Genomic DNA, 56804 nt, shown 5'->3' with positions numbered 1-56804 from the left:
TATTATTGGATGAGCATACCGCAGCACTCGATCCTTCAAGAGCAGAATTGATAACAAATTTAACGAAGCAACTTGTCGAAAAGGATCAATTAACAACACTGATGGTCACTCATAATATGCAACAAGCTCTTGATCTAGGAAATCGCCTGATTATGATGGACAAAGGCCAAATCATATTGGAAGTGGATTCCGATAAAAAGCATGAACTGACGATAGATAAACTGATGGCAGAATTCCAACGTATCCGGGGAGAAAAGATGACAGACGATAAAGCGTTGCTGTCGATATAATAAAGGAGAGGCTATTCATTATGAATAACCTCTTTTTTAATGAGATCACTTCTAGTAGACAAACTGTACCTCTAATTTTTTAACAATCTTTTGTATGTAAACCTTCTTTATTTATGCCGTTCGGAAACGAATCCGGAAAAGCCAATGTTACCGTTGCGATTCAAGCCCAATCGCAACGCAAAACCGGAAAAGCCAATGTAACTGTTGCGATTCATGCCCAATCACAACGCAAAACCGAAAAAGCCAATGTAACCGTTGCGATTCATGCCCAATCGCAACGCAAAACCGAAAAGGTCAGTGTTATCGTTGCGATTCAAGCCCAATCGCAACGCAAATCCGGGAAAGCCAGTGATACTGTTGCGATTCATGCCCAATCACAACGCAAAACCGAAAAGGTCAGTGTTATCGTTGCGATTCATGCCCAATCGCAACGCAAAACCGAAAAGGTCAGTGTTACCGTTGCGATTCAAGCCCAATCGCAACGCAAAACCGAAGAGGTCATTGTTACCGTTGCGATTCAAGCCCAATCACAACGCAAAACCGAAAAGGTCAGTGTTATCGTTGCGATTCAAGCCCAATCGCAACGCAAATCTGGGAAAGCCAGTGTTACCGTTGCGATCCATGTCCAATCGCAACGCAAAACCGGAAAAGCCAATGTAACCGTTGCGATTCAAGCCCAATCGCAACGCAAAACCGAAGAGGTCATTGTTACCGTTGCGATTCAAGCCCAATCGCAACGCAAATCCGGGAAAGCCAATGTTACCGTTGCGATTCAAGCCCAATCGCAACGCAAACCCGGAAAAGCCAATGTAACTGTTGCGATTCATGCCCAATCGCAACGCAAATCCGGGAAAGCCAGTGTTACCGTTGCGATCCATGTCCAATCGCAACGCAAAACCGGAAAAGCCAATGTAACCGTTGCGATTCAAGCCCAATCGCAACGCAAAACCGAAGAGGTCATTGTTACCGTTGCGATTCAAGCCCAATCGCAACGCAAAACCGGAAAAGCCAATGTAACTGTTGCGATTCATGCCCAATCACAACGCAAAACCGAAAAAGCCAGTGTTACCGTTGCGATTCAAGCCCAATCGCAACGCAAATCCGAAAAAGCCAATGTAACCGTTGCGATCCATGTCCAATCGCAACGCAAACCCGGAAAAGCCAGGTTAGCGTTGCGATTCATGTCCAATCGCAACGCAAACCCGGAAAAGCCAATGTAACCGTTGCGATTCATGCCCAATCGCAACGCAAACCCGAAAAAGCCAATGTAACCGTTGCGATTCAAGCCCAATCGCAACGCAAATCCGAAAAAGCCAGTGTTACCGTTGCGATTCAAGCCCAATCGCAACGCGAAACCAGAAAAAGTGATGTTTCCGGCTAAATTCTCTTTCAACGATTACCGAAATATAAAAAAGGACAGAGCGCTGATTAACAATGCTACTGTCCGATTAGAAAGAACATTAAAATTGAGTTAATGTGGCAAGAACACTAGTTGGTAAAGGAATAATACGGCAAAAACATATACGAGCGGATGAACGACTTTCCATTTACCTGTCACAACTTTTAATATTGGATATGAGATAAACCCTAAAGCAATCCCAGTTGCAATACTGGATGTTAATGGCATACTCAAAATAATTAAAAATGCGGGAAACGCTTCATCTAGTTCATCCCATTTAATCTGGGCAATTGCCCCCATCATCAAGCTTCCCACAATAATTAGTGCGGGAGATGTAATTGCGGCAATTCCTGATACAGCACTCACAAGCGGACCGAAAAAGGCTGCGATGATAAACAGGATTGAAACGGTAACAGTTGTGAGTCCAGTTCTTCCACCTGCTGCTACCCCTGCAGTTGATTCAACGTAAGCGCTAGTCGGACTTGTCCCGAACATGGATCCAACTGTAGTGGCGACTGAATCTGCTAATAAAGCTTGGCGTACACGCGGCATTGAACCACTTTTCATTAATCCCGCTTGCTCTGCAACACCGATCATTGTACCAGTTGTATCGAAAATCGTTACAAGTAAAAATGAAAACACAACCGCATATAAACTATGCTGAACAACATCTACTAACGCTGAAACAGGGTTTGCCACCATTAATCCTTCAGGAAGTGAAGGTTTTTGAACTAACCCATCTATGAAAGAGAGCTGACCTGTGAAATAAGCGATTATTCCTGTCACAATCATTCCCAAAAACAATGCGCCATGTACCCTTAAAGCCATAAGAATTAATGTGACTGCAAGCCCTATAAGGGTCAAAATCACACCAGAAGAATGAAGGTCGCCCAACGCAACAAGATTTGATGGATGGGAAACAATCATTCCGCTCATACGCATCCCAATAAAGGCTATAAACAAACCAATTCCGGCTGTAATCCCGTGCTTAAGATTCTCAGGGATCGCTTCTATCAGTATTTTACGAAAAGGTGTTAGAGATAAAATAATAAATATAATACCAGCAATAAATACAGCGGCAAACGCGGTTTGATAACTAATATCATGAGTACCAACGACGGAATAAGCAAAATATGCGTTTAACCCCATTCCAGGTGCAATAGCAATCGGATAATTCGCAGCAAGTGCCATCCATAATGTACCGATGACTGTTGCAATGATTGTTGCTGAAAAAACTTGTTCAAATGGTACCCCTGCGTCTTTAAGAATGATTGGATTGACAACAATAATATAAGCCATTGTTAAAAAAGTTGTCAGTCCGGCAATCAATTCTGTTTTTACATTCGTATTATTTTCCTTAAGTTTAAACATAAATGTACCTCCAAAAGCGAACAATTATTAATACATTATGTATAATATTCGTTTTTACGTTAATATGCAAGTAATATTATTATTCCCTAAGAAAAAAATAAAAAGCATTCCCATAAATTAATGAAATGCTTTCCTGCTATGAAAAAAATCGCTTTCGAATTTCAGGAGAAGGCAACATACAGCTTTCATTTTTTCCAAACCATTTATATCGATAACGTGCAAAGACATTATAGAATAAATCGCGTATAGGTGATGGAATCACAATAAAAAGATAAAGCCATTTCACGTGGGAATTCAATTTTTTACAAATACGCAGTGCCGCAGTCGTTTTGATATATGCTTCTTCATTTTCAAGCAAAACCAAGCTATCTGTATCAGCAGGGATTTTATATTTTTTCAACAATGATTGCCCGTACTCGCTTTGTAATGAAGCATAATGAAAATACCCTTCAAAATCTCGCTTTATTATAAACTGCACGCTTGAACTGCAAAAATTACATTCGCCATCAAATAAAATGAGCGCAGACATTGTCTTTCCTCCTTTCCTTAATTTCATTATTTACTTTTCACGATAAAAATACAATATAAAAAACCTCCACAATAGGGAAGGCTTCATTTATTCACATAATTAAATTTAATATATAGTAGATGACTGCTGCTAACAATCCAGTTATTGGCAATGTTATGAACCAAGTGATGATCATTCTTTGTGCAGTATCCCATTTAACACCACGAATTCTATGAGCGGAACCAACACCTAAAATGGATGAAGTGATAACATGAGTCGTACTAACAGGTAAATGAATGTATGTTGCACTAAAAATAATTAACGCAGAGCTTAAATCAGCTGCAACCCCATTGACTGGACGAATTTTCATGATTTTTCCGCCGACTGTTTTAATAATTTTCCAACCACCAACGGATGTACCGAGCCCCATAGCGGTAGCACAGGAAAATTGGACCCAGAAGGGTATGTCGGTAGTCGTATGATAATTACTTGCGATTAGGGCCATTGTAATAATTCCCATAGCTTTTTGGGCATCATTCGTACCGTGCGTATATGATTGCAAGGCAGCAGTAGCGATTTGAATATAGCGAAAACCTTTATTTGTTTTCGTTAAACTTAAATTTTTAAATTCCAATTTAAATATTGTATAGATAATAAAACCTATGGCAAAAGCAATGAGCGGCGAAAAAATGAGAGCTTGAAGGATTTTTAAAAATCCTGCGTATTTTATTGTGCCAAAACCAGCTGCGGCAATCGCAGATCCTGCAATAGATCCGATTAACGCATGGGAAGAACTACTTGGAATTCCGTAATACCATGTAATTAAATTCCAAGCAATAGCGGAAATTAATGCTGCTAAAATTACGGTAGTACCATTAGTTAAAGTAAACGGATCGACAATGTCTTTCGTGATCGTTTGTGCTACGCCAGTAAAGGTCAAAGCACCAATAAAGTTCATCGTGGCAGCTAAAATAATTGCATGGCGCGGTTTCAAGGCTTTCGTAGACACAGCGGTTGCTATGGCATTTGCAGTATCATGGAAGCCATTAATGAAATCAAATGCAAGGGCTGCGAAAACTATAATAATTGTAATGATAAGTACTGGATCTATTCCCATTTTATAGGACTCCCTTAAGCATTTTTCATGACGATACTTTCAAGGGTGTTGGCAACACCTTGGCAGCTGTCCGTTGTTTTTTCAAGGTTTTCATAGATCTCTTTATATTTTATTAAACGAATCGGATCTGTTTCTACCGTGAAAAGATGTTTAATACATTCTCTTAACACATCATCGCATTTGGATTCATAATCTTTAATTTTAATGGCATGTGGACGTACGTCTGGTAGTTTTTTACTGAAAATTAAACCGATGCTAATTTCAATTTCATCTACGCATTTTTTTATAGCATCCACAAATTTATACATATATTCGTCGGCATGCACAATGGAATACATTTCGAATAAAGCAGCACAATTTTCCATGCCATCAAGGACATCGTCCATAATCATTGATAGTGTTAATAAATCTTCACGTTCAATAGGAGTTATAAAAGAATTATTTAATTCCTTTATAATTTCATGGACATATGTATCTCCGATTGTTTCATATTCCTTCATTTTTGCTGCGAAAGTTTTCGTATCTTCTTTACTATTTAGCTTAAAATCGGCAAAGTAGATTGAGCTTTCTTTTAAGTTGGCAGCTATTTTTTCAAGTAATACTGCAAATTTATCTTTTTTTCTTTTAAAAACCATTTTTAGCCCTCCCGGATGGCATTATAATAACCTTTATTATTTTATCGCAAAACGTCTAAAGTTAAAAGTTTTTGTCGATTTAAATGGAAAACTCTTCTTATAGATACTTTTCAAATATTGGAGGATTGTCTAAAAAAGGCGCTATAATTTGGATTTTAACTAAGGTAAATGGATGTATGAACTCCAATTTACGAGCGTGAAGCGCCTGTCTTTGAAAGTTAGAGCTCCCGCCATACAGTTTATCACCACTAAGAGGATGTCCTATATAAGATAGATGTACCCTAATTTGATGTGTTCTACCCGTATCCAAAGAACATTCGATTAGTGATAAGTTCTCCTTAAAAAAGGTTTCTAATACGTTATAATGGGTTATCGCATATTGCCCTGTCTTGGAAACCCTTCGTCTTGTTGGATGATGGCGATCTCTTCCTATTGGGACTGCAATCTCACCTTTTTTGTTTTTGATAATACCATCAGCCAGCGCCCAATAAGTGCGTTTAATTTTCCTATCATTAAGCATTCTATCTAGTACCACTTTACTTAAAGCATTTTTTGCAAACAGAACGACACCAGTTGTATCTTTATCAAGGCGATGGATATGGCGTGCCTTCGGTGCAGCACCAATGCTTTTCAAATAAAAAGCAACAGCATTTACAAGGGAATTCCTTTCATTCTCGTTCGGATGTGTTGCCATTCCTTCTGGTTTGTTTACTGCCAATAAATAGTCGTCTTCGTAAAGGATTTCCAATGGAAGAGATGTTGGAAAGTCCAAATCCAAGGTTTCCCGTAAAGTGATAACAATTTCATCCCCATGTTTTAAAGGGGTTTTCCAATTTAGTTCTTGCCCATTTATCGTGACTGCCTTGTCCATTCTTAGCTCATGGATGACTTTTTTAGGGAACTCCCATATATTACGAAATAATTCCTCTATATTCATTCCTGCCCATTGTTTTTGAATTAATATATTCATTCTTTTACTCCTTGAAAAATAGTTTCATGATTTTCCCAATCTTATAACCCCTGAATGTATGTTATTCTAATAGAAAATAAAGAATTGTAAAAGGTAGGGTCAAGAAATGAAGGTAGTGGTCGCAGCAACGGAAGAACAGGAAGAAAAACTGGATGAACTTATTCATTACTTCTATACTTCCATTTTCCCGCGATATTTTAATGATTGTGAAATTGCAGAGTTTTTAAACTTAAACACTTTACGTTTGCCTGTACAAAAGGATGATTCGCTTTATACGTTAGATGGAGCTTTTCGCGCCATATGCAGTATTCAAGTCATTATCCTAATTTTAGAAGGGCAATACGATTCTAAACATACACTGTTATTTGATAAAAATGTTGAAATCTTAAAGGAATTAGGACTATTTTTTCCTTTTTCATACAAAAATTTTTCTTCCCAAAATGAAGGGAATACTAATATTATCTTTAGTATGTATTCAAACCCAACAAATCAATTATTGATTTAAAAAAACAAAGTGCTGTCTAAAATAAAATTAGACAGCCTTTTTTGATGGACTTACTGAATATTATTTTGGAAAAAATCTTCAAAATCCTCTGCAGCGTTCAAACCGACGATCCTTGCTTCTTCTTTGCCGCCTTTAAAGTAAACGAGTGTAGGTGTATATTCAATTTGGTATTGATTATAACCTTCCTTAAACTCCAAAAGATTATATTGCAGTAGAGAAATATTCATTTTGTCAGCGACAGGGTTAAGAATTGGAGTAGTCTGCATGCAGTAGGAGCATTCAGGACTATAAAAATAAACTACCGCATCTTCTCCTTTTTCAAGCTTCTGATTAAGCTCATCGGGTAAAATAATATTTTGATAAAGCGGATTGTCAAGCTGATCTATCGTCAAGGGGTGAAGATTTGCTTTATTATAACGATTACCTTCAGCTTTTTCACTTTGCTGCATTTTTGTTACGACTGAAATAGCTACAAATAATCCGATGATGACAACTAAAAAAATAATAATTTTCTTCATATAATCCTCCTCCTTGTTCGCTTCATCACAAACATACTCGAAATAAAGATCAAGATAAAAGCCATCAACGCCAGAAAAGGAATTGTAATAAATCCAAGCCAATTAATATATTGGGTTGTACATGGGATGATTCCGCAAGCAGGTACTGAACCAGCGAATGATGGTATCTTCTGAATCAAGTAGAGATACAGTGAAACAGGTATTCCGATTCCAGAAAAGGCAGCAGAATACATGGCTGCTTTATAGTCCTTCCTTACAGTTGCAATTCCAAGGATGAGGGCGATAGGATACATAATTATTCGTATATACCAACATAGCTCACATGGCATATACTTACGAACTTCCGAAAAATACAGACTCCCTAATACTGCAATAACCGAAACGGTAAAGGCAAAAAACATTAAAGCATCTCTACGATCGTTTATATTATTCATTTTTCTCAACCTCACTGAAACTTGTACTATAATAATTATAATCCGAGGGAATGAAAAATGTAAAATTTTCCTATGAATGTCACAAAGATATTAAATTTTTCAGGCTAAAGTTGTAGAGGAAATTACTCCATAATGAGAATAAAGTCTAATGCGTATTTTTTGTATACTATATAGAGAGCAGCTGGAGGGATTTTGGATGCAGCGTGAAAAATATGAAAAGAACTCCAATTTACGAGTACTAAAGGAAATTGCAGAATTATTAAATGAGGGAACCGAAATTTCTCCTTTATTATCAGATGTTTTAAAGAAGCTTTTACAAGTTACGGGAGTTACAACCGGTTGGATATTTTTAATTGGCCCTGATGGTCGTCATACTGTTGCAGCAGCAGAACATTTACCTCTTGCACTTTCTAAAAATAATTGCCGAGCTTTGAAACGAGGGAGTTGTTGGTGCATTGAAGGATTTCATAATGGGAGCTTGACAAGGGCATCAAACATTATAGAATGCAGACGACTTGAGAAGGCTGCTAAAATTAATAAGGATGAAACGGAAGGGATTGCCTTCCATGCAACCATCCCACTAACATCAGGCAGCGAAGTATTCGGATTGCTAAATGTTGCAGCTCCCGAAAAAAAGGAATTCAGTCGTGACGAGCTTGCATTATTGGAATCAATCGCTTTGCAAATTGGTTCTGCCATAAAGAGGGTTAGATTAACAAAGAAAGCGCAAGAAGTAGCCCTTATAGAGGAGAGAAATCGACTTGCCCGAGATTTACATGACTCCGTTAATCAGTTATTATTTTCACTTACGTTAACGGCAAGAGGCGGGGGCGAGATGACGGAGGATCCAGAGACGAAACTTACATTTCAACATATACAGGAACTTGCCCAAGAAGCGTTGACAGAAATGAGGGCATTAATATGGCAGCTTCGGCCAAGTGGCTTGGAAAAAGGTCTTATCCAAGCGATTAAAGGATACGGAGAAATGTTAGGACTTCATATTCATACGAAGCTATCTGGATTACTGGCCTTGCCGTCCCTTGTGGAGGAGGCTCTATGGAGGATAAGCCAGGAGGCCTTGAATAATTCTAAACGACATTCTGGTCAAAATGACGTTTATGTATCAATAAAAGTAACGAAATGCGAAGTCAAACTTACGATCAGTGATTCCGGTTGCGGATTTATGTATGAAAGAGACAAGGTACTTCCTTCTTTTGGGATTGAAAGTATGAGGGAACGTGTGGAAGCCCTTAATGGACGGTTTAAATTAAGGAGTGAACTCGGAATCGGGACAACAATTGATGTGGCATTACCGTATTAGGGGGAGAAAAAGAATGACGGTTCATGTGTTGATTGCGGATGACCACCATGTCGTTAGGCGGGGGCTTGTTTTTTTCTTACAAACTCAAAAAGATATCCGAATAGTTGGAGAAGCAAAAAATGGGAAAGAAGCAGTTGAACTAGCCATTCAATTGCATCCAGATATCGTATTAATGGATCTTGTTATGCCTATTATGGACGGAATAGAAGCAACTGGAAAAATAAAAGAAACTTGCCCAGATATTGAAATTATGATTTTAACAAGCTTTGCAGACCAAGATCATGTTATTCCTGCCATTGAAGCAGGGGCTTCTGGATACCAACTTAAGGATATTGAGCCTGATGAACTTGCATCGGCTATTAGGAAGTTGGCTAAAGGAGAAAATACACTTCATCCTAAAGCAACCAATATGCTAATGACACGAATGAACAGAAAAAATCCTGCCAATGATCGGCTTGCTGCATTAACCCAAAGGGAAAAAGAAGTACTGACTGAGATTGCAAAGGGAAAAAGCAATAAAGAAATTGGAGCACAGTTAAAAATTACAGAAAAAACAGTGAAGACACATGTGTCAAATATATTTATGAAGTTACAAGTGGCAGATCGGACTCAGGCTGCGCTGTTTGCAGTGAAAAACGGCTTTGTTGAGCAATGAAGCAGCCAGATATGAAGGGGCGAAAGAAATGGATCGTATTTTAGTAATTAATGGAGGAATGCCAAAAGGCGGAAGAACGGAGATTATAACTCGTTATATTGCGGGACAATATAAACTTGATTATATAGATATCGGTAAAGTGAATCTTCCTTTATTAACAGGAGAAGAAGAGCAGTGGCAGCTGCCAGCTGTGATAAACTTCAAAGAAAAGGTCCGTTTATCCACAGGAATCATATTGATCTCTCCTGAATATCACGGAGGAATGACGGGTGCGTTGAAAAATACGTTAGACTTCCTTACAAGCGAAGAACTTGAATATAAACCAGTGGCATTGGTGGCGACAGCAGGCGGAGGGAAAGGCGGTATCAATTGTTTAAACAATATGCGGACGGTAATGCGTGGTTTTTACGCAAATGTCATACCTAAGCAAATTGTGCTTGATCCCGAATGCTTTAATTATGATGACGGTACTCTATGGGAAGAATCAGCAAAATTAGTAGATGATATGGTTCAAGAATTACTTATGTTTGTAAAAGTCTCGTCAAATATAACAGCAAAAATGTAACTCGGCATCCGATTTCGGATACCGAGTTTTTTGCTTGTTTTATATCGAAAGTACTGGATTTTCTTGTGGAGTATGAAAAGCTGCTGTTGCATGATTTGCATGATCAAGGTAGCGCAGCAACGAGTATAAGTTACGTTCAATTACCGTATAATCCCTTGAAAATTGGTATGAGTGTAAAAAACGCTCAATCCTTTTTGAAAGCATATGGTCCTTTGTTCTGACCATAAGCACAATTAAATTATCCCATTCCGACCGATGCGTATAATATAAGGCACGATCATAGTCTAGTGTGTCCATTTATTTAACCCTCCCTTTTGGAGTTAATTTTATTATTTGCTTTAAGGAAGGATGTTTACGGTGTAAATGTTGACATTTTGATTGGTTTTTTTACATACATTGTGGATAAAAGGGGGTAGTGAAAATGAATTCCGATTCGAAAGCATTAGAATATGCCATAAGTGAAATTACCGAAATTGCAAGCGGAATGGGTCTGGACTTTTTTCCAATGCGTTATGAAATATGTCCTGCAGACATCATTTACACTTTCGGAGCTTATGGAATGCCAACCCGTTTTTCACACTGGAGCTTTGGAAAGCAATTTTTCAAAATGAAGCTCCATTATGATTTCGGACTTAGTAAAATTTATGAACTCGTCATAAATTCCAATCCTTGTTATGCTTTTCTACTTGATTCCAATTCCCTAATTCAAAATAAACTGATTGTTGCACATGTTCTTGCACACTGCGATTTTTTCAAAAATAATGTGCGTTTCCGAAATACGAAGAGGGATATGGTGGAAAGCATGGCGGCAACAGCCGAACGTGTAAGGCAATACGAGATAGAATATGGAAAACATGAAGTGGAAAGTTTTTTAGATGCAGTACTGGCAATTGAGGAGCATATTGATCCTTCATTGTTAAGGCCAGCATTGGATTGGTCTTTTGATGATGAAGATGAATGGGAAGAGGAAATCACTCCGATAAGTGAATTTGATGATTTATGGTCCTTGGATGAAAGAAAAGAAAAGAAAAGAAAACGTAAAAAAATTAAAAAACAGTTTCCGCCAAAGCCTGAAAAGGATATTATGCTTTTTATTGAACAGTATAGTCGTGAACTAACAGACTGGCAAAGAGATATTATGACTATGATTCGTGAGGAAATGCTTTATTTCTGGCCTCAATTGGAAACGAAAATAATGAATGAAGGCTGGGCATCATATTGGCATCAGCGGATATTGCGGGAAATGGAGTTATCTAGCGATGAATCAATTGAATTTGCTAAACTAAATGCTGGAGTTGTTCAACCATCCAGAACAAATATTAATCCATATTATTTAGGTCTTAAAATATTTGAAGATATAGAAGAGAGATGGAATAATCCCGATGAAGAATTAAAAAAGGAGGGAGTAGAGCCAAATTCAGGACGGGAAAAAATATTTGAAGTAAGGGAAATTGAGTCAGATATCTCTTTTCTGCGCAATTACCTTTCAAAAGAACTTGTGTTAAGAGAAGATATGTATCTTTTTCAAAAGCAAGGCAGGGATTATAAGATTATCGACAAAGAATGGACCGAAATTCGTGATCAGCTTGTAAATATGAGGGTAAATGGTGGCTTTCCCTATTTAACAGTGAATGAGGGAGATTATATGAAAAACGGTGAACTTTATTTAAAACATTCGTATGAAGGAATCGAGCTTGATTTGAAATACTTGGAAAAAGTACTACCGTACATTCATCAATTATGGGGAAGGCCCGTTCACCTCGAAAGTGTAGTGGAAAGTAGGCCAATGCTTTTTAGTTTTGACGGAAGAAATATGCAGAGAAAGTTTATATAAAGTGATGAATAATGCATACTCTTTTCTCAGATATGCATTATTCTTTTTTTTGTTTTCTATAGGCATCTATAGAAGTTTTTAACCCTGCGTACACTCCGACAGCAGCATTGCCATAGAAAAAACCCATAAAAACAGCTGCCCAAAAATTATATTTATGAGCAATGAATATAGAAAATATGAGACCGAGAACAGTGGCAATAGTTGGTACTAAAAATCGTGGTACCCGAAGGGAAATCTTGATTATTTGTGTAACGATGACTACTAGTGGGACAGCAATAACCGCGTCCCAAAAGTTTGTATGAATAATTGGAAAATGTTCCATCTATACCACACCTTTTTCTTTTTTTATAGCATTTCCAAATCATTATTAATGATGAGAACAAAATTAAAAGAGCGTCATAAGACGCTCCCCGGTTCGAACCTTAGTAAACGAATGCCGTACCGACGATGATGAGTAGAATGAATAATACTACAATTAAAGCAAAATTCATATTCATTCCTCCATGGTGTTCACTCATATATGGCACCTCCTTAAAGGTTCATAATGCATTTTATGTAAAAAGATAACAATACGTATAGGACAATGTGTAATTTGAAAAAAAACGGCGCGTGTAATACTGTTAAATCTTATTTATAGCAAAAGATGTTATACGAATGATAACAAAAAATAGGAATAACGACCGATCCCAATTTCTGAAAAATAAGTATAGTATGAAAATACATCAAGTTTAAATAATCACATTTACATGGATTTCCTAAATTTAAGAAATGAGGGATGAGAAGAGTGAGAATTTTTAATAAGACATTAGGATTGTTTACTGTTGTACTTATGATGAATTTCATAATAGGGACAAGCAGTGAAGCGAGTTCACAAAATCCTAAAATTAAGTTTGGGCAGATTGAAAGGGTTGACTTAATTACAGATGTACTACCTGATGGAGAGAAGGTTGTTGCTATATCGATCGAGTATAAGAATGAAATTGAAAATGAATCATTATCAACTGCAACTTATGAAGTAAATGGGCTTCATGGTGAAAATGCTGCAAAAAGAAACATAACAAAAGTTTATGCCAATTCAACTCCTGAACTTAGTAGTCAAGGGAAAAGTGGAAAGTACGTCATTATTGAATTAGATATAAATGACACTAGCGCAGGGACTTTATTTTATGATTTTAGGACTGGCATTAATACAAGGCTCTCCCTTGAATATACGGTTTCGCAGGTAAAAGATATTAAAACGGTCATTGGTAATAATGTTCCTACAACACCTAATGTACTCAAAAATTCAGGTGAAGTTAATTTAGTCATAGATGAGTTTTCTGAAGAGGTCATTCATGATGTGAACGGTAACTTCTTAAATTATCGTCTTTTCGAACCTGCAAATACGAGGGAAATGCAACCATTAGTTCTATTTCTTCATGGAGCGGGCGAAAGGGGAGTAAGCAATGATGTTCAGTTGTTAGCAAATAGAGGTGCTATTAGCTGGGCAGACCCTGAGCAGCAAACAAAAAATTCTTCTTATGTGGTTGCACCACAGGCTGCTATAGGGGATTGGTGGACGAGTGAGACGAACCTAAATCTTATAATCGATCTTATTGAAACATTGAAAAAAAATTATCCTATTGACCCGGATCGTATTTATATTACAGGAATTTCAATGGGTGGTATGGGAACATGGTCACTCATACAAAGCCATCCCGAGCTATTTGCAGCAGCCATTCCAGTTTGTGGGATAGGCGATGTGAATCTGGCTGGAAATTTGGTAAATCTGCCGATATGGGTGACACATTCAGCTGATGATACAACTGTTCCTGTAACTGGCTCAAGAAATATGGTCAATGCTATAGAAGCTGCTGGAGGAAAAGCAGTCAGGGCTGAATATGCCGGAAACTTAAGTCTGGATGCTGCTAATGAAGCTGCTCAACAATTACTAGATACAGCAAAGGAAAACGCCAGTCACACCCTGTATTCCGAATTTATTGCAGGAACAACTCCTATTAATGGACATTTTGCCTGGGTTCCTACCTATGAAAATGACGTAATGAAAACATGGCTTTTTTCAAATGTTAAAGAAAGGTAAAAATTTTGCTACCCCAGTATTTTTCTGAGGTAGCTTCTTTTATCCTGATTTCATAACTACGATAGATACAATTACAACAATACCAAAGGAAACATAACCAGCAATTCTAACGGGATGTTTTTTATCCTTATCAAAAGATTCGAAAACCCTCGTTGTAATATCTAAAAAAAGTAATGTGGCGATTCCGATAAAAATCCCCATCCAAACAGATTTACCAAAGGCATTAAATAAATTTAAAAGTTTTGAAACAAAAATAATCCAAACGAAACCAAGTAAACCATTTAAGATTACCGAATACATCATTAATAAAATTTTCATCCTCACAACCTCCATTCTATATAATACCATCATTTAATAAAGGGGAGATAATAGAAGGGAATTAAAGCTTTCGTGTAGAATAAAGAAGGAAATACATTTGGAAAAGCTAGGTGGGACCTATGTATATTATTGATTTACATTGTGATGTACTTTATAAGATATGGGAGAGTAAGGGAGTATTAAGGTTTAATGATTCTACCGAACTGGATGCGAATAAGGTCCGTTTAAAAAGAGGACAAGTAAAGGTTCAATGCTTTGCCATTTTTATTCCTCCCGAATTGAAAAGCGAGGAGAAATTTCAGGCAGCTCTTGATCAAATAGATTATTTTTATTCTCAAGTTTTAGAAAATAATTCTGATATCGTTCATATTAAAAACTGGGAAGATCTTGCTTATTTACAACCTCATGAAATTGGTGCAATTCTTACACTAGAAGGAGTAGACTGTATAGGAAACGATTTGCATAAGCTAAGCATATTATTTCATTTGGGGGTTCGTTCAGTCGGTTTGACATGGAATTTTGCTAATCTTGCCGCAGATGGGGTTTGGGAACGACGAGGAGCGGGGCTAACGTCATTTGGAATAGAGATTGTTAAATTTAATAATAAAAATAAGGTGTTTACTGACGTTTCCCATTTAAGTGAAAAAGGTTTTTGGGACGTGATGGATCTCGCTGATTTTCCATTTGCAAGCCATTCAAATTCAAAAGCAATCTGTGATCATCCGAGAAACTTATCTGATGAACAAGCAAAAGCTCTATTGAAAAAAAGCGGGCTGATTCATGTTGTATATCATCCTCCTTTTGTAACCCAAAATAATACTGCATATATATCGGATTTGATTCGCCATATTGATCATTTTTGTTCATTAGGGGGAGTGAAGCAGATTGGTATCGGATCCGATTTTGACGGGATCGAAACACATATCGTTGATCTTGAGAATGCATCCAAACACCAAAATCTAATAAATGAATTGCTGAAATATTATGCGCCAGATCAAGTTAAAGGATTTGCCGGAGAGAACTTTCTTCGCCATCTTCCAAACTAATTTGAAAAAAGAAGAATCCAGATTCAACATTTGAATCTGGATTCACAATTTAGTCGTTATCCTTCATTGCCGCCTTTAACGCATCGGCCAAACTATTTCCGAATGTTTCTTCTCCGGAATATTTCTTTAGTAATTGACGTTCCTCTTTTTTGCTTACGCTCTTATTCTTTTGATCAGCTTTTTCAACAAGATTGCATCGACGGCACTGAAAATAGGCTCCTGCTTTTCCGGAATGAATTTCCATTTTCTTATGGCACTGAGGACATCTCCTGTTGGAAACTTTCGGATCCTTCCGCTTTCGGAAATTACATTCCCGATTTGAACATACAAGGATACGTCCATCACGCCCTTTCGTTTCCTTCATGAGTGTTCCGCATTCAGGGCATTTCGAGCCTGTTAAATTATGTGCTTTATATTTTTTATCGCTTTTCTTAATTTCTGAAACGAGGTGAGTCGTCTGATTTCGAATATTTTGTAAAAAAGCCTCTGGTTTGCCGCTTCCTCTTGCGATTGCTTCTAAATCAGCTTCCCATTTCGCAGTAAGCTCAGGTGACTTTAGCTCATCATTCACTAATTCTATCAATTGCTTTCCTTTTGGGGTTGGATGTAAACGGTTGTTTTGGCGATCAATTGTTTCAGAACTGAGAAGTTTTTCGATAATATCCGCTCTAGTCGCAGGGGTTCCAAGCCCGTATTTTTCCATTTTCGAAAGCAAATCAGCTTCTGTATATCGTAGGGGCGGTTCAGTCAATTTTTTATCTTTATTAACATTGTTGACTGTGAATTCTTGCCCTTTTCGCAAGTCGGTAAGTCGCTGTGCATGATGATTTTCTTCGTCGCCTTTTCCTGTAACAGCTTTAAAGCCCAAATCATTAATGCTGGATTCAGTCGTTGAAAAGGTTTCTTCTCCAATTTTGAAAGACACATGTATTGTTTCATATCGATATAAGGGATAAAATAATGCCAAAAACCTTCGGACTATTATGTCATATAGTTTTCGTTCATCCGATGATAAATTTGCCATTATTGGTCGCTCATCAGTCGGAATTATGGCATGATGATCCGTCACCTTCTCATTATTGAACACTTTTCTAGCCAAAACTTTGCCTTTATTTTGAATAGCAGGTTTGCATTCTTCTTTATAAGAATTTTGCAATGCTTGTACGCGGCCGTGCATTGTACTTTCCATATCTGTCGTTAAATAACGTGAATCTGTTCTCGGATACGTAACAATTTTATGTTGTTCATATAAAGCTTGAAGAACATTCGATGTCTTTTTGGCTGAAAAACCAAATCGCCGATTAGCATCTCGTTGCAATTCTGTTAAATCATAGGGGAGTGGTTGTTGTTCACTTTTTTCCTTTTTATCAACAGAAGTAATGATGGCCTGTTGACCCATTACATTTTGTAATATTTCGTTTGCTCTCTGCTCATTGAAAAGTCTTTTTTCATTATGTTGATGCCATGATGCTGTCATTAGTCCAATTTTTGCTTGGATCGTCCAATATTCCTTTGGGATGAATGCTTGTATTTCTTTTTCTCTTTCTAAAATCATTGAGAGGGTAGGAGTTTGAACACGCCCAGCCGATAATGGGTCATCATATTTTGTTGTAAGTGCTCTCGTAACATTCAATCCAATGAGCCAATCGGCTTCAGCTCTACAAACAGCTGATTCGTAAAGAGCATCGTATTGTTTAGCCGGCTTCAAATGAGTAAAGCCGTCTTTAATTGCTCTATCTGTTTGTGACGATATCCAAAGTCTTTTAACAGGTTTTTTCCAGCGGATTTTTTCAAGTATCCATCTAGCAACAAGTTCTCCTTCACGCCCCGCGTCTGTTGCAATAATAAGCTCCTTTAAATCGTTGCGTTTTGCTAGATGTTCTATCCCTTTAAATTGCGAAGCTGTTTGCCGTATAATTTTTAATTCCATTTTTTTAGGAAGGATTGGCAAGTCATCCATATTCCAATTTTTAAACTTCGTGTCATAATCCTCAGGCATCTTTAATTCAATTAAATGCCCAAGAGCCCAAGTCACGATATATTTTGGACCTTCAATATAATGTTTTTGTTTATTTGTACAACCAAGTACGCGGGCAAGATCACGAGCTACACTTGGCTTTTCGGCTAAAACTAATGATTTCATATAAGGCCGTACCCCTTTCAAACAATTAACTACATTAGTTATCATTATAACTAAAAGTTCGGAATGAGTAAAAAATCCACTTTTTTTGAAAACGTCCATACACATTTTGGATTCATGAATAGACTATTGTGCAAGAGTGATTTTACTCACTTGAATTAGGAGGTGAGGCAGATGTTCGGATGGGGCGGCTATGGAGGCTGCGGCTACGGCGGCTATGGCGGAGGTTTTGGCGCTGCTGGTGGTTTCGCGTTGATCGTAGTATTGTTTATCTTATTAATCATTGTAGGAGCAGCTTGGTTCTATTAAACAAAGCTTAATAAAAACACCATTTGGAGAATGGAAATATAGAGCGGAGGGGTTTAATTTCCCTCCGCTCTAGTCTTGCATAGTATTTTGCTTTTCAACTTCTTGATTTTTTGCCGGTGGCAGTTTTATTGTGAATGTTGTCCACTCATCATCTGAGGTACAAGATAGTTTTCCATTATGTTTTTCGATAATTTCTTTACAAACGAATAAACCAAGTCCCGTCCCTGTCTTTTTTGTTGTTACAAAAGGATTAAAAATTGTATTTAATAATGGCTCAGGAATTTTTGGACCTGTATTTGAGGTTTGTAAAACGATGGATTCGTCATCAGTCTTAAACCCTTTAATTTTAATAACGGAAGCCTTCATCTGTTCAGATAATACATCAATAGCATTAAAAATAATATTAATTAAAACTTGTTTTATTTCTTCTATGTATCCGTTTACGTATAAATTGTCCTCAAGCTCTCTTTCTAATTCCACATTAGCTTCAAGAAGTCTTGGGTAGATAAAAGATGCAATTTGATCAAGTAAATCATTTAATGAAAATAATGTAATTTCATGGTTAAGGACTTCTTTCCTTGATAACATTAAAAATTGGGTAATCCTAAACTTTAATTGCTCCAACTCATTTAAAATAATATCCATATATGGCAGTTCCGGATTTTCTGAACGCAATAATTGCACAAAACCATGGATGGTCGTTAATGGATTTCTAAATTCATGTACAAAGCTTGATGTCATTTGCCCTAATAATGTTAATCTTTCCTCATGATTTTCCTCGGTTAATTGCTTTGTTTCATCTTTTATTTCGTTATAAAAATTAGTAATGTTAAATAAAAATTGATCAATGATATCTGAAAATTTGATATAAATAGGTTTGACGTCTTCCCAATTTGCACGATATTGAGCAATTTCAATAAGTGATTCATTTTTTATGATGTTAGCATTATAAATTATATAGCTAATATTTGAAGTTTTATATATTTTTTTTGCCTCAGCATTTTCAGCAGTCAACATTAAATAAGATTCAAGATTTTTTTTAGGTAAAGAAAAGGCGTGGAGCATAACTTTAAATAATAATTGACCGCCTTTAATCATTGCTTCACGGTCATGCTCAGGAACGATGATTTTTTCTTTCCAGCGTTCAAAAATACTTTCTTGTCTTGATTCCATATAGGAAATAATATCTAATTTAAGCTGATCCATCACTTCACCTCAATTCTATTATACCAATATATTCCCAAAAATCTATCTAGTGGCAAAAATGTATATATTTAGCTTATTATTTGTTTTATAAAATTTGTAAATGAAAGAATTATTTGTTATCTCTCTTTATTATCGCCAATTTATTGAATTAGTAAAGATTCTTTTTGATTTATAAAAAGTATTTTTTTAAAAATATACAAAATAGTTCTTTTTCAGTGGGATACACATCCGAAAATCCACGAATATAGGCCTATACATTTATTTGAATTCGTAGTTTATAATAATATCTATAAATAGTGATATTTCTCTTTATGTCTTCCATATTACCAATTTTCAGACAAGTTCTGTACATAATATGGCTATATACATCGAGAGCCGTTAACGCCTCTAAATATAGATTATTGCTTCAAAACATTAAATATTATAATGGGGTGAAGTATATGCATGGAGAAATTGTTAAAAAGCAAATGACCCACCCAGTTGTACGGAAATGCATGCAACATTTGGATGTGATCGAAGCGAATGACAAAACGAAACAAATTGTGTATATGTATTTGAAAGCAATGGACGATGAAATCAATAAATTAAAAAAAGAAATGTAATTTTATTTACTGGGAACAGTCTTAGAACGCCATAATAACGGCGATTTTCTAAGATTGTTTTTTTTGTAATTAAAATTTCAAAATTAGTCTTTAATTTTTCTAGGGAAAAAATAAAGATTAGTCTTTAATTTTTCTACGAAAAAAATAAAGATTAGTCTTTAATTTTTCTACGAAAAAAATAAAGATTAGTCTTTAAAAAACGTATATTATATAATAGTTGCAAGGTGGCGAAAGTGGTGAGTTTATGATGAAATATCTTGTATTAGTAAAAGAAGCGATTTGGAAATTTTGGAAAAGAGCTCATCTTAACCAAATTATCATCTTGCTTTTATCATTATCCATCCTATTTGTTATGGGTTATTTTGCGTATTTAGCAAGTGCCGCAAATGTTGAATCATTAAAGCAAGGTCTTTCTCAATCGACTATTATTTATGATAAAGATGGGGACGAAGCGAGTAAAATATCAGCGAATAGGATTGAAGGTGTATCCATTGATAAAGTCCCAAAGAATTTGCAAAATGCGATTATAGCAATAGAAGATCATCGCTTCAAAGAACATAAAGGTTTTGATGTGAAAGGGATTTTTCGAGCGGTATTTTTAAACCTAAAAGCAGGAAGAATCAGTGCGGGCGGGAGTACGATTACACAACAATTAACAAAGGTAGCACTTTTATCACCTGAGCGCACATATAAAAGAAAATTAGAAGAAGTATTCTTGGCAGTTGAAATGGAGAAGACATTTTCAAAAGATGAGATTTTGGAAATGTATATGAACCAAGTATATTTTGGGAGCGGAGCATGGGGAGTACAAAATGCATCAAAGAAATATTTTGGGAAAGATGTAGAACAAATTACATTAAGTGAGGCAGCGATGCTTGCAGGGATTATAAATCGACCTTCAGCATTAGATCCTTACAAAAATTATGAAGGTGCAACGAAACGACGAGATGTTGTTCTAGGTCAAATGAAAAACTTTAACTTTATCTCAGATCAACAGTATAAAGAAGCGATTGCTGAAAAGATAGTACTTAATAATAAAGGTGGAGATCCTTTAAAAGGGAAATATCCTTATTATGTCGATGCAGTGATTAATGAAGCAATTAATCTATATGGTTACACTCAAGATGAACTTTTAACGAGAGGTTATAAAATATACACCGAAATGGATCAAAATCTCCAATCTTCCTTGGAAAAAGTTTTTCAGAATGATTCTCTTTTTCCAGTAAGCAGTGATGGGACATTGGCTCAAAGTGGATCGGTTCTTCTTGATCCAGCCTCGGGTGGTTTAAGAGCACTTGTAGGCGGGAGAGGGGAGCATACATTTCGGGCTTATAACAGGGCCACGCAATTAACGGCACAACCAGGATCCGTCATGAAACCATTAGCTGTCTATACTCCTGCATTAGAGAATGGCTATACAGCGCACGCAAAACTTAAAGATGAAGAAGATTTGTCATATGATGGCTACCAGCCAAAAAACTATAACCACCAATATCTTGGCGAGGTTCCAATGTACGAAGCTGTCGAAGATTCATTAAATGTTCCTGCAGTATGGCTGTTGAATGAGATTGGTCTTAATAAAGGCATTGATTCTGTTGCAAGATTTGGACTTCCCCTTCAGGATGATGATAAATATTTAAGTCTTGCTCTTGGGGGAACAAAAACGGGATATTCTCCAAAACAAATGGCGGAAGCATATGCGGTATTTGCAAACGGTGGGCAGAGGGTGCAAAGTCATATTATTACTAAGATTGTTGGACCTACCGGTAACGTAGAAGTTGAAGTGAAACCTAAAAAAACAAGGGTTACGGACCGAAAGACGGCTGAAGAAATGACATCGATGTTGTTGAATGTTGTCGAATCAGGGACGGGGAGAAACGCACAAATTAACGGATACACAATTGCCGGTAAAACGGGATCAACACAGCTCCCATTTACAGATATAACCGAAGGAACAAAAGACCAATGGTTTGTTGGGTACACCCCCAACTTGGTCGGAGCGGTTTGGCTAGGTTATGATATTACTGATAGAACACATTATCTAAAAGGTAAAAGTGGGGATACAGTAGTACCGATATTCCGCGCCATAATGAGCGGAGCCCTTCCATATGTCGAAAAAGTAAGTTTTGACACAAAATCAATAAATGACCATCTTAAACAGCAACAAGAGGACAAATCAATTAAAGAAAAACTTAATGATTTTGATGAAAAAATGATAAAAGAAGCTGAGAAGTGGAAAGAAAAGCTCGAAAAAGGCAAAGGTAATCTTAAGAAGTTTGAAGAAAAATTGAAGGGCATATTTAAAAAATTTGGAAATTAGGGGCCGGACATCGGACCCTGATTTTTTATATGTTAGTGGATGAAAATTCTTACTAATTATGAGAAAATAGAAATTGTGTAAATGAGAAATAGGAGGACTATACATATGGAATATCGCATTGAAAAAGATACAATAGGTGAAATAAAAGTACCCCAAGACAAATATTGGGGAGCACAAACACAAAGAAGTAAAGAAAATTTTAAAATCGGCAACGAGAAAATGCCAATTGAAGTCATTAGAGCGTTTGCTCAATTAAAGAAAGCAGCAGCTGTTGCCAACAATAAACTAGGGAAATTATCAGCTGCTAAAACATCTGCTATTTCAGGGGCATGTGATGAAGTATTGGCAGGTAAATTTAATGACCATTTTCCACTTGTAGTATGGCAAACAGGAAGTGGTACACAATCAAATATGAATGTGAATGAAGTTGTGGCAAGACGTGGAAATGAACTGTTAAAAGAACAAGGTTCTGATGAAAAAATCCATCCGAACGATGATATTAATATGTCACAAAGTTCGAATGATACATTTCCAACTGCTATGCATGTAGCTGCCTATGACGATATAAGCAATCGATTATTACCTGCGATTGATCAGTTGAAGCAAACACTTCTAAAAAAAGAAGAAGCTTATATGAATATTATCAAAATCGGCCGTACCCATTTGCAAGATGCTACACCGATTACCCTTGGACAAGAAATAAGCGGTTGGCGCGCTATGTTGGATAAAAGTGAAAAAATGATCAAAGAAAGTGCGGAGCATTTACTTAACCTTGCCATCGGTGGAACCGCTGTCGGTACTGGTATTAATGCTGATCCTAAATTTGGAGATATGGTTGCAGACCAGCTTAAAGAACAAACAGGATATTCATTTGTTTCATCTGATAATAAATTCCATGCTCTTACAAGTCATGATGAAATTGTATACGTTCACGGTGCATTAAAAGGATTAGCTGCTGATTTAACAAAAGTTGCCAATGATGTCCGCTGGTTGGCAAGTGGACCAAGAAGTGGAATTGGCGAAATTTCCATTCCTGCAAATGAGCCTGGTAGTTCTATCATGCCTGGCAAGGTAAATCCAACGCAAAGTGAAGCGTTGACGATGGTTGCAGTCCAAGTATTTGGAAATGATGCAGCTATTGGGTTTGGTGCTAGCCAAGGTAACTTTGAGCTTAATGTTTATAAACCAGTAATCATCTATAATTTCTTGCAATCTGTTCATTTGCTCGCGGATGGAATGATTTCATTTGATGTTAACTGTGTACAAGGACTTGAACCGAATGTAGGCGTTATTGAAGAAAATGTAAATCGCTCATTAATGCTTGTTACGGCTTTGAATCCTTACATTGGATATGAAAAAGCCGCAGAGATTGCAAAGCTTGCATTTAAAGAAGGTTCAACTTTAAAAGAGGCTGCAATTAAAACGGGGTATGTAACAGAAGAACAATACGATGAATGGATTGTACCTAGTAAAATGGTGAATCTGTAGGAAAAGCGAAAGCACCTTGCTCATCGACGTACAGGCCCGCAGGATGCGGGTCCGTCGACGTCGCCACAGGACGTGGCGGTTTTAGTCGACGTTCCTCTTTTGGCCTTTGACTGAGATAAAGGAAACACGACGAGGGACGAGTTAGTGAAATTGGCACTTCAAATTTCACCTGATGTTAACTTATCGTAGGAAAAAGACAAGAAGTTTGCTAGTTGATAGGTGCTAGAGCTAGACAAGAAATACAATAAACTGCCCCCGGGTTACACCGAGGGCTTTTCCATTATTATTAAATTATGTGTTAGTGAGAAGAAAAACCGCCAAGCTGTTGTTCAGCCATTTGTACTAAACGCTTAGTAATTTCCCCACCAACGGATCCGTTAGCACGTGAAGTTGTATCCGCACCAAGGTTTACTCCAAATTCAGATGCGATTTCAAATTTCATTTGATCAATAGCTTGTTGTGCACCTGGAGCTACAAGTTGGTTTGAATTGCTGTTAGCCATTTGTGTCATCTCCTTGTTGTGAAATATAGTATTGGTTGGGTTAGCCGGAATTGCACCGGCGCACAATAACTGTGCCATCTTAGTTAACCCATCGGTAAATGATCCGTTTGTATTTTGTATTATGATTTTTTTTACATTAAAATATGCGTGCATCTCTAAGGGAATTTTCACCAATAAAATTATTTTTCTAAAAATAGTATGCTTTCCTTTACATTAAAAAACCCCTGCCTAATTTTAGGCAGGGGTTTGATATATAAGGATATTAGCGAATTCTTTGTTCAGTTGTAATATCAAAGAAATGAGCTTTGTTCATATCAAAAGCAAGGTCGATTGTTTGGCCAGGCTCTACAATTGTTCTTGCGTCAATTCTTGAAATGAAGTCTGTATTACCGATTGCAGCATATAACATTGTTTCCGCACCAGTAAGCTCAGCAACATCAATCTTAACGTTAATTTTTGTTCCTTGAGAAGCTTCGATGAATGCAGGCTCATCATGAATATCTTCAGGACGGACACCAAGAACTAGTTCTTTTCCTACATATCCTTGATCGCGAAGCATTTTCAATTTGCCTTCAGGTACAGCAACTTTAACTTTATTTTCAACTAAGAAACCATCAGCTTCCAATTTTCCGTTAAAGAAGTTCATTGCAGGTGAACCCATGAAGCCACCAACGAAAATGTTAACCGGATTTTCGTATACTTCTTTAGGAGTACCAACTTGTTGGATAACTCCGTCTTTCATAACAACGATACGGCTTGCCATCGTCATTGCTTCTGTTTGGTCATGCGTTACGTAAATAGTAGTCGTTTGTAGTCTTTGGTGAAGCTTTGCGATTTCAGCACGCATTTGTACACGAAGCTTAGCATCAAGGTTAGAAAGCGGCTCGTCCATCAAGAATACTTTAGCATCACGAACGATTGCACGTCCAAGAGCAACACGTTGGCGCTGACCACCGGAAAGAGCTTTTGGTTTACGATCTAAGAAGTTTTCTAGGCCAAGAATTTTTGCAGCTTCGTTTACACGTTCTTCAATTTCTTTTTTCGGCATTTTACGAAGTTTCAATCCAAAAGCCATATTATCATAAACACTCATATGTGGATAAAGAGCGTAGTTTTGGAACACCATCGCGATGTCGCGGTCTTTAGGTGCAACGTCGTTTACTCTTTTATCATCAATATAGAAATCACCTTGTGTAATTTCTTCTAGTCCAGCGATCATACGTAGTGTAGTTGATTTACCACAACCAGATGGACCTACGAATACGATAAATTCTTTGTCTTTAACATGAAGATTGAAATCTTCAACAGCTGTAACTTTGTTATCATATACTTTATAAATACTATCTAAGCGCAACTCTGCCATTTATAATTCCCCCTAAAAGTAGTAATGTATTTAATTCATAGTTTACAGAATACGCTTTCAATTGGCTATGGACAGGGTGCACAAAAAAAAAGATAGATTTTTGGCAGGATGCATTAAATATCGTCAATATGCAAACAAGCTAAATACGCAAAAAACGCTCCGTGGAATGATTTAATATCAATTCCTGTTTTTTCAATAAATTTATCAACTCGATATTGTAAGCTATTTCGATGCATAAATAGCTGTTTTGCGGTTAATGTGGCATTTGATTGATTTTCAATATAAGTCTTTATTGTTTCTGCTAATTCAATATCATCCTTTAAAAGGGTATGTACATCAGCAAACAAAATTCTACCTTCTGAATGTGGAATTAAACGATATAAGTATAATGGAATTAATTTTTCACGAGTGAAAATTCTTTCTTCAGGATGTTCTGATAATGACAATTCCAACATGGATTGCTCTAACGAAAATAACGATTTCAATGAGAGATTTGTTTCCTGAAAGCGACCGATATAAAAATGAATTTTAAAGAAAAAATCACTTTCAAAAGCTTGAATGGCAGAAAAAAGTTCTTCCTCAGTAATGGATATATTACTTTGTTCTTCGATAATAACCCCTTGATTTCTATTAAAAGGTACGATGGTCACTTCATTTGAGAATAAACTTTTCATTGCTTCTTCCCATTCACAAAAAAGAAATTCGTCACGAATATCTGAAATTGAGAAATGGATAAATCTAATATTTTCAGTATATGTAGCTGGCAGTTGACCATCATTTTTCAAAAACTCACGCCATTCCTTGGCAATAATAGAAAGAGGAGGCAGTTCATCCGTTTCTGCCGGAAATAAGGCACGCAATATAGTTTTTTCTTTTTCGGAAACTTCATCATTCAGTATGCCAATATAGTTATTATCGCTTCTTAACCAAAAATAATTAGAATCAACTATTGGTTTACTGGCCGATATCGCATTTGGATATAATTGTAATAATCGATTGAACATAGTGTCGCCTCTTTATATAAATTTTAGAATAGGGAAGGGCTGACAATAAAGCCAGCCCACCATGGTTCTACTAAATTTCTTTTGGTTCATCTTCTGGGAAAAAATCAATGGCTTCCTCAATGTTAGTAGAATCGGCCCGCATATGAACGGATCCACCGGACATCCCTTCGTTTACCATCCTGTCTACGTCAACATACATTTGATCTCTTCCTTCAAATTGCGTGTCAGGTAAAAATTGGTGTTCTTTTTTATTATCTTTACTCATTTTCCATCAGCCTCCTTACGAATAGTTTGGAAGCAAGATGTATGGTACATTCATTTTAATGTTTGGTAAATATTGTGTAAAATTATTGATCATACACATGATAAATCATTAAATCATGTATATGTTTTTCTAAATTCATAATATCCGTTTCATCGGGTGATTTGGATTGCCAATCAATGCTGCCATCTGAATGATAAATCCCTTTGTATTTAACTTGTTGATAATAAAAAGAAAATACCCAGCCTGGAAGCGTTTTTTCGTCAAAAAGTGTGCGGAACTGGAAATGTTGAAGCATAATTTCACCTCCTATTTATTGTAGCAAAAAAATCACCATTTGTTTTATAAAATAAGAATCCTTTTTGTATCCCAAATCGTAATAGTATGTTATATTTTAACAGTTTTCACTTCACACGTGATTCATGAGAGGATGATATAGATGCAAAACGGAATATGGTTAATATTATTTATGGTTTTTATTGGAGCTGCCATTGGTGGTTTTACAAATTTTTTAGCAATCAGAATGTTATTTCGTCCATATAAAACATTTTTCATCGGAAAACGGCAACTACCTTTTACTCCAGGGTTAATTCCAAAACGGCAAAATGAACTAGCAGCCCAAATAGGGAAATTGGTTGTAAGTCATTTAGTAACACCTGAAAGCATACAAAAAAAGTTGTCAGAAGAAACATTTAAAAATGATATGGAAACTTGGTTTACGGGAAAACTTAAGAGTTTTTTGAAAAAGGGAATAACATTAGAGCAGCTATTAGAAAAATTCCATATTGGGAATCCGCTTGGAAAAGTTAATTCATTTATTGACAAAAAAATTGAAAAAAAATATGTATCAATAAAACAAGAATTTTGGCAAAGGGAAATACATGACATCATGCCAGAAGAATTGATAGGAAGCATACATGAAAAGATACCTGTTGCTGCGGATCAAATTATTCAAAAAACAAGCGAATATTTTTCCAGTCCTGAAGGCAAGGACAAAATAAAAACAATGATTGAAGATTTTCTAAAAGGTCGCGGAAGACTTTGGAACATGATTCAAATGTTTATTGGAAACGATTCTTTGGCTGAAAAAGTGCAGCCTGAAATCATAAAATTTTTAAATAGTGCTGGCACAAAAGCAATGCTAATAAATGTCATTGAGTCTGAATGGAATAAAATACAAAACAAACCATTAGGTGAAATGCTAAACCAATTGGAAGATGAGAAATTATTGCTTTATATAAAAAGGTTTGTTAAGGATACTGTCCAATCGGAAAAATTCCTTAAGCAGGATATTTCTGAACTCATATTACCATTTAGAGACACTCTTGAAGAAACCCTTGCCCCACGCATATTGGAGTCAGCAGGGATTTATATAGCCCAGCGTTCGGGTGAAATTATAGAAAGATTTCAAGTGGAGGCTATTATAAGAGAACAAATCGAATCATTTTCCTTGCCGCGTCTGGAAGAACTTGTTATCTCAATCGCGAAAAAGGAATTGGTTATGATCACGTACTTGGGAGCGATTCTCGGTGGTGCAATTGGCCTAATTCAAGGAATCATTGTTTGGTTAACGTCGTAATATGATAATATTGCAGAGAAAGGAGGTTTTACCCTTATGGCTACAAATTTGTATGATTATGCCTACGAGCTTGAAAAAGCTTTGAGAAACAGCAGTGAGTTTCAAAATTTGAAAAGTATGTATGACGCCGTTGAAAATGATGCAGTTGCAAAATCTATGTTTGATGCTTTTCGAAATGTACAAATGCAGCTTCAACAAAAGCAAATGGAAGGGCGGGATATTACGGAGGATGAAGTAATGGAAGCCCAGGAAATTGCCAACCGAGTCCAAGGAAATGAAAAAGTGACAAGGTTAATGGAAGCTGAACAAAGAATGAGTATGGCGATCAATGAATTAAATAAAATCATTATGAAACCACTTGATGAATTATATGGATCTATGAATGGATAAGAAAAAGCGGCGCTTTCTAAGGGAAGTGCCGTTTTCGCTTTCTTTGATAACCATGTTCTATCCTCAAATCAAAGTACATAAATATAAGATAGAAATGTTATATCTTGCACGATAAGGGGGGACACCATGGTTTATAAAATGCTTGTATTAAACATTGACGGTACATTATTACAGGATAATGGCCGCATAAATAAAATGACACGTGAAGCAATTGATTTTGCACAGTCAAAAGACATTAAAGTCATATTAGCCACATCCAAAAACTTCCCGGCCGCGAAAAGGGTGGCTAAAACATTAAAAGTTGATAACCACATCGTTTCGCACCAAGGTGGATATATCGCAAAGGAATTAAATAAGCCTGTATATGTAAATAGGATACATGAAAAAATTACTAGTGAAATAACTACATTTCTTGAATCATTTTCATGCCAAATTAAGCTTGTGCATGAACAATTCTCATTAGGGAATAAAGTGAAGTTGCCGGAAAATATATTAGCAAAGGTTGTATTTCAAAGAACGAGCCGCTTTTCATATTCTGAGCAATACGTTGATCATCTTAGTGAAAAACTACAAGAGGAGCCGGTATCACCTCCTAAAATAGAAGCTATTTTTGAAAACAAAGGAAATTTATCTGATGCAAAAAAAGCGATTGAAGAAATGTATGATGAGGTTATCTGTATAGAAGTTGGTGATAAGAGGCTTGACATTGTTGCAGCTGGAGTCTCAAAGTTAAATGGAGTCAAATACTTATGTGAACAATATGGTATTAAAAGAGACGAGGTTGTGGCAATTGGTGCTGGAATTGATGACCTTCCCCTTGTGCAATGGGCTGGTCTGGGAGTCGCGATGGGAAATGCACCAGCAATAGTTCGTTCCGAAGCAAATTGGAACACAAGAACAAATAATGACAACGGTGTGGCATATATGGTAAAAGAACATTTTCGCAAGCAATATAAACTTGAATTTTTGAAGAAAATCAATGTATTAAAATAAACTTTTATGAAAGCTCTCCAATGTGAGAGCTTTTTTTGCTTCATCTTCCATCCTACTGACTATTGATGTATAATAATAGGAACGTACATTCGATGAGTGAGAGGGATGCAAATGGATGGAATTCGTTTTATACATACTGCAGATTTACATTTAGATAGTCCTTTTTTAGGATTAAAACATTTTCCCAAAGAGCTTTTTAAACATATACAAGAAAGTACCTTTACAGCATTTGAAAGAGTAATTGACTCCGCTATTAAAGGTGAAGTTGATTTTATTGTTGTAGTAGGCGACCTATTTGATGGTGAGGATAGAAGCGTTAAAGCGCAAGCAAGATTACGTAGACAAATGGAAAGGCTCCATGAAGCAGGAATTAGCGCATTTATATTACACGGTAATCACGATCATTTACAAGGAAATTGGATTAAGCTTGATATGCCGGACAATGTCCATATTTACGGTAAGGAAATTGAAATGATTCCTTTTACTTCAAAGCGAGGGGATAAAGTTCATTTATACGGCTTTAGCTACGGAGAACGCCACGTAGTCGAGCGGAAAATTTTAGACTATCAAAAAATAGGTAATGCTGATTTTCATATCGGGCTTCTACACGGTCATTGTGAAGGGGGGAAAAGCATTCACCAGCCGTATGCCCCATTTACAATCCAAGAGTTGTTGCAAAAAGAAATGGATTATTGGGCTTTAGGTCATATACATATGAGACAAGTTTTACATGAACAACCTTTCATTGTTTACCCGGGAAATATTCAAGGCAGACATAGGAATGAACAAGGTGATAAAGGATGTTATCAAGTTGAGATACTTAAAAACGGGATAACAAGTCTGACATATATTCCAACAGCGACTATTAAGTGGGAGTGTGTTGACATCTATTGCCGCGAAAACAATACGCTTTCAGAACTTTATAGTAAATGTAAGGAAGAAATAGACACAATGAAAGATACTAACCAACAATCTATTATGGTGGCTCTCACTCTTCATTATTCAAATCAATTAAGTAATGAAATCCAGCAAGTAATAGGCAACGGAGAATTTCTGGAGATGCTCCAAGATGGAATTACCTTTCAGGAAATGTTTGTTTGGCCTTACGCAATTCACAGGACATTGAATAGTATTAGTACCGGATTGATGAATTCTTTCATGAACAATCTGAATGCAACTGTCAAAGACATGAAGGAGGAAGGTGTATTTGAGCAGACAGTATCAAGCTTGTTTTCGCATATATATGGAAGCCGCTATTTAATCGAACCCGATGAAGAGGAGAAAAAGGAACTATATAATGCTGCTAAAGAATTAATTGTTTTGAGAATAGGAGAGGGAGAAGGGAGGAGTCGGGGTTGAAGTTAATAAGTCTGCATATATTTGGATATGGTAAGTTAATCGATTTTTACATTCATAATATATCCGATATGCAAATAGTTTATGGAGAAAATGAAGCGGGAAAATCAACCATCATGTCCTTCATCCATAGTATACTATTTGGATTTCCTTCAAGGCAGCAGTCTTCATTGCGTTATGAACCAAAAAACCACTCTGCATACGGTGGAAGGCTCACGTTACAAACAAAGGAGCATGGAGAAGTAATCATCGAACGGATAAAAGGAAAATCTGCTGGGGATGTTACTGTATTTTTGGGAAATGGATTGAAAGGGAATGAAGAACTTCTATCTGAATTATTAAATGGCATGAATCGTTCATTGTACGAAAGTATTTTTTCTTTTAATCTTGATGGTCTTCAAGAAGTACAAAAATTAAAAGGTGATGAAGTTAGCCGTTATTTAGTAGCATCCGGAACAATGGGGACAGATATATTACTAAACGTCGAACAGTCATTTCAAAGAGAACTGGATCAGCTTTTTAAACCGAGTGGAAGAAAACCCATATTAAATGAAAAAATTAATATGTTGCGTGAAAGTGAGAAGAATTTACAAAAGGCAAAGCAGAAGAATGCCGAATACGGGTCTATTCTTATAAAAAAAGAGACGACTGAGAAACGATTGACATATCTCCAAAATGAAATAGGTGAACTAAATGATGAACTTCAAATTGTGTATGAATTAGTAGAAAAGTGGGATCGAATTAATGAATTTAATCGAATCCATCAGTACATAGAGGAGTTAGGACCCATCCATTTTCCTACAGATGGATTAATTAGATATGAACGTTTATCTGAAAAAGTCATTATGATTTCAAGCAGATTAATCGCGGTCAATAAGAAAATTGCAGAAATCGATAAACGAATCGAGGAAAATACCCCTATAAAAACGTTTCAAACGATGCTGGATAGAACAGAAAAGGCGTTAATGGAATGGCCATTATATGAACAATTACAGTCTGAGATCGTAAATCTAAAAAGGGAAGTGTCGTACTACAAAGATCAAGCAAAAAGAATATATAGGGAACTAAATTATTCTGAGGGGCAATATTCAATAATTCCAACCTTAAATCTCGGGCTTGATCTGAAAGGAAAAATAAAAGAAAGCTTAAATGATAAAGCAACGTTAAGTGCAAAGCTTGACGGCATTCAAAACCAAATGAATATAACACAAACTGAAATGGAAAAATTAGAAGCTGCATGTGAAAAAATAGAATTGAATTTACTACCCGAAACAGATTTTAAGAAATTAGAAAAAGAAAAGAAAGATTGGAAAGATACAAATCAATTATTGCACGAAAAGGATGAACTTGAGAGATCGATAATAAAAGACGAAAATAGATTGAAAAAAACGAAAAAAGCCTTGCTGCTTAATAGCATAATTCTCCTTAGTTCAACAGGATTTATTGTTTGGGGAGTTCTTTCTTCCGAATTGATGATTGCCGTTTTTGCTGGATTTGTTTTAGTATATGGCCTTGTAAATTTTAGTAACTTCATAAAACAACTAAATTCTACTAAGTATGACAAAGAACAAGTACAAGCCCGTATTCAATGGATCACTGAAAAAATAACAGAAAGTAAAAATGCAAGAAGCCCTGTTCAACTGTATGATGAGCAATTGCATTTTCGAAACGAGTTAAAAAATCATGATCACCAATTAGATCAAAAGCTAAAAAATATTAAGTATCTTCATGTTCAAAAGCAGGAAATCGTTGATCTAATTGAAAAAAATCAATCCAAGATTAATAACTTCAAAAAAGAATTGGGACTTTCACATTATTTTACTGATACACGCCTTGATGATGCATTTGATTTATTATTGGAATTGATGAATCTAATGAAGGGATCACAAACGGTAGAGAAGGACGTAAATGAAAAGGTTCTTAAACAAAAACAATGGGTGGAAAAACTCAATGAACTTGCTCAATCTGCTGGTATTGAATTTACCGAAACGAGTGAAACAATATTTCGTTTAAAACAATTATTAAGATTGGAACAAGAAAAAAAGTTTATTCAAAAAGATCTTTTGGAAAGTCGTACGGAAATTCATGAAGAACGGGATCAATTACAACTAGAGCTTCAAGAATATCAATCTCAAATTGACCAGTTATTTAAGATTACTCATACAAACGACGAAGAGGAATTTCGAAGAAAAGCAAGTCTTTATAATGAATCGAAATTGCTGAAGGAACGACTAGATATTCTGGATGTTCAGATAGGAAATAGTCTTAAAGAAAAAGCTGAGATCTTTAAATCTGAGATCGAATTGAAGCAGCGAATGAATGAGTTGACAAAATTGCTTGAAGAAAAAAACTCATGGCTTCATAATCAACAAAATGAGTTCGCAGCTCTCCGCCATGAAATACAAGTTTTGGAGGAGGGTGGCACTTATTCAGAGAAGCTTCATCAATTTTATCATCTCAAGTCATCCTTTAATGAAGAAGCAAGAATTTGGGCGAAATATTCAATTGCTAGAACCATTTTACAAAATACGATGGACAATTATATAAAAGAAAGGTTCCCAAAGGTTGTAAAAAAAGCTCAAGAATATTTGGCATTTTTGACAGATAATATGTATAACCGTCTCCATTTTCAAGTTGATGAAGGCATCGTTATTGATCATGTTTCTGGGCAGCGTTTCACACCTGATGAGCTGAGCAGGGGGACTAGTGAACAATTGTATACGGCATTGAGATTGGCTTTAGTTCAAATACTGTATATAGATTATCCATTTCCGATCATCATTGATGACGGTTTTGTCAATTTCGATAAACATCGGACAGAGAAAGTACTTCAACTAATTGAATCAATTAGTAACAGTTCACAAGTATTATTGTTTACTTGTCATGATCATATTAAAAGTCATTTCTCCGAAAGTAATATTAAAAAATTGCCTCTTTTAAGAGATGCTTTTCAAACGATCAAACTATAAAGTGATAAAGCAGGCAATAGACTGATATGTTATAATTTTGGTAGCATTAAAGGGAACGGGGGAAATACAAATGGCAAAAGAACTATTACAACATGATGTAGGTGAGCAGGTCGATCTGTTTTTACTTATTAAAAGTGCCACAAAAGGAATAGCAAGCAATGGCAAGCCTTTCCTTACGGTCATTTTACAAGATCGTTCCGGTGATATTGAAGCGAAACTTTGGGATACATCTGATGATGAAGTAAAACTATATCAGCCTGAAACGATTGTACGAGTTGCAGGAGAGGTACATAATTATCGAGGAAGGCTGCAGCTGAAAATTAAGCAAATAAGACCAACAACTCATCATGATGGTGTTAGGCTATCTGATTTATTGGAGAAGGCTCCGATAAGTAAAGACGAAATATCGAGTAAAGTAACGCAATATATTTTCGAAATGAAAAATCCTAATATCCAAAGGATCACAAGACATTTAGTAAAGAAATACCTGGAGCAATTTTTAGAATACCCTGCTGCTACAAAAAATCATCATGAATTTGTTTCAGGCCTAGGTTTTCATGTTGTGTCCATGCTGGATTTGGCCAAATCAATTTCAGAGCTATATCCATCATTAGACCGCGATCTATTGTATTCAGGCATTATTCTTCATGATCTTGGAAAAGTGATTGAATTGTCGGGGCCTGTCTCGGCATCTTATACAGTAGAAGGAAATTTACTCGGTCATATTACCATCATCGTCAATGAAATTGGCAAGGCGGCTGAGGAGCTGGGAATACAAGGTGAAGAAGTTGTCGTTTTACAACATATTGTTTTAAGTCATCACGGTAAGCTTGAATGGGGAAGCCCGAAGCAGCCAATGATTAAAGAAGCGGAAATATTACATTTAATAGATAATCTTGATGCAAAAATGAATATGCTTGATCGAGCTTTATTGCGTGTAAAACCCGGTGAATTTTCGGAAAGAATTTTCCCGCTTGATAATCGCTCTTTTTACAAACCAACGTTTCATTCTTGATGTTTTCTCAATAAGACATTTGATGCCTTCTTAATTAAGAAGGTATTTTTTTGTTTTTTTAATCATATAGTGTAGCAAGTGGACAAGCATTGAAAGGAGCGATCAATTTGTCTTTGCCGATTTGGGTATATATTGTCATTTTAGGAATCTTTACAAGCGCATTTATGGCTATTAAAACAGCCAAAGAAGATAAGGAGTTGGAAACTGAGTGGATTGAAAAAGAGGGACAAGTATATATAGAGAGAATGGAAAAGGAAAAAGAACAGAGAAGGCAAGTTAGCGAATAGGATTAAAAAAAGCTGCTCAGCGCAGCTTTTTTTTACTCTTTATCAGTGTCTTCGGCATTGCCTTCCGTTGTATCTTCTGCTTTTGGTTCTTCGTAGTTAAGAATCTCTTCAAACGTCGCTTGTAAATCTTTGTCTTCAACTTTAAGGTCCGCTTTTTTCAATTCTTCTTTCATTGCTTTTTGAACAACATTTCCGTCAACTTTAGACAATTTTAAATCATACTCATATTTATCTTTTACTTTATCGAATGACTCTTTTTCTTTTATATCTGTAACTTGAATAAGATGCCAGCCAAATTGTGTTTGCAGGGGTGCACTAATTTCATCTTTCTTTAATTGGAAAGCTTCATCTTTAAATTCTTGGTCCAATTGTGGATCCTCGTAAGAAATAAAGCCAAGATCTCCACCTTTTTCAGCTGTTCCATCTTCAGAGTATTCCTTTGCAAGAGCTGCAAAGTCTTCCCCTTTGTCCAATTTCCCTTTTATTTCTTTTATTGTTTTTTCTTCTTGAACGATAATATGGCGTACTTGTCTTTCTGGCTTTTCATTATCGTAAAATTCTTTTACTTCTTTTTCTGTTACTTTAATATCTTTAGTGGCAGATTTTTCTTGAAGAAGGTTTAACTTCACTACTTGACGGAATTCGTCTTCGTCTTTAAAACCATTTTGTTGAAGAAGCATTGTAAACTGAGGACCAACCTCTGCTTTTATTTCTTCTAATTTCTTGGTAACATCTTCGTCGCTTACTTTATATTCTTTTGAAAGGACCTTGTCCATCACAAGCTGTTGTAAAACCTGCTCGCCAATTCTATCCTTCATTACTTCATAAAGCTCGTCTTTTGTAATATTTCCTGCTTTCGTCTTTACAACTGCTTCTCCGCCGTTACCACCGCATGCAGCAAGGCCAACGACTCCAGCAGCTAAAGTAAGGGTCAATACCCATTTTTTCATTTAAGACACTCCCTATATTTATGTCAGTTATTGTAGAAAGCCACAAAACATACTATATCACAAAACATCTAATAAAAAAAACTCTTTTATTGGGAATTCACATTAAAATAGGCTTTTGATTCAACCAAGACAGAAGTGGAGGGCATATGTTATAGCGAAAGAGTTAAGGAGGTAATCAATATGGATGGTGGTTTTGCTAATTACTCTGGTTTTGCGTTCGTGGTAGTCCTTTTCATATTGTTAATTATAGTTGGAGCTGCTTATGTATAATGAAAATCTGTAATATATGGGCTAATATCCTGACACCTTACAAAAATTTTGAATAGGATAAAAAGAAAAGACCTAGAGGAGGTGTTGATTGTGAGTGGAGGCGTAGGATACGGAGCTGGAGCTGGCTTTGCTTTAATCGTGGTGTTGTTCATCTTGTTAATTATCGTAGGTGCATCATGGTTTTATTAAAATGGATGCAATCGGCATAACTGGCCATAAAACATAAAAGGCGGATTCCAATAGGGATCTGCCTTTTTATGTGTACAGAATTTCAATATATGAAGAAAATAATAAAATGGTTATTAGAATATTGATCGTTCTAAATACCTTAGGTTGGCGTTCTTCTGGTATTTCTCTTTGAACACAAAGAGAGTTGGTTAAATTATTAAAAATATATAATATGAAAATAGCGAATACAATAAAGATGGAGATCAATCGTCATCCTTCCTTTCATCTCCTATATAGTAAAAGGATAGCAAATTCAGTATAAAAAAGATAGATTAAGATTAAAATCCAACACGTTATTCTTGTATTAATATTTCATAACCATCTTCATTTTCTTCAATCATTGCGCCTTTTGGAGAAGATAGCAATGATTTCGCATATAAAATATCGATGGAACATAAACCAACATGATAGGCCAGCAATATGGTTAAATAGTGAACATACTCTGGAAATAAGAACATTGCGAGCACTAAGGTTGAATTAATAATCAAAAAAGGAAGAAATAGCGCAGTTGTAAACCGTCTTTTAGAAATTAAATTCCTGACTGTTACATGAATAATTGGCAAAATATAAAAATAAAATTCTATTTCAATTTTCATATGTTTATAATATTTTAGTAAGGGTAGCACATGAAATATTTTATGCAAAGGATATAATAAAATGAATATACTAGCAAAAACAATAAAATAATTATCTTTTAACTGGTTAACTGCAAATGATTGCATTAAAACGTAAGCAAAAACAAAAACAAGCAGTGTAATAAAACTTGAGATGATAAAAAGACGGTTGAATTCATATTTTTTATTTACATTATAAGATTTCCAGCAATGCATGACTGGTAACCTCCATAGGGAAAATTGATTTACAAGCAGTTTCAACTACATACTTTACGATGATTTATGCAGAATAGCAATAGGAAATATAACTTTATTAATTTTTCTTCTTTTGGAGGATTATAGAAATAAACAACGAATACACTGATAGATAGACCAATATTTTAAATTGAGGTTATGTAAATGGATAATCTGCTAGCGAAAATTGAACGACTTGAATATCATCAAAAGTTGTTGCTGGGAATGATACGCTCTGAGGGGCATGAATTTGACCGGTTAATAATTAAAAAAAATCTTGATGAGAACGAGGTAAAAGAATTCCGCTCACTATGTGAATATGTGAGCAAGGAAATGGAAGTCCAAAAAGCGGAGAAATTTGTTTTTTATGCACCGCTTTTTAATGAATTTGTAAAAAAACTTAATCCAAAATTAAATCCAGACGAAGTGGTCAATGCTTGCCTGAAACAAAATATTTATACTGACCTTATGAACGTTTTACAGAAAAATTTATAAATTTGAAGTGAATATTCTGGATATTTTTTTCGCAAGGAACGAATAAAAAAATTCAGTTATACGACTGTTTTTATATTAGTTTTTTTCATTTTTCCATCTTCTTCAATAAATTGAGTTTCAATATTATGAAACGATTTTTCAAAGATTTCCATGAAATCTTCCCCATAAATGTTTCGAACGATTGCCATAAGCTCGATAATATCTGGAAACTTACCATATAGCTCTCTAAGAGGCAGGGCCCCTTGGTAAACAGAGTTATTTTTAGGCTCATATTCCTCCATTAATTGTAATAGCAGGCTCTCTCCCTGAGAAGTAAGCTGAATATATGTATTACGCTTATCAGACTCTCTTTTGGAAAACTCCAGTAATCCGCGATCTTCTAGCTTTTTGGAGAAATTGAATGCAGTAGAAACATGCATTACACCAAATTTAGCGACATCAGATATGGAGGCTCCATTTAAATGATAGGCAATCCATAATATATGGTGTTCATTAATATTTAAATTAAATGGTTTTATCCAGTTTTGCCAATCTTTTTCAATCGATTTCCATAGTGCCTTACTTAATTGAGCCATTCTTTGGCTAAAAAGCATAGATTCAATTAACGAATGTTTTCCTTCCATTTGATTTCCCCGCCCTGTTTTTTTAATGTGTGTTTTTTTATTTCGTTGAATAGTCAAAAAGCTTTGCTTATGTTTTTACAAAACGCCTTGTTATTATTATGCCAATAAAGTAAAAATTAATAAAGATGTAAATTAACAAAAAATTAAAAGAGGGTGCCAATATATGAATTGGATCACCCTCACAAACTTAAACAGATGATTTTTCTTCTTGTAGTTTTTGCTCTAACTGTGCAATCGTGTTTTGGATCTCTCTCATTTCTTCTTGCATGGCCTCAATATTCGGTTCGATATCCCTTTGCCATTCTTCCACAGCCATTTTAACGTCCCCTGCAAGCTCCTTAATGATTTCTTTGCCTTCTTTCGAAACTTTTGCGACAGAATTTTTAATGTCCATCGCGTCTTCTTTTAGATCTTGGGCAATTCTAATCCATTCACCTTTGGATTCTTTAAGCTGACTGCGGAGCTCCTTTCCAGAACTTGGTGCTGTTAATAGTGCTGTGGCAGCACCGACAACCCCACCAACCAAGATTCCATACGCGAGTGCTTTTGTATTCAAAACAATCACCTCAACCCTTATTTGTTATTATTTTAACCTTTTCTTCAAAAAGTTAAAAATTCCTGCATTCAACTTTACCCATGCTTATACATGTAAACACATTTTAGCGCATAGTATGAATTAAGACAGGCGACAGAGGTGAGTATATGAAAGGGATTTCGATATTTTTTATTATAATCGGAATTATTCTTTTAATAGGGATGTTTTATTATTTCTCTGCTTATCAACGACCGGGAATCTACCCACCTAAAAAGATTTTAAGAGCCCGATTTGCGTCATTTGGAGGAGCCGGTGTATTTTTCCTTTTGATTGGAATATTAATTACTATTTTAATAAAATGAAAAAAAGAACCTGGATAAGAGATCCAGGTTCGAAATTTAGATTATGCTGTAGTAACGATATTTGATCTTTTAAGGATTGAGCTTGCAATAGGATAAAGTACGAATAATACGATTGCGTTGATAATTATTGCAGGTACGACTCCCATTCCAAACAAGGCTAAGAATGGTCCTGGTAATTCAAACAGAATTGCTGCGGAACCAAGGAAAACAACTCCCGATACGACCGTACATAGTGCTGCAAGAATTGTAACTCCAATAATGCTAGGAATTCTTTTAACAATTAAAACGTATAAACCATAAAAGACGAATGCAGTAATTGGTTTATCAATTAGGTTTGGGATTTGTCCCATCGGAAATCCTGTTGTCAAAGCTGTAAGAATGCCGGTTCCAATTGCCAATAATAAAACATTTTTCTTCTCTGGAAATAAAACAATTCCTAAAAACATTAATGGGAGTGCCATGTCAGGCTTTATTGTTCCAATCGGTGGAATAACAAAATGAAGAACGGTTCCAATTCCCATCAGCAACGCCAAAATAACTAATACTCGTGTATTCATGTAAAATCTCTCCTCTTCTCAACTATTCTCTTCTTTTTGCTTTCCTGGACATGCACTGATTGCTGCCAGCGAAAGATTAAGAATATTGTAGCATAATAGTCCTAGATAAAGAAGAAGAATTTTTTAATTAAGAAGGGATTTGTCTAATAAGTACGTTGATTTCCGCTGCAGATGGCTCTGTTATTATTAATTGTTGATTAAAGTGTAGGTATGAGAATAAATAGATGGAGAATTTCCGGTTAATCTATATAAACCAGCTTAAGAAGCAGTAATAAGCGGAGATATTCCGGTTAACTGCTCAAAATATAACAAAATCCAATGATTTGGACCATATAAACGGAAAATCTCCTCTTATTTTTAAGGAAATATGGGTATTTACTTAAATAAGCGGAATTTTTCCGTTTATTTTTCAAATGTCTTAAAATTAACATGCAGTAATGACAGAGCCTTAAAGAAAAAAATAACCCCACTGAGAGGAGTTATTTAGAGATATGCTGTTGAATAGATTGCGCGATGGATTGGAGATCGTCGCCAGTATAATCAGCATGGTGACTAATGTATTTTGTATCAAATCCATCATTCTCATCGTAACGAGGAATGAGGTGTAAATGGTAATGGAAAACTGCTTGGCCGGCAAATGCTCCATTATTATTTAATAAGTTCAATCCAACAGGTTCGAATTCTTTTTTGATTGCTCGGGAAATTTCGGGAACTACTTCAAATAACTTACTAGCTGCATCTTCAGGTAAATTATATACATTTTCATTATGTACTTTCGGGATGACTAAAGTATGTCCTTTAGTAATTTGGCTTATATCAAGAAAAGCCAATACATCTTCATTTTCAAAAACTTTTGCAGATGGCAATTCGCCATTTACAATTTTACAAAAAATACAATCGCTCATATGTTCCACCTTCCTTGGAGTGATAGGAATATTTTAACATACTCCTTTCGGAAAGTGAAAACGAGCAGGATTTAATAAAAATCCTGCTCGTTGAAGGGGTTAGCGGGTTACTTGGAAAGGTTTCTTTACATCATTTCGTTTTAATGAAATGATTTTATTAAAGAAATATCCGAATCTTCATAGCCCAACGCAATCATCTCCCTTGTCAATGTCAAGTTTGATAATCATGGTCAATGTTCATCGTGGCTTTCCGCTTCTACTGCAGATATGTGTCTTCGACAACCACCCCAGCTTTGGCTTAGTCCTCCCGCTCCTTCGATATTATATTGTCCACATTTGGAATAAGACATACAGGTAAATATAACCAAAAATTATTATGCCTCATTAGAATTCTTTTGGTACAATAATGATACTGTAGGAAAAGAAGAGAGGGCGTTTTTTTATGTCTTTACTTGAGGTGAAAAATGTAACAGGCGGATATACGAAAAATCCTGTTTTAAAAGATGTCTCATTTTCAGTAGAAGCTGGACAAATAATTGGATTGATCGGTTTAAATGGAGCAGGAAAAAGTACGACGATCAAGCATATTATCGGATTAATGGAGGAGCGATCGGGTTCAATAGCGATAAATGGATTAACGTTAAAAGATCAACCTGAAGAATATCGAAAGCAATTGTCGTTTGTCCCCGAAACTCCAATTTTGTATGAAGAGTTAACATTGGATGAACACTTAAAATTATCCGCGATGGCTTACGGACTTTCTGAAAAAGAGTATGAAAATCGTGTAGGTCTGTTATTGAAAGAGTTTCGTTTAGATAAAAAGCTCAAATGGTTTCCCGCACATTTTTCTAAAGGGATGAAACAGAAGGTGATGATTATGTGTGCATTTTTAATCGAGCCAGCTTTGTACATTATAGATGAGCCATTTGTAGGACTAGATCCCCTCGGAATTCAATCCCTTCTTGAATTAATGAAGGATATGAGAGAAAAAGGAGCGGGAATTTTAATGTCCACTCATATATTAGCGACGGCAGAACGCTATTGCGACGGGTTTATTATTTTACATAATGGGGAAGTTCGAGCAAAAGGTACATTGAGTGAATTGCAGGAAAAATTTTCAATGCCGGGTGCAACATTGGATGATATTTATATCCAGCTGACAAAGGAAGAGATGCCATGAAGCATATAGACGAGTTGTGGCGGGATAGATTTCAATCTTATATGAAAGAACTTCGCCGTTATTTGAAGTATATGTTTAATGATCATTTGCTCTTTGTACTTATATTTGGCGGGGGAGCAGCAATCTATTACTACTCTGGCTGGGTTAAAACGTTGACTTCAGGATTTCCGGTTGGAATCGTCATGGCATTTATTTTGGGCGTAGTACTAACAGTAAGTCCAATATCAACCTTTTTGAAGGAGGCCGACCTCGTATTTTTACTGCCTCTTGAGACAAAGCTCAGTTCGTACTTCAGAAAAGGGTTGAGCGTTAGCTTTATAGGACAATCGTATATCATTTTACTGATTCTCGCTGCATGTATGCCAATGTATGTTCAAGTAACAGGCAATGGGTTTAGTATGTTCTTTTACATGCTTATGCTTGCTTTAGCATTAAAAATTTGGAACCTTATCATCCATTGGCAATTGTTAAAAATTAGGGATTCTTTCGTGCATGTATACGACTGGATCATTCGCTATATTTTTAATGCTCTATTGTTTTATTTTTTCATTGAAAAAGCATCGTATTGGTTTTTTGGAGTCGTTTTATTGATTATGGCAGTATTTACGATTTATGTAAAGGAAGCCTCAAAAAATAAAACGATAAAGTGGGAAATTTTAATTGAAAAAGAACAGGGAAGAATGCAGGCATTTTATCATGCTGCGAACATGTTTACGGATGTTCCTCACTTAAAAGGAAAAGTGAAAAGAAGAATATGGCTTGACCCCGTCTTTTCAATGATTCCATACGGAAAAGAAAGCACGTATCGTTTTTTGTTTGCACGGACAATTCTAAGAACGAGTGAATTTTCGGGATTGATTGTGCGGTTAACACTCATTTCCATTTTTATCATAATTTTTAGCGGGAATTTTTATTTGTCTATTGCTATTTCCTTGCTATTTCTTTATTTAACAGGATTTCAATTATTTCCTATTTTGCGTAAACATGAATTAATAATATGGACGAGCCTATACCCTGTTGAACATTCTCAAAAAAGAGATGCGTTTCAAAAACTTTTATTCCAAGTCCTTCTCGTTCAAGCAGTTTTATTTGGGCTTTGTGCTTTTGTCAGCATAGGGCTGCAAAACGGAATCATCGTTCTATTTATCTCAATTGCCTTTACTTTGTTATTTGCTAAAATTTATGCGCCTGGAAGAATTGTGAAATTAGATAGGCTTTCTTGAAAACGAGACTAGGAAGTTTGTTATCAAGATCAGTTTTACAATACAATGGCTAAAAATTTGAAAAATCCCCGAAGAAATTTTCTTCGGGGATTTAATTATTAATTAGCTGATTTGATGGCTGCCAATCCGAGCGTTTTTGCAGCCGCAAGCATCGCTTTTTCATTAATATCAAATTTCGGGTGGTGATGTGGATAGCCATGCTCGACACCATCTGGTCTTGCTCCTGTGAAGAAGAATGTTCCTTTTACATTTTGCAAATAATAGGCAAAGTCTTCGCCGCCCATTTCTGGTTTTGTTTCTTCAATTAACGTATTTTCAGGTACTTCCTTTGCAACATCTACAAGAAAATCTGTTTCAGCATCATGATTCACGACTGCTGGATATCCTCTATAGTAGTTAAACTCATATTCACAACCAGCCGCTATACATGTACCTTTCACAATTCTCTCAATCTCTTTTTCTATCATATCCCTAATATCTTCGTTAAACGTACGCACTGTACCGCCAAGCTTTGCTTCATCTGCAATGACGTTGAAAGCATTATCGGAAATAAAAGATCCGACTGATACTACTGCTGACTCAATTGGTGCTACTCTTCGACTGACAATTTGCTGTAAATTCATGACGAGCTGAGATCCAATTACAATTGCGTCTTTCGTTTTATGGGGCTGGGCGCCATGTCCGCCGTACCCTTTAATGGTTATTTCAAAACGGTCCGCTGCTGCCATAATCGGTCCTTTTCGGTACCGGATATTCCCATATGGACCATCTGCCCATAGATGAGTACCGAAAATGACATCAACACCATCTAAACATCCATCTTCAATCATCGGTTTTGCGCCGCCAGGAGCATATTCTTCAGCATGTTGATGGATCATGACGTATTCGCCAGAAAGTTCTTCCTTCATCTCATTTATAACTCTAGCCAATACTAGTAGTGTAGCAGTATGTCCATCATGACCGCATGCATGCATGACTCCTGGAACAAGCGATTTGAATGGAAGACCTGTTTCTTCATGGATAGGCAAAGCATCGAAATCGGCGCGCAACGCCACCGTTTTTCCTGATTTTCCACCTTTAATTCTAGCTACAACTCCATTGCCGCCCACCCCAGTTTTTACTTCTACACCAAGGCGATTGTAGTATTCAGCAATAAAAGCCGCAGTTTTAACCTCTTTAAAAGATAATTCCGGGTTTTGATGTAAGTAGCGTCTTATTTTAACCATTTCATTATAGTATTGCTCTAAACGTTCAAATATTTTTTCCTTCATTGGAAGCACACCCGCCTAATCAATATTTTCAGTCTCGAAATAATTATATCAATTTTTCAGAAGAGTGTGCGCAAGAAATTTTTAAAAACCCGGTCATTACAAGCGGCTCGCTAGTTGTCTTTATCGCTGTCATTTTCTTCAGAAACAAAATAGGTTGTAGAATAAGCGGGACCAGAAAATATATTAGTGCCCTTTGAATGAAAATGGACATGATTATACATTGTAGAATTTTTCCATGCATGAATATGGTTTTCGTCTTTCCACATCGTCATATGCAAGTATGTATCATTTGACAGTGGACGGAGTATACGTGATGTTATCAATCCAGGTTCATTCTGAAGTAATTTAATTTTATCCGTTATCCCGTATTCAAAAACTGGCCTATTTTCGTCTCTGACAGGAATAAAATTGCATAAAACAACTCCTTCATTTTCAAATTCACCTATTTCTTCCATCAATTCATATTTTTTTGGTGACTGAAATATGGTTTGTCCAGTGCTCTCATGCCAAAGTAGGCAGCCTTCCATATTTTGCATTAAAACCATTTTTTCATTTGAATGCTTTTCTTCAAGCTTTTTCAAAAAGTAATACGTTCCCATTGCTATATAAACATTCATATAACCACCTCATTCACATTTGATACGTTCAACAATTAATTCTATTTTACCCTTGAAAGGAATTTACAAACAGAAGGGATTAGGCTAACTTAAGGCGATAAAAAGGACAAATTTATGACAAGACGAGTAGTTGCCTATACTTTGAGTAGGAAAAATACTATAGTTATATCGAATTCCATATATTTTAAGTTCCGATACTTTTATAATACAATACAGTTACCGAAACCTTGAAAGGTGGATCATCATGAAAAATATTAAAAATGATACTTTTTTGCGAGCAGCTAAAGGAGAGCGAACGGACCATGTTCCTGTTTGGTATATGAGACAAGCTGGCCGTTCCCAAGCTGAGTACCGCAAATTGAAAGAAAAATATTCATTGTTTGAGATTACACATCAACCAGAAATATGCGCCTATGTAACAAGGCTGCCAGTTGAAATGTATAACGTGGATGCAGCTATTTTATATAAAGATATTATGACTCCACTTCCAGCATTAGGAGTCGATGTTGAAATTAAAAGTGGAATTGGTCCGGTTATTGATAACCCAATTCGCTCCGTTAAGGATATAGAAGCTTTAGGAGAAATTCATCCTGAGGATGATATTCCATATGTTCTTGAGACAATCAAGATATTAACTGAAGAACAATTAACCGTGCCTTTAATCGGTTTTGCAGGTGCACCATTTACGCTTGCAAGCTATATGATTGAAGGTGGTCCGTCCAAAAACTATCATAAAACAAAAGCCTTCATGTATTCTGAGCCGGAAGCATGGTTTTTATTAATGGAAAAATTGGGCGATATGACCGTTACATATTTGAAAGCTCAAATCAAGGCTGGTGTTAGCGCTGTTCAAATATTTGACTCTTGGGTAGGGGCATTAAGTAGAGCGGATTACAAAAAATACATTAAGCCTGTCATGACGAAAATATTTGCAGAAATGAAGACTGAAAATGTACCTCTCATCATGCATGGAGTCGGTGCTAGCCACTTAGCCTTGGAGTGGAATGACCTCCCACTTGATGTTGTGGGGCTTGATTGGAGACTTCCTATTTCTGAAGCACGAAAAATGGGTGTTACAAAAGCAGTTCAAGGAAATTTAGACCCCGCAGTATTAATTGCAAGCTGGGAAGCAGTAGAGGAGCGTGCACAGGAAATTATTGATCAAGGAATTCAATCACCTGGGTTTATCTTTAATCTTGGACACGGAGTATTCCCAGAAGTCAAACCAGAAATGTTAAAACAGTTGACATCCTTTATTCACGAATATAGTTCTGAAAAAATAAAACAATCACGATAACAAAAAGGAGTGAATGAGATTGACTAGAAAGAAAATGGGGCTATTGGTTATGGCCTACGGGACTCCATATAGTGAAGAAGATATTGAACGATACTATACTCACATTCGCCATGGGCGTCCGCCTTCCAAGGAAGCTTTAGAAGATTTGGAGAATAGATATAAAGCGATTGGCGGAATTTCTCCGCTTGCTAAAATTACAGAACAGCAAGCTTTCGGTCTTCAAGATCACTTAAATGAGATTCAAGATGAGATTGAATTCAAAGCTTATATCGGTTTAAAACATATCGAGCCCTTCATTGAAGATGCTGTTGAAAAAATGCATAAAGATGGGATTGAGGAAGCTGTTTCTTTAGTACTGGCCCCTCATTTTTCAACATTTAGTGTAAAGTCTTATAATGAACGTGCGAAAGAAACAGCTGAAAAGCTTGGTGGTCCAGTTATTACATCAGTTGAAAGTTGGTATGAAGAACCTAAATTCATTCAATTTTGGGCAGATGAGGTCAAAGAAGTATATGGCAACATGCCAGAAAATCAACGAAATCATGCATGTTTGATTGTGTCCGCACATAGTCTTCCGGAAAAAATACTCCAATATGGAGACCCGTATCCAAAGCAACTTCAAGAAACGGCTGATTTAATCGCTAAGGAAGCGGGTATTACAGAATATGAAGTAGGCTGGCAAAGTGAAGGCAACACACCTGATCCATGGCTTGGGCCAGATGTACAAGATTTGACTAAAGAACTATACGAGAAAAAAGGCTATAAAGCATTTGTTTACATTCCAGTCGGGTTTGTTTCGACCCATCTTGAAGTCCTGTATGACAATGATGTGGAATGTAAAGTAGTAACGGATGAAGTCGGCGCAGCATATTACAGGCCAGCTATGCCAGATGCTCAGCCTAAATTTATTGACGCGATGAGTTCTGTTATATTAAAACATCTTAGTAAAAAGTAGGGATTTTACGTTGAGTGAAAATAAGAAAAGGGTTGTTGTGATCGGTGGTGGAATAACTGGTTTAACGACAGCTTATTACTTGCAGAAAACGATTGCTGATCAGAAACTGCCCGTTGAAGTAACTCTTTTAGAAGCAAGCCACAAACTTGGTGGAAAGATCCAAACGGTTCATCAGGACGGTTTTGTCATTGAAAGAGGTCCAGATTCATTTTTGGAAAGGAAAACAAGCGCAGCAGAATTGGCGAGAGAAGTTGGATTAGGTGATGAGCTTGTTAATAATACGGCAGGTAGATCATATGTACTTGTAAAAGAACAGCTTCATCCAATGCCTAAAGGAGCTGTAATGGGCATTCCAACAAAATTGGGACCATTTATGTCTACTGGTCTGTTTTCTGTTCAAGGAAAAATGCGGGCAGCATGCGATATACTATTGCCCCGATCGAAAAATGAAGAGGACCAGTCACTTGGTCATTTTTTCCGAAGAAGACTTGGTGATGAAGTGGTCGAAAATTTAATCGAGCCGCTTTTATCAGGAATATATGCAGGGGATATTGACCAACTGAGCTTAATGTCAACATTCCCACAGTTTTATAAGGTTGAGCGTGAGCATCGAAGCTTAATCCTAGGAATGAGTAAGACGGCATCGCAAGCTCCGAAAAACCGTTTAACTAGTAAGAATCAGGGGATATTTCTTACTTTAAAAAATGGATTGCAATCATTGGTAGATGCTATTGAGGAGAACATGAATAACTGTACTATCATGAAAGGTGTACAAGTCACTGCTATAGAAAAAAAATCCAATTTAAGCTACGAGCTTAAATTAAATAATGATGAAATCATTCATGCCGATAGTGTCGTTATTACATTACCTCATTTAGCGATTGCCGATTTATTACAGGAAAAAGAATATTTATGTGGCTTAAAACATATGCCAGCAACAACAGTAGCAACTGTAGCAATGGCGTTTGATGAGAAGGAAGTTGAAAATACGATTGATGGTACGGGTTTTGTCGTCTCAAGAAACAGTGACTATACAATAACCGCTTGTACTTGGACACATAAAAAATGGCCGCATACAACCCCGCAAGGAAAAGTCTTGTTGCGATGCTATGTTGGTCGTGCCGGAGAAGAAACAGTGGTTGATCTTTCCGACGCAGAAATTGAACAAATTGTATTAGAAGATTTGAAAGAAACAATGAATATTGAAGCAAAACCACAATTCACTATTATTACACGATGGGAAAAGGCTATGCCTCAATATACAGTCGGGCACAAAGAAAGAATAGAAGAGATGAAAAAAAATCTTCAAGAAGATATGCCGGGTGTTTTTATGGCGGGTAGTTCTTTTGAAGGGCTCGGGCTCCCAGATTGTATTGATCAAGGAAAAAAAGCCGTACAGGAAGTACTTCAATATTTTAAGTGAAGCAGCTAATATTTTAGCTGTTTTTTTCTTGCTTTTAAAAAATGATTGTGATAAATTATGAAAGTACTAAATGACCAAATTTGTATTTCAGTCAATTTTAAGGGGAGGAGATATATTTCATGTCGGTTGATCGTAAGCGGCTTATTATTGATGCGGCTTCAAAATCATTTTCCTTGTTTGGCTATAAAGCAACTACAATGGACCAAGTAGCGAAAATTGCCAATGTAGGAAAAGGAACCATTTATACTTTTTTTAGTAATAAGGAAGAATTGCTTAGTGAAATTATCAATTCCTTAATTAAAGAAATGAAAGCAGCAGCAGAGAAAACAATTCAAAAAGAATTATCATTTTATGAAAATGCAACTCTCGCCATATACGAATTATTGGAGTATAGAAAACAACATCAATTAACGATTAAGCTCTTTCAAGAAGAAAGGGAAATAGGGACACCAGCTGTAAAAGAAATGATTGAAAAAGTTGAGGCAGCAATTGTCAATTATATTAAAGAAAAAGTGGTAGAAGCGATTGAAAAAGGGGAAATCAAACAATGTGATCCAGAAATTACCGCATTTATTATGCTGAAAATGTATATATCCCTCATTTTCGATTGGGAAAAAAACCATGAACCATTGGATAAAGATAAAATATCCGAGCTTTTCAAATTTTATTTATTCACCGGATTGTCCATGTAGATAATCCAATTTTTTTGAATGTGAGTGACCATTTGAGGAAAATAGTCATAACGTTGTATTCGTTTTTGGGAGGAAGGAACAACAATGAAAAACACACTATTTACTGCTGAAGTAAAACAAATATTTAAAAATAAAAAACTTCTAATTCCGCTGATTGCTATAATGCTCGTACCAATTTTATATAGTGGAATGTTTTTATGGGCTTTTTGGGATCCGTATGATCGATTAAAAGATTTGCCAGTAGGAATTGTGAACAACGACGAGGGAGCGGTTTTTGAGGATAAGGAATTGCATTTGGGTAATGATTTAGTTAAAAAATTGGAGGAAGGCAATGATTTTGATTTTAAAATCGTTGATAGTGATAAAGGCATTAAGGAACTTGAAAATCGAAAATATTACATGCTAATAGAAATCCCAGAACATTTTTCAGAAAATGCAACAACACTTTTGGATGAGCACCCTAAAAAGCTGGAATTAAAATATATTCCAAATGAAAGTTATAACTTTTTGTCTTCACAAATTGGAGAAACAGCAGTTAAAGAAATTAAATCTGCGGTTTCAAAGGAAGTTGTAGCGACTTACTCAGAGACAATGTTTAATAAAATGAAAGACATGGGTGCTGGATTCGAGCAAGCCAGTAATGGAGCTAAAGACTTATATGATGGGGCTAGTAAACTAAATAATGGTTCGATTACTTTGAAAAAAGGTTTAGATGAATTAGCAGAAAAATCGATTGAGTTTAACACTGGTGTTTCTAAAGTACAATCTGGCACCGGTGAAATAGCAGAAGGAACAGCGAATCTAGCTAATGGAATTACACAATTGAAGGAGGGGCATGGCAAGCTTGTAGACGGGGCGGCTTCCGCAAATAAAGGTGCACAGGCCTTATCGAGCGGAGCCAATACGTTGGATGAAGGAATAAAAAAAGTGGATAAAGCGATGGAGGACGTCGTATCTGGTACAACGCAAATCCAAGATAAGACAGCTTTTTTGGCGAATAAATTAGACGAATTTCAGACAGGTGCCGGCCAAGTTGAAAAAGGAGCAAGTGAACTACATTCAGGTATAAAACAAATGAAAAATCAACTGGCAAATATTGATGCTCAGTTAGCGGAACTACCTTTACCTGATGAAATAAAGCAACAAATTGGAAGCCAATTAAAAGCTAATCTTGAAGAAGGTATAGCAAAACTTGAGGCTGGAAGTGCAGCGGTTGAAAAAGGAACTGGGACTTTGCATTCATCTGCAAAGGAATTTCACGAAGGTGCCAGTACACTGGCTGAAAAATTAGATGAATTAACAGAAGGTCAAAAAAAATTAAAAGCTGGGATGGATTCACTTTCTTTGGGGTCAGGAGACCTTGTAAAAGGAATTCAAACACTAGAAGATGGTCAAAATCAATTACTAAGTGGAATGTCCTTATTTGACGAAAAGTTAACAGAAGTTAGCAATGGAGCTAATAAGCTTTCAAATGGGGCTAATACTTTAAATGGTGGAATGAAGGAACTAGCTTCGGGTTCAACAAAACTCAGTGACGGAAGCAATAAATTAGCAAGTGGCTCTAAAGATCTTGTAAATGGTATGAAAAAACTTGAGAATGGATCTGCTGAAATGAAGGATAAGCTTGGAGATGCCAGTGATCAAGTAAATGAAATTCAGGCGAATGATGAAACCTACGATATGATGGGTGAGCCGATTACAGTTGATAAAACGGTGCTTAATAAAGTGCCAAACTATGGAACGGGATTTGCACCATACTTTTTATCATTAGGACTTTTTGTTGGAGCATTATTAATATCAATTGTTTTCCCGCTAAGAGAGCCAGCGCAATTTCCGAAAAATGCCTATCATTGGTTCATTGGAAAATTTGGGGTAATCGCAATTGTAGGAGTTATCCAATCGTTATTGGCCGATGCCATCATGTTATTTGGACTTAAAATAGAAGTGGAAAGTGTACCGCTCTTTATTTTGACAACAATCGTTGCAAGCCTAACATTTATAGCACTAATTCAATTTTTAGTGACATTGCTTGGAGATCCTGGTAGATTTATCGCAATCATTATTCTCATATTGCAACTAACAACAAGTGCTGGAACATTCCCACTTGAACTGATTCCGCAGCAACTGCAGCCGTTTAATGCATTTTTGCCGATGACCTATTCTGTTCAAGCTTATAAAGCGGTTATTTCGAGCGGTGATATTAGCTTTATGTGGGGTAATCTAGGAATCTTATGTTTATTTATTATCAGCTGTATGATCATGACACTTGGTTTCTTTCGATATAAATTTAAAAGACAGTTTTCGATTTTAAATAGTCATGCATAATAAAAAAACAGGCAGGATGGTGAATTCCTGTCTGTTTTTTATGTATTACTGTTTATTTGCCGATTTTATATCCTTTACGATTTGATTAAAAGGCACATCCTCATTTCCAGGATAATCCGAGATAATTTCACCTTTTTTATTTAATAGATAAAATCTCACACCATGTATGACTTGGTCATCATTTTGTGGCTTCTTAATAATTGTTTTGAAATTTTTTGGACCGTAGTCTTCAATTTCCTTTTGAGAATATCCAGTCAAAAAGTGCCAGGTGGAAAAATCGGCATCGAAAGCTTCGCCATATTTTTTTAAAGCCTCTGGTGTATCAATTTCAGGATCGATACTAAACGAAACAAAGTGAACATCTTTTAGGCCAGCATCATTAACTTCCTGTTGCAGCTGACTCATATTTGCTGTCATTGGCGGGCAAACAGTTGTACAGTTTGTAAATACGAAATCCGCCACCCATACTTTTCCTTTTAAATCTTCAAGGCCAAGAGGATTACCGTTTTGATCTGTATAATTAAAATCCTTTATCGGAGTACCGCTTTTTGGCGCAGATGAACAAGCACTTAAAGCAAGTAAAACAGAGAATAATAAAACGATTAAAAACTTTTTCATCGTATTCAATAAACCTCCTACATAACAATCCTGCCTCCATTATATACTAATGATTTAAGTTATTGGGGTATCCATGATTTTGTTCAGAAATTAGCCAAAAAAGAAAGGAAACTAAAACTAAGCTTCCTTTCAAGAATTTGCTTTTTTGACAGGAATATGAATTCGTTCCTTGCTCATGAATAAAATAAAGACAACTGCTAACAATGCAGGTATAATCGCCCACATAAACGTATGGGCAATTGAAGTAGATAATGCATCCGTAATTTTTTCCAAAACAGGTGCAGGTATTTCTTTCCGTGCCTCAGGAGATAAAAGTTCCCTCGAATTGCCAAATCCATTTCCATTAGCCATTCCTTCAAACTCTTTAGATAATTTGTTTGCGAATAAATTTCTTTGAATGATTCCATAAATGGTTATCCCTAATGTCATACCGAGGGAACGGAAGAATGTAATGGATGATGTTGCTGCACCACGTTTTCTCATATCAAAGTTATGAATGGCAGACATACTTAAAGTTGAGAATGAAAATCCAACTCCAAAACCGGTTATGATCATAAAGAGGGTCACGATCAATCGGGAAGTGTCAGGAGAAAGTGTACTCAATAATAAAACACCTGTAACAAAAAAGACACCTGAAAAAATCATGATATTGCGATAACTTGTTTTCGTCGTCATTATCCCGCCTAATTGGCTTCCGAAGACCGATCCAAGCATCATTGGTGTTAAAATAAGACCGGAATTCGTAGCGGTGCCACCGAATACACCTTGAATATAGATAGGAATATAAATCGTTGCGATAATAAAGGTGGCCCCATAAAAAAATCCTATCGCATTACTTGTGGCAAAAAGGCGTGTCTTAAACATTTGAAACGAGATAATGGGTTCCGATGCTTTTGTTTCAACAAAAAGGAAAATAATAAAGAATGCTGAAAAGAGGCTAAACAATCCAATGATGATCCAGGAATCCCAAGCATACTGATTGCCCCCAAGTTCAAGGCCGAACATTAAACAAATCACAGCCCCCACGAGAGTAAATGCTCCCCACCAATCAATTTTCTGAGACTTATGTTGAAGTGATTCCTTATAAAAGAATGATATTAATGAAAATGAGATAATTCCAATCGGTACATTGATAAAAAACACCCAATGCCAACCAACATATTCTGAAATATAAGCACCAAGGAGTGGACCGAAAAGGCTTGATGTCCCAAAAACAGCGCCAAACAGACCGGTCATTTTACCACGTTTTTCAGGTGGGAAAATATCAAAGACTATGGTGAAGGCAATTGGCATTAACGCACCTCCGCCTACGCCTTGGATAGCACGGTAAATACTGAGCTGTGTAATCGTATTTGCTGTTCCACAGAGTATGGAACCAAATAAAAAAACAACCAATCCAAAAATAAAAAATCGTTTGCGACCATACATATCGGACAATTTCCCGAATATCGGCGTCCCTGCCATGACTGTTACCAAATAGGCTGAAGTCACCCATACAAACTTATCGAATCCACCAAGATCAGCGACTATCGTACCCATGGAGGTTGCAACGATTGTATTATCCATGGCAGACATCAATATTGCCAGTAATAGTCCAGTGACGACAAAACCTAGCTTATTATCCTTAACTACCATTATTAACCCCTTTCGATCATTTCTTTTATGAAAGCACTGTTGCAATACAAAAAAAGATATTGATAAAATAAAAGCTATAAATCTTATTTACTAATTTCAGTACTATTTAATTTTTTACGTTTTCTTTTAGAGCCAAAAACACTTAGATTAACAATTAAATAAATTAATTCTTCGATGACAGCAAATGCAATAAAAGGAATAGAAAGGTAGAGAATCCAGTCCCACATAAAAAAACACCTTCCTTTACGTTTAAAGATAAAGTAGTATCTAAAATATACAAATATTAACAGGGTTGTGTCAAAGACTTTTTGAGATGGAGATGATATCTTGATTAAAGAATTAATCAGCAAAGATGAAATATTGGCTGGATTTGAGATAATGAAGCATTTAAGAGCCCATCTGGATGAAGAGTCCTATTTAAGACTTATTCTTGAAGCGCGAGAAAAAGAGGATTATAAATTAATAGCCCATTTTGATCTCAATGGAGATATTGTTGCGGTGGTAGGATTTATGCCGATGATAACGTTGTATTATGGCCATTACATATGCGTGTGTGATTTAGTAACGGATCCTAACGTACGGTCAAAGGGGTATGGCAGGAAACTATTATCATATGTTCACGAATGGGCAAAAGCAAAAGGCTATGAAAAAGTCGCTTTATCATCTGGGTTACAACGTGTGGATGCACACCGCTTTTACGAAGAAAAAATGGCCTACGATAAGGTCAGCTATGTATTTTTAAAAAATGTATAGGATTAAAGAAGGGGAGCCAAAATGGAAAAACTACAAAATTATTATCGCAGCTTTGAAAAAGAAATGGGTTATAATCGATTTGATGAAAACAGCTTCCAAGCAAATCAAAATTTTCTGCTTTTCATACATATGTTGTTGACGACTGAAGTAGCAGAGGTGGCTGAAGAATTTAGGAGTATGTTTGATCTATCAGAGAACTATTTATCTGAAGGCTACAATGATGTGGAAGCGATGGAAATGGCAAAAGAATCGATTAGAGAAAACCTAGGTAAAGAGCTTGCAGATTGTCTTGCTTATATATTGAAGCTTGCTAATTATTTTGAGTTTGATCTCGAAACGGAGCTATATTCAAAACTTGAGGAAATTAAAAGGACGAGGAAGAGATATTAAATACATAAATATATTTTTCGTGCGTGCCGAACAATGATTTATTTAATGTTTAGCATTGAAAAATGGATTTGCTCGACAATTTCGTGTTAATTCTCGATTAAAATGGTTGGAAAGTAAAGTTATTCGATAATTATGCTTTAATTCTCGATTAAAATGATTGGAAAATGAAGTTGGTCGGTAATTCGGGTTTAATTCTCGATTAAAAAGGTTGGAAAGTGAAGTTATTCGATAATTCGGCTTTAATTCTCGATTAAAAAGGTTGGAAAGTGAAGTTATTCGATAATTCAGCTTTAATTCTCGATTAAAAAGGTTGGAAAGTGAAGTTATTCGATAATTCGGCTTTAATTCTCGATTAAAAAGGTTGGAAAGTGAAGTTATTCGATAATTATGCTTTAATTCTCGATTAAAAAGGTTGGAAAGTGAAGTTATTCGATAATTATGCTTTAATTCTCGATTAAAAAGGTTGGAAAGTGAAGTTATTCGATAATTCGGCTTTAATTCTCGATTAAAATGTTTGGAAAGTGAAGTTATTCGATAATTCAGCTTTAATTCTCGATTAAAAAGGTTGGAAAGTGAAGTTATTCGATAATTATACTTTAATTCTCGATTAAAATGTTTGGAAAGTGAAGTTATTCGATAATTCAGCTTTAATTCTCGATTAAAAAGGTTGGAAAGTGAAGATATTCGATAATTCGGCTTTAATTCTCGATTAAAATGATCGGAAAATGAAGTTACTCGATAATTCTGTATTAATTCTCGATACAATTGATCGGAAAATGAAGTTACTCGGTAATTCGATGTTAATTCTCGAGTAAAATGATCGGAAAATGAAGTTACTCAATAGTTCCATGTTAATTCTCAAAGAAATTTATGTAAAACCTAAATTGGGCAAAAGTACCATGCTTAAGTATAATAAAATTCTTCTCATACTTGTCTCAGTTTAATCTGCACATTATTTTTTCTATCCTATATTTAAATCAAGTGAGATTCAAAGTATCATACGAACTCACTTGATTTTTTCATATTTCATTACGTTTGAAAGGAAGATCCTTATGAACTTTTCATTTTATACACAAATTCCTGACAAAGAAGTGATGGCTGGAATTTTGCAGATGCATGAAGAGATTTTTCACGATTCTTCAGCATTGGTTAGAAAAATAAAAAATAAATCAAAACCCCTTATACAAGTTGCCTTCGAAGATTCGAAAGTCGTGGGATACAAAATTGGATACGAGCTTTCGCATGAGAAATTTTATAGCTGGCTTGGTGGTGTGGATGTAAATTATAGAAATGTAGGAATA

At 35.9% G+C, this 56804-nt stretch carries 63 protein-coding genes and 1 pseudogene (2 of these 64 only partly in view); 34 read left to right on the top strand and 30 right to left on the bottom strand.

From position 1 onward, the window contains the following. Positions 1-290: the end of an ABC transporter ATP-binding protein gene (locus NQ185_RS05525; protein WP_257580578.1), read on the top strand. It extends 508 nt beyond the left edge of the window; the window shows 290 of its 798 coding nt (coding positions 509-798); its start codon lies beyond the left edge, outside the window; it ends in the stop codon at positions 288-290. A 113-nt stretch (positions 291-403) separates the two neighbouring features. Then, positions 404-1510, top strand: a complete 1107-nt coding sequence (locus tag NQ185_RS05520) for a hypothetical protein (RefSeq protein ID WP_257580577.1) — start codon at positions 404-406, stop codon at positions 1508-1510. Positions 1511-1761: 251 nt separating this feature from the next. Here NQ185_RS05520 and NQ185_RS05515 read toward each other — a convergent pair whose 3' ends face one another. From NQ185_RS05515 to NQ185_RS05495, 5 genes are all read right to left on the bottom strand, one after another. Beyond that, positions 1762-3060 (bottom strand): NCS2 family permease, encoded by a 1299-nt coding sequence (locus NQ185_RS05515; protein ID WP_257580576.1) that lies wholly within the window; start codon positions 3058-3060, stop codon positions 1762-1764. Between the two features lie 136 nt (positions 3061-3196). After that, positions 3197-3589 carry a thiol-disulfide oxidoreductase DCC family protein gene (locus NQ185_RS05510; protein WP_257580575.1) on the bottom strand — a complete coding sequence of 131 codons (393 nt, stop codon included), beginning with the start codon at positions 3587-3589 and terminating at the stop codon, positions 3197-3199. A gap of 91 nt (positions 3590-3680) precedes the next feature. Beyond that, complete coding sequence (locus NQ185_RS05505) at positions 3681-4679, bottom strand: inorganic phosphate transporter (RefSeq protein ID WP_257580622.1); 999 nt, start codon at positions 4677-4679, stop codon at positions 3681-3683. A 20-nt stretch (positions 4680-4699) separates the two neighbouring features. Then, positions 4700-5320, bottom strand: coding sequence for a DUF47 domain-containing protein (locus NQ185_RS05500; protein WP_257580574.1), 621 nt, complete (start codon positions 5318-5320; stop codon positions 4700-4702). A gap of 97 nt (positions 5321-5417) precedes the next feature. Beyond that, positions 5418-6290: an RluA family pseudouridine synthase gene (locus tag NQ185_RS05495; RefSeq protein WP_257580573.1), complete on the bottom strand. Its 873-nt coding sequence runs from the start codon at positions 6288-6290 to the stop codon at positions 5418-5420. A 106-nt stretch (positions 6291-6396) separates the two neighbouring features. On the opposite strand from NQ185_RS05495, the gene NQ185_RS05490 reads away from it, so the two are divergent. Further along, positions 6397-6795 (top strand): DUF5365 family protein, encoded by a 399-nt coding sequence (locus tag NQ185_RS05490; protein ID WP_257580572.1) that lies wholly within the window; start codon positions 6397-6399, stop codon positions 6793-6795. 50 nt (positions 6796-6845) lie between these two features. Here the strand turns inward: NQ185_RS05490 and NQ185_RS05485 are convergent, their stop codons facing one another. Both NQ185_RS05485 and NQ185_RS05480 read right to left on the bottom strand, forming a co-directional pair. Next, positions 6846-7313, bottom strand: a complete 468-nt coding sequence (locus NQ185_RS05485) for a thioredoxin family protein (protein WP_257580571.1) — start codon at positions 7311-7313, stop codon at positions 6846-6848. Beyond that, on the bottom strand, positions 7310-7747 hold the full coding sequence (locus tag NQ185_RS05480) for a disulfide oxidoreductase (protein ID WP_257580570.1): 438 nt from the start codon (positions 7745-7747) through the stop codon (positions 7310-7312). The genes NQ185_RS05485 and NQ185_RS05480 overlap by 4 nt, the downstream gene beginning before the upstream one ends. A gap of 196 nt (positions 7748-7943) precedes the next feature. On the opposite strand from NQ185_RS05480, the gene NQ185_RS05475 reads away from it, so the two are divergent. From NQ185_RS05475 to NQ185_RS05465, 3 genes are read left to right on the top strand one after another with little or no spacing between them, the layout of a single operon-like run. Then, positions 7944-9068: a GAF domain-containing sensor histidine kinase gene (locus NQ185_RS05475; RefSeq protein WP_257580569.1), complete on the top strand. Its 1125-nt coding sequence runs from the start codon at positions 7944-7946 to the stop codon at positions 9066-9068. A gap of 13 nt (positions 9069-9081) precedes the next feature. Then, entirely contained in the window at positions 9082-9723 is a 642-nt protein-coding gene (locus tag NQ185_RS05470; protein ID WP_257580568.1) for a response regulator, read from the top strand. A gap of 28 nt (positions 9724-9751) precedes the next feature. Beyond that, complete coding sequence (locus NQ185_RS05465) at positions 9752-10288, top strand: NADPH-dependent FMN reductase (protein WP_257580567.1); 537 nt, start codon at positions 9752-9754, stop codon at positions 10286-10288. Between the two features lie 39 nt (positions 10289-10327). Here the strand turns inward: NQ185_RS05465 and NQ185_RS05460 are convergent, their stop codons facing one another. Continuing rightward, a complete protein-coding gene (locus NQ185_RS05460) occupies positions 10328-10585 on the bottom strand; it encodes a YhdB family protein (RefSeq protein WP_257580566.1) in 258 nt (85 codons plus the stop codon). A 124-nt stretch (positions 10586-10709) separates the two neighbouring features. On the opposite strand from NQ185_RS05460, the gene NQ185_RS05455 reads away from it, so the two are divergent. Next, positions 10710-12122: a SpoVR family protein gene (locus NQ185_RS05455; protein WP_257580565.1), complete on the top strand. Its 1413-nt coding sequence runs from the start codon at positions 10710-10712 to the stop codon at positions 12120-12122. Positions 12123-12159: 37 nt separating this feature from the next. Here the strand turns inward: NQ185_RS05455 and NQ185_RS05450 are convergent, their stop codons facing one another. Next, the gene (locus NQ185_RS05450) at positions 12160-12444 is read right to left on the bottom strand and encodes a hypothetical protein (protein ID WP_257580564.1); all 285 of its coding nucleotides are present in this window, start codon (positions 12442-12444) and stop codon (positions 12160-12162) included. Positions 12445-12544: 100 nt separating this feature from the next. Continuing rightward, complete coding sequence (locus NQ185_RS05445) at positions 12545-12640, bottom strand: YjcZ family sporulation protein (protein ID WP_257580563.1); 96 nt, start codon at positions 12638-12640, stop codon at positions 12545-12547. 266 nt (positions 12641-12906) lie between these two features. Here NQ185_RS05445 and NQ185_RS05440 point away from each other — a divergent pair, with 266 nt between their 5' ends. Then, positions 12907-14202 (top strand): prolyl oligopeptidase family serine peptidase, encoded by a 1296-nt coding sequence (locus NQ185_RS05440; RefSeq protein WP_257580561.1) that lies wholly within the window; start codon positions 12907-12909, stop codon positions 14200-14202. Positions 14203-14241: 39 nt separating this feature from the next. Here NQ185_RS05440 and NQ185_RS05435 read toward each other — a convergent pair whose 3' ends face one another. Next, on the bottom strand, positions 14242-14520 hold the full coding sequence (locus tag NQ185_RS05435) for a hypothetical protein (RefSeq protein WP_257580560.1): 279 nt from the start codon (positions 14518-14520) through the stop codon (positions 14242-14244). A 119-nt stretch (positions 14521-14639) separates the two neighbouring features. On the opposite strand from NQ185_RS05435, the gene NQ185_RS05430 reads away from it, so the two are divergent. After that, positions 14640-15566, top strand: a complete 927-nt coding sequence (locus tag NQ185_RS05430) for a dipeptidase (protein WP_257580559.1) — start codon at positions 14640-14642, stop codon at positions 15564-15566. Between the two features lie 49 nt (positions 15567-15615). On the opposite strand, the gene NQ185_RS05425 is transcribed toward NQ185_RS05430, so the two are convergent. After that, positions 15616-17709, bottom strand: a complete 2094-nt coding sequence (locus NQ185_RS05425) for a DNA topoisomerase III (RefSeq protein WP_257580557.1) — start codon at positions 17707-17709, stop codon at positions 15616-15618. Between the two features lie 228 nt (positions 17710-17937). Here NQ185_RS05425 and NQ185_RS20135 point away from each other — a divergent pair. Next, positions 17938-18015 (top strand): annotated as a pseudogene (locus NQ185_RS20135) (YjcZ family sporulation protein); the annotation flags it as partial. Positions 18016-18084: 69 nt separating this feature from the next. Here NQ185_RS20135 and NQ185_RS05415 read toward each other — a convergent pair. Then, entirely contained in the window at positions 18085-19221 is a 1137-nt protein-coding gene (locus NQ185_RS05415; RefSeq protein WP_257580555.1) for an ATP-binding protein, read from the bottom strand. Positions 19222-19661: 440 nt separating this feature from the next. Between NQ185_RS05415 and NQ185_RS05410 the strand changes: the two genes are divergently transcribed. The 3 genes from NQ185_RS05410 to fumC all read left to right on the top strand — a co-directional run bounded on the left by NQ185_RS05410 (position 19662) and on the right by fumC (position 23631). Further along, entirely contained in the window at positions 19662-19823 is a 162-nt protein-coding gene (locus NQ185_RS05410; RefSeq protein ID WP_257580554.1) for a hypothetical protein, read from the top strand. 247 nt (positions 19824-20070) lie between these two features. Beyond that, positions 20071-22143 carry a transglycosylase domain-containing protein gene (locus NQ185_RS05405; protein ID WP_257580621.1) on the top strand — a complete coding sequence of 691 codons (2073 nt, stop codon included), beginning with the start codon at positions 20071-20073 and terminating at the stop codon, positions 22141-22143. Between the two features lie 105 nt (positions 22144-22248). Then, positions 22249-23631: a class II fumarate hydratase gene (gene fumC, locus NQ185_RS05400; protein ID WP_257580553.1), complete on the top strand. Its 1383-nt coding sequence runs from the start codon at positions 22249-22251 to the stop codon at positions 23629-23631. A 298-nt stretch (positions 23632-23929) separates the two neighbouring features. Here the strand turns inward: fumC and NQ185_RS05395 are convergent, their stop codons facing one another. The 5 genes from NQ185_RS05395 to NQ185_RS05375 all read right to left on the bottom strand — a co-directional run bounded on the left by NQ185_RS05395 (position 23930) and on the right by NQ185_RS05375 (position 27060). Beyond that, positions 23930-24133 carry an alpha/beta-type small acid-soluble spore protein gene (locus NQ185_RS05395; RefSeq protein WP_257580552.1) on the bottom strand — a complete coding sequence of 68 codons (204 nt, stop codon included), beginning with the start codon at positions 24131-24133 and terminating at the stop codon, positions 23930-23932. A gap of 262 nt (positions 24134-24395) precedes the next feature. Further along, complete coding sequence (locus tag NQ185_RS05390; protein WP_257580551.1) at positions 24396-25496, bottom strand: ABC transporter ATP-binding protein; 1101 nt, start codon at positions 25494-25496, stop codon at positions 24396-24398. A 113-nt stretch (positions 25497-25609) separates the two neighbouring features. After that, the gene (locus NQ185_RS05385) at positions 25610-26500 is read right to left on the bottom strand and encodes a PucR family transcriptional regulator (RefSeq protein WP_257580550.1); all 891 of its coding nucleotides are present in this window, start codon (positions 26498-26500) and stop codon (positions 25610-25612) included. Between the two features lie 70 nt (positions 26501-26570). Continuing rightward, positions 26571-26765, bottom strand: coding sequence for a hypothetical protein (locus NQ185_RS05380; RefSeq protein ID WP_257580549.1), 195 nt, complete (start codon positions 26763-26765; stop codon positions 26571-26573). Positions 26766-26847: 82 nt separating this feature from the next. Next, positions 26848-27060, bottom strand: a complete 213-nt coding sequence (locus NQ185_RS05375; RefSeq protein ID WP_257580548.1) for a DUF5342 family protein — start codon at positions 27058-27060, stop codon at positions 26848-26850. A gap of 141 nt (positions 27061-27201) precedes the next feature. On the opposite strand from NQ185_RS05375, the gene NQ185_RS05370 reads away from it, so the two are divergent. The 7 genes from NQ185_RS05370 (at position 27202) to NQ185_RS05340 (ending at position 35351) form a co-directional block, all read left to right on the top strand. Continuing rightward, positions 27202-28341, top strand: a complete 1140-nt coding sequence (locus NQ185_RS05370; RefSeq protein ID WP_257580547.1) for a DUF445 domain-containing protein — start codon at positions 27202-27204, stop codon at positions 28339-28341. Positions 28342-28377: 36 nt separating this feature from the next. Further along, on the top strand, positions 28378-28731 hold the full coding sequence (locus NQ185_RS05365) for a YlbF/YmcA family competence regulator (protein ID WP_257580546.1): 354 nt from the start codon (positions 28378-28380) through the stop codon (positions 28729-28731). 126 nt (positions 28732-28857) lie between these two features. Next, on the top strand, positions 28858-29724 hold the full coding sequence (locus tag NQ185_RS05360) for a Cof-type HAD-IIB family hydrolase (protein ID WP_257580545.1): 867 nt from the start codon (positions 28858-28860) through the stop codon (positions 29722-29724). A 111-nt stretch (positions 29725-29835) separates the two neighbouring features. Beyond that, positions 29836-31083, top strand: a complete 1248-nt coding sequence (locus NQ185_RS05355) for a metallophosphoesterase family protein (protein WP_257580544.1) — start codon at positions 29836-29838, stop codon at positions 31081-31083. Further along, complete coding sequence (locus tag NQ185_RS05350; RefSeq protein ID WP_257580543.1) at positions 31080-34049, top strand: ATP-binding protein; 2970 nt, start codon at positions 31080-31082, stop codon at positions 34047-34049. The genes NQ185_RS05355 and NQ185_RS05350 overlap by 4 nt, the downstream gene beginning before the upstream one ends. A 70-nt stretch (positions 34050-34119) precedes the next feature. Continuing rightward, positions 34120-35064, top strand: a complete 945-nt coding sequence (yhaM, locus tag NQ185_RS05345) for a 3'-5' exoribonuclease YhaM (RefSeq protein ID WP_257580542.1) — start codon at positions 34120-34122, stop codon at positions 35062-35064. Positions 35065-35171: 107 nt separating this feature from the next. Continuing rightward, positions 35172-35351 carry a sporulation YhaL family protein gene (locus NQ185_RS05340; RefSeq protein WP_257580541.1) on the top strand — a complete coding sequence of 60 codons (180 nt, stop codon included), beginning with the start codon at positions 35172-35174 and terminating at the stop codon, positions 35349-35351. A gap of 32 nt (positions 35352-35383) precedes the next feature. Here NQ185_RS05340 and NQ185_RS05335 read toward each other — a convergent pair whose 3' ends face one another. Next, on the bottom strand, positions 35384-36301 hold the full coding sequence (locus tag NQ185_RS05335; protein WP_257580540.1) for a peptidylprolyl isomerase: 918 nt from the start codon (positions 36299-36301) through the stop codon (positions 35384-35386). A gap of 180 nt (positions 36302-36481) precedes the next feature. Between NQ185_RS05335 and NQ185_RS05330 the strand changes: the two genes are divergently transcribed. Both NQ185_RS05330 and NQ185_RS05325 read left to right on the top strand, forming a co-directional pair. After that, complete coding sequence (locus NQ185_RS05330; protein ID WP_213128577.1) at positions 36482-36571, top strand: YjcZ family sporulation protein; 90 nt, start codon at positions 36482-36484, stop codon at positions 36569-36571. A gap of 90 nt (positions 36572-36661) precedes the next feature. Further along, entirely contained in the window at positions 36662-36760 is a 99-nt protein-coding gene (locus NQ185_RS05325) for a YjcZ family sporulation protein (RefSeq protein WP_257580539.1), read from the top strand. A gap of 66 nt (positions 36761-36826) precedes the next feature. On the opposite strand, the gene NQ185_RS05320 is transcribed toward NQ185_RS05325, so the two are convergent. Then, complete coding sequence (locus NQ185_RS05320; protein ID WP_249315310.1) at positions 36827-37006, bottom strand: hypothetical protein; 180 nt, start codon at positions 37004-37006, stop codon at positions 36827-36829. An 86-nt stretch (positions 37007-37092) separates the two neighbouring features. Beyond that, a complete protein-coding gene (locus NQ185_RS05315; protein ID WP_257580538.1) occupies positions 37093-37629 on the bottom strand; it encodes a DUF3267 domain-containing protein in 537 nt (178 codons plus the stop codon). A gap of 183 nt (positions 37630-37812) precedes the next feature. Between NQ185_RS05315 and NQ185_RS05310 the strand changes: the two genes are divergently transcribed. Further along, entirely contained in the window at positions 37813-38142 is a 330-nt protein-coding gene (locus tag NQ185_RS05310; RefSeq protein ID WP_257580537.1) for a DUF1878 family protein, read from the top strand. A 56-nt stretch (positions 38143-38198) separates the two neighbouring features. Here NQ185_RS05310 and NQ185_RS05305 read toward each other — a convergent pair whose 3' ends face one another. Together NQ185_RS05305 and NQ185_RS05300 are read right to left on the bottom strand one after the other, a co-directional pair. Further along, a complete protein-coding gene (locus tag NQ185_RS05305) occupies positions 38199-38765 on the bottom strand; it encodes an HTH-type transcriptional regulator Hpr (RefSeq protein WP_257580536.1) in 567 nt (188 codons plus the stop codon). 187 nt (positions 38766-38952) lie between these two features. Then, positions 38953-39321 (bottom strand): YtxH domain-containing protein, encoded by a 369-nt coding sequence (locus tag NQ185_RS05300; protein WP_257580535.1) that lies wholly within the window; start codon positions 39319-39321, stop codon positions 38953-38955. Between the two features lie 146 nt (positions 39322-39467). Between NQ185_RS05300 and yhzF the strand changes: the two genes are divergently transcribed. Further along, complete coding sequence (gene yhzF, locus NQ185_RS20415; protein ID WP_506323674.1) at positions 39468-39662, top strand: membrane protein YhzF; 195 nt, start codon at positions 39468-39470, stop codon at positions 39660-39662. Positions 39663-39703: 41 nt separating this feature from the next. Here yhzF and NQ185_RS05295 read toward each other — a convergent pair whose 3' ends face one another. Together NQ185_RS05295 and NQ185_RS05290 are read right to left on the bottom strand one after the other, a co-directional pair. Beyond that, positions 39704-40219 carry a tryptophan transporter gene (locus NQ185_RS05295; protein WP_257580534.1) on the bottom strand — a complete coding sequence of 172 codons (516 nt, stop codon included), beginning with the start codon at positions 40217-40219 and terminating at the stop codon, positions 39704-39706. A 479-nt stretch (positions 40220-40698) separates the two neighbouring features. Further along, positions 40699-41124: an HIT family protein gene (locus NQ185_RS05290; protein WP_257580533.1), complete on the bottom strand. Its 426-nt coding sequence runs from the start codon at positions 41122-41124 to the stop codon at positions 40699-40701. 442 nt (positions 41125-41566) lie between these two features. Between NQ185_RS05290 and NQ185_RS05285 the strand changes: the two genes are divergently transcribed. Further along, entirely contained in the window at positions 41567-42304 is a 738-nt protein-coding gene (locus NQ185_RS05285; protein ID WP_257580532.1) for an ABC transporter ATP-binding protein, read from the top strand. Beyond that, complete coding sequence (locus NQ185_RS05280; RefSeq protein WP_257580531.1) at positions 42301-43527, top strand: ABC transporter permease; 1227 nt, start codon at positions 42301-42303, stop codon at positions 43525-43527. Before NQ185_RS05285 ends, NQ185_RS05280 begins: the two co-directional genes overlap by 4 nt. 98 nt (positions 43528-43625) lie before the next feature. On the opposite strand, the gene NQ185_RS05275 is transcribed toward NQ185_RS05280, so the two are convergent. Then, positions 43626-44798 carry a M20 family metallopeptidase gene (locus NQ185_RS05275; protein ID WP_257580530.1) on the bottom strand — a complete coding sequence of 391 codons (1173 nt, stop codon included), beginning with the start codon at positions 44796-44798 and terminating at the stop codon, positions 43626-43628. A 110-nt stretch (positions 44799-44908) separates the two neighbouring features. Next, positions 44909-45415 carry an antibiotic biosynthesis monooxygenase family protein gene (locus NQ185_RS05270; protein ID WP_257580529.1) on the bottom strand — a complete coding sequence of 169 codons (507 nt, stop codon included), beginning with the start codon at positions 45413-45415 and terminating at the stop codon, positions 44909-44911. Between the two features lie 244 nt (positions 45416-45659). On the opposite strand from NQ185_RS05270, the gene hemE reads away from it, so the two are divergent. From hemE to NQ185_RS05245, 5 genes are all read left to right on the top strand, one after another. Then, a complete protein-coding gene (gene hemE, locus NQ185_RS05265; RefSeq protein WP_257580528.1) occupies positions 45660-46712 on the top strand; it encodes a uroporphyrinogen decarboxylase in 1053 nt (350 codons plus the stop codon). A gap of 19 nt (positions 46713-46731) precedes the next feature. Continuing rightward, the gene (gene hemH, locus NQ185_RS05260) at positions 46732-47667 is read left to right on the top strand and encodes a ferrochelatase (protein ID WP_257580527.1); all 936 of its coding nucleotides are present in this window, start codon (positions 46732-46734) and stop codon (positions 47665-47667) included. Between the two features lie 10 nt (positions 47668-47677). Next, entirely contained in the window at positions 47678-49090 is a 1413-nt protein-coding gene (gene hemY / locus NQ185_RS05255; RefSeq protein ID WP_257580526.1) for a protoporphyrinogen oxidase, read from the top strand. A gap of 119 nt (positions 49091-49209) precedes the next feature. After that, positions 49210-49782, top strand: coding sequence for a TetR/AcrR family transcriptional regulator (locus NQ185_RS05250; RefSeq protein ID WP_257580525.1), 573 nt, complete (start codon positions 49210-49212; stop codon positions 49780-49782). An 84-nt stretch (positions 49783-49866) separates the two neighbouring features. Beyond that, entirely contained in the window at positions 49867-52107 is a 2241-nt protein-coding gene (locus tag NQ185_RS05245; protein ID WP_257580524.1) for a YhgE/Pip domain-containing protein, read from the top strand. 45 nt (positions 52108-52152) lie between these two features. Here the strand turns inward: NQ185_RS05245 and NQ185_RS05240 are convergent, their stop codons facing one another. From NQ185_RS05240 to NQ185_RS05230, 3 genes are all read right to left on the bottom strand, one after another. After that, positions 52153-52725: an SCO family protein gene (locus tag NQ185_RS05240; protein WP_257580523.1), complete on the bottom strand. Its 573-nt coding sequence runs from the start codon at positions 52723-52725 to the stop codon at positions 52153-52155. Between the two features lie 129 nt (positions 52726-52854). Then, positions 52855-54360: an MDR family MFS transporter gene (locus NQ185_RS05235; protein WP_257580522.1), complete on the bottom strand. Its 1506-nt coding sequence runs from the start codon at positions 54358-54360 to the stop codon at positions 52855-52857. A gap of 83 nt (positions 54361-54443) precedes the next feature. Beyond that, positions 54444-54587, bottom strand: a complete 144-nt coding sequence (locus NQ185_RS05230; protein WP_257580521.1) for a hypothetical protein — start codon at positions 54585-54587, stop codon at positions 54444-54446. 151 nt (positions 54588-54738) lie between these two features. Between NQ185_RS05230 and NQ185_RS05225 the strand changes: the two genes are divergently transcribed. The 3 genes from NQ185_RS05225 to NQ185_RS05215 all read left to right on the top strand — a co-directional run. Continuing rightward, entirely contained in the window at positions 54739-55113 is a 375-nt protein-coding gene (locus NQ185_RS05225; RefSeq protein ID WP_257580620.1) for a GNAT family N-acetyltransferase, read from the top strand. Between the two features lie 21 nt (positions 55114-55134). Beyond that, entirely contained in the window at positions 55135-55503 is a 369-nt protein-coding gene (locus tag NQ185_RS05220; protein ID WP_257580520.1) for a MazG nucleotide pyrophosphohydrolase domain-containing protein, read from the top strand. Between the two features lie 1052 nt (positions 55504-56555). Continuing rightward, a protein-coding gene (locus NQ185_RS05215) for a GNAT family N-acetyltransferase (protein WP_257580519.1) crosses the window boundary here: on the top strand, positions 56556-56804 show its 5' portion. It continues 186 nt past the right edge of the window; the window shows 249 of its 435 coding nt (coding positions 1-249); the start codon lies at positions 56556-56558; the stop codon falls past the right edge of the window.

Source organism: Lederbergia panacisoli (genome assembly GCF_024626525.1).
Classification (GTDB): domain Bacteria; phylum Bacillota; class Bacilli; order Bacillales; family Bacillaceae_C; genus Lederbergia; species Lederbergia panacisoli.
Note: the sequence above shows the minus strand (reverse complement) of the source record. Positions and strands in the feature narration are given on the sequence as shown.

Coding starts and splice junctions, on each gene's coding strand:
- NQ185_RS05520 (WP_257580577.1), top strand. CDS start 404: ATGCCGTTCGGAAACGAATCCGGAAAAGCCAATGTTACCGTTGCGATT.
- NQ185_RS05515 (WP_257580576.1), bottom strand. CDS start 3,060: ATGTTTAAACTTAAGGAAAATAATACGAATGTAAAAACAGAATTGATT.
- NQ185_RS05510 (WP_257580575.1), bottom strand. CDS start 3,589: ATGTCTGCGCTCATTTTATTTGATGGCGAATGTAATTTTTGCAGTTCA.
- NQ185_RS05500 (WP_257580574.1), bottom strand. CDS start 5,320: ATGGTTTTTAAAAGAAAAAAAGATAAATTTGCAGTATTACTTGAAAAA.
- NQ185_RS05495 (WP_257580573.1), bottom strand. CDS start 6,290: ATGAATATATTAATTCAAAAACAATGGGCAGGAATGAATATAGAGGAA.
- NQ185_RS05490 (WP_257580572.1), top strand. CDS start 6,397: ATGAAGGTAGTGGTCGCAGCAACGGAAGAACAGGAAGAAAAACTGGAT.
- NQ185_RS05485 (WP_257580571.1), bottom strand. CDS start 7,313: ATGAAGAAAATTATTATTTTTTTAGTTGTCATCATCGGATTATTTGTA.
- NQ185_RS05480 (WP_257580570.1), bottom strand. CDS start 7,747: ATGAATAATATAAACGATCGTAGAGATGCTTTAATGTTTTTTGCCTTT.
- NQ185_RS05475 (WP_257580569.1), top strand. CDS start 7,944: ATGCAGCGTGAAAAATATGAAAAGAACTCCAATTTACGAGTACTAAAG.
- NQ185_RS05470 (WP_257580568.1), top strand. CDS start 9,082: ATGACGGTTCATGTGTTGATTGCGGATGACCACCATGTCGTTAGGCGG.
- NQ185_RS05465 (WP_257580567.1), top strand. CDS start 9,752: ATGGATCGTATTTTAGTAATTAATGGAGGAATGCCAAAAGGCGGAAGA.
- NQ185_RS05460 (WP_257580566.1), bottom strand. CDS start 10,585: ATGGACACACTAGACTATGATCGTGCCTTATATTATACGCATCGGTCG.
- NQ185_RS05455 (WP_257580565.1), top strand. CDS start 10,710: ATGAATTCCGATTCGAAAGCATTAGAATATGCCATAAGTGAAATTACC.
- NQ185_RS05450 (WP_257580564.1), bottom strand. CDS start 12,444: ATGGAACATTTTCCAATTATTCATACAAACTTTTGGGACGCGGTTATT.
- NQ185_RS05445 (WP_257580563.1), bottom strand. CDS start 12,640: ATGAGTGAACACCATGGAGGAATGAATATGAATTTTGCTTTAATTGTA.
- NQ185_RS05435 (WP_257580560.1), bottom strand. CDS start 14,520: ATGAAAATTTTATTAATGATGTATTCGGTAATCTTAAATGGTTTACTT.
- NQ185_RS05430 (WP_257580559.1), top strand. CDS start 14,640: ATGTATATTATTGATTTACATTGTGATGTACTTTATAAGATATGGGAG.
- NQ185_RS05425 (WP_257580557.1), bottom strand. CDS start 17,709: ATGAAATCATTAGTTTTAGCCGAAAAGCCAAGTGTAGCTCGTGATCTT.
- NQ185_RS05415 (WP_257580555.1), bottom strand. CDS start 19,221: ATGGATCAGCTTAAATTAGATATTATTTCCTATATGGAATCAAGACAA.
- NQ185_RS05410 (WP_257580554.1), top strand. CDS start 19,662: ATGCATGGAGAAATTGTTAAAAAGCAAATGACCCACCCAGTTGTACGG.
- NQ185_RS05405 (WP_257580621.1), top strand. CDS start 20,071: ATGAAATATCTTGTATTAGTAAAAGAAGCGATTTGGAAATTTTGGAAA.
- fumC (WP_257580553.1), top strand. CDS start 22,249: ATGGAATATCGCATTGAAAAAGATACAATAGGTGAAATAAAAGTACCC.
- NQ185_RS05395 (WP_257580552.1), bottom strand. CDS start 24,133: ATGGCTAACAGCAATTCAAACCAACTTGTAGCTCCAGGTGCACAACAA.
- NQ185_RS05390 (WP_257580551.1), bottom strand. CDS start 25,496: ATGGCAGAGTTGCGCTTAGATAGTATTTATAAAGTATATGATAACAAA.
- NQ185_RS05385 (WP_257580550.1), bottom strand. CDS start 26,500: ATGTTCAATCGATTATTACAATTATATCCAAATGCGATATCGGCCAGT.
- NQ185_RS05380 (WP_257580549.1), bottom strand. CDS start 26,765: ATGAGTAAAGATAATAAAAAAGAACACCAATTTTTACCTGACACGCAA.
- NQ185_RS05375 (WP_257580548.1), bottom strand. CDS start 27,060: ATGCTTCAACATTTCCAGTTCCGCACACTTTTTGACGAAAAAACGCTT.
- NQ185_RS05370 (WP_257580547.1), top strand. CDS start 27,202: ATGCAAAACGGAATATGGTTAATATTATTTATGGTTTTTATTGGAGCT.
- NQ185_RS05365 (WP_257580546.1), top strand. CDS start 28,378: ATGGCTACAAATTTGTATGATTATGCCTACGAGCTTGAAAAAGCTTTG.
- NQ185_RS05360 (WP_257580545.1), top strand. CDS start 28,858: ATGGTTTATAAAATGCTTGTATTAAACATTGACGGTACATTATTACAG.
- NQ185_RS05355 (WP_257580544.1), top strand. CDS start 29,836: ATGGATGGAATTCGTTTTATACATACTGCAGATTTACATTTAGATAGT.
- yhaM (WP_257580542.1), top strand. CDS start 34,120: ATGGCAAAAGAACTATTACAACATGATGTAGGTGAGCAGGTCGATCTG.
- NQ185_RS05335 (WP_257580540.1), bottom strand. CDS start 36,301: ATGAAAAAATGGGTATTGACCCTTACTTTAGCTGCTGGAGTCGTTGGC.
- NQ185_RS05330 (WP_213128577.1), top strand. CDS start 36,482: ATGGATGGTGGTTTTGCTAATTACTCTGGTTTTGCGTTCGTGGTAGTC.
- NQ185_RS05315 (WP_257580538.1), bottom strand. CDS start 37,629: ATGCATTGCTGGAAATCTTATAATGTAAATAAAAAATATGAATTCAAC.
- NQ185_RS05310 (WP_257580537.1), top strand. CDS start 37,813: ATGGATAATCTGCTAGCGAAAATTGAACGACTTGAATATCATCAAAAG.
- NQ185_RS05305 (WP_257580536.1), bottom strand. CDS start 38,765: ATGGAAGGAAAACATTCGTTAATTGAATCTATGCTTTTTAGCCAAAGA.
- yhzF (WP_506323674.1), top strand. CDS start 39,468: ATGAAAGGGATTTCGATATTTTTTATTATAATCGGAATTATTCTTTTA.
- NQ185_RS05295 (WP_257580534.1), bottom strand. CDS start 40,219: ATGAATACACGAGTATTAGTTATTTTGGCGTTGCTGATGGGAATTGGA.
- NQ185_RS05290 (WP_257580533.1), bottom strand. CDS start 41,124: ATGAGCGATTGTATTTTTTGTAAAATTGTAAATGGCGAATTGCCATCT.
- NQ185_RS05285 (WP_257580532.1), top strand. CDS start 41,567: ATGTCTTTACTTGAGGTGAAAAATGTAACAGGCGGATATACGAAAAAT.
- NQ185_RS05280 (WP_257580531.1), top strand. CDS start 42,301: ATGAAGCATATAGACGAGTTGTGGCGGGATAGATTTCAATCTTATATG.
- NQ185_RS05275 (WP_257580530.1), bottom strand. CDS start 44,798: ATGAAGGAAAAAATATTTGAACGTTTAGAGCAATACTATAATGAAATG.
- NQ185_RS05270 (WP_257580529.1), bottom strand. CDS start 45,415: ATGAATGTTTATATAGCAATGGGAACGTATTACTTTTTGAAAAAGCTT.
- hemE (WP_257580528.1), top strand. CDS start 45,660: ATGAAAAATATTAAAAATGATACTTTTTTGCGAGCAGCTAAAGGAGAG.
- NQ185_RS05250 (WP_257580525.1), top strand. CDS start 49,210: ATGTCGGTTGATCGTAAGCGGCTTATTATTGATGCGGCTTCAAAATCA.
- NQ185_RS05245 (WP_257580524.1), top strand. CDS start 49,867: ATGAAAAACACACTATTTACTGCTGAAGTAAAACAAATATTTAAAAAT.
- NQ185_RS05240 (WP_257580523.1), bottom strand. CDS start 52,725: ATGAAAAAGTTTTTAATCGTTTTATTATTCTCTGTTTTACTTGCTTTA.
- NQ185_RS05235 (WP_257580522.1), bottom strand. CDS start 54,360: ATGGTAGTTAAGGATAATAAGCTAGGTTTTGTCGTCACTGGACTATTA.
- NQ185_RS05230 (WP_257580521.1), bottom strand. CDS start 54,587: ATGTGGGACTGGATTCTCTACCTTTCTATTCCTTTTATTGCATTTGCT.
- NQ185_RS05225 (WP_257580620.1), top strand. CDS start 54,739: ATGAAGCATTTAAGAGCCCATCTGGATGAAGAGTCCTATTTAAGACTT.
- NQ185_RS05220 (WP_257580520.1), top strand. CDS start 55,135: ATGGAAAAACTACAAAATTATTATCGCAGCTTTGAAAAAGAAATGGGT.